The organism is Prevotella amnii DSM 23384 = JCM 14753 (assembly GCF_000378745.1).
In the GTDB taxonomy this organism is placed as follows: Bacteria; Bacteroidota; Bacteroidia; order Bacteroidales; family Bacteroidaceae; genus Prevotella; species Prevotella amnii.
Window position 1 is genome coordinate 1 of sequence record NZ_KB905267.1, and the last position, 57,671, is coordinate 57,671.

The 57,671-nt window shown below is 37.5% G+C and carries 50 protein-coding genes, 1 tRNA gene, 1 other RNA gene and 1 pseudogene; 32 read left to right on the top strand and 21 right to left on the bottom strand.

All coding sequences use genetic code 11. The annotated features are described in order from the left end of the window. Nucleotides 1-439: 439 nt before the first annotated feature. Together F596_RS0101315 and proS are read right to left on the bottom strand one after the other, a co-directional pair. A complete protein-coding gene (locus tag F596_RS0101315) occupies nucleotides 440-1,363 on the bottom strand; it encodes a hypothetical protein (RefSeq protein ID WP_019035564.1) in 924 nt (307 codons plus the stop codon). An 87-nt stretch (nucleotides 1,364-1,450) separates the two neighbouring features. Next, nucleotides 1,451-2,932: a proline--tRNA ligase gene (gene proS, locus F596_RS0101320; protein WP_019035565.1), complete on the bottom strand. Its 1,482-nt coding sequence runs from the start codon at nucleotides 2,930-2,932 to the stop codon at nucleotides 1,451-1,453. A 210-nt stretch (nucleotides 2,933-3,142) separates the two neighbouring features. On the opposite strand from proS, the pseudogene F596_RS12105 reads away from it, so the two are divergent. The 11 genes and pseudogenes from F596_RS12105 to F596_RS0101365 all read left to right on the top strand — a co-directional run. Beyond that, nucleotides 3,143-3,330, top strand: a pseudogene (locus tag F596_RS12105) (helix-turn-helix domain-containing protein); the annotation flags it as partial. A 103-nt stretch (nucleotides 3,331-3,433) separates the two neighbouring features. After that, nucleotides 3,434-3,646 carry a helix-turn-helix transcriptional regulator gene (locus F596_RS0101325; RefSeq protein WP_019035566.1) on the top strand — a complete coding sequence of 71 codons (213 nt, stop codon included), beginning with the start codon at nucleotides 3,434-3,436 and terminating at the stop codon, nucleotides 3,644-3,646. Nucleotides 3,647-3,650: 4 nt separating this feature from the next. After that, a complete protein-coding gene (locus tag F596_RS0101330; RefSeq protein WP_019035567.1) occupies nucleotides 3,651-4,022 on the top strand; it encodes a DUF1016 N-terminal domain-containing protein in 372 nt (123 codons plus the stop codon). A gap of 77 nt (nucleotides 4,023-4,099) precedes the next feature. After that, nucleotides 4,100-4,969, top strand: a complete 870-nt coding sequence (gene dinD, locus F596_RS0101335) for a DNA damage-inducible protein D (protein ID WP_024992628.1) — start codon at nucleotides 4,100-4,102, stop codon at nucleotides 4,967-4,969. A gap of 73 nt (nucleotides 4,970-5,042) precedes the next feature. After that, complete coding sequence (locus tag F596_RS0101340) at nucleotides 5,043-6,608, top strand: McrB family protein (protein WP_019035569.1); 1,566 nt, start codon at nucleotides 5,043-5,045, stop codon at nucleotides 6,606-6,608. A gap of 20 nt (nucleotides 6,609-6,628) precedes the next feature. Further along, complete coding sequence (locus F596_RS0101345; protein WP_019035570.1) at nucleotides 6,629-9,001, top strand: DUF2357 domain-containing protein; 2,373 nt, start codon at nucleotides 6,629-6,631, stop codon at nucleotides 8,999-9,001. A gap of 353 nt (nucleotides 9,002-9,354) precedes the next feature. After that, on the top strand, nucleotides 9,355-10,251 hold the full coding sequence (gene mnmL / locus F596_RS0101350) for a tRNA modification radical SAM protein MnmL/YtqA (protein ID WP_019035571.1): 897 nt from the start codon (nucleotides 9,355-9,357) through the stop codon (nucleotides 10,249-10,251). A gap of 88 nt (nucleotides 10,252-10,339) precedes the next feature. Beyond that, an RNA gene (rnpB, locus tag F596_RS11300) (RNase P RNA component class A) lies at nucleotides 10,340-10,723 on the top strand. 87 nt (nucleotides 10,724-10,810) lie between these two features. Next, nucleotides 10,811-11,239 (top strand): hypothetical protein, encoded by a 429-nt coding sequence (locus tag F596_RS0101355; protein ID WP_008449386.1) that lies wholly within the window; start codon nucleotides 10,811-10,813, stop codon nucleotides 11,237-11,239. Nucleotides 11,240-11,255: 16 nt separating this feature from the next. Next, on the top strand, nucleotides 11,256-11,447 hold the full coding sequence (locus F596_RS0101360; protein WP_008449273.1) for a hypothetical protein: 192 nt from the start codon (nucleotides 11,256-11,258) through the stop codon (nucleotides 11,445-11,447). Nucleotides 11,448-11,531: 84 nt separating this feature from the next. Next, nucleotides 11,532-11,602: transfer RNA gene (locus tag F596_RS0101365), tRNA-Cys, on the top strand. Between the two features lie 177 nt (nucleotides 11,603-11,779). On the opposite strand, the gene trxA is transcribed toward F596_RS0101365, so the two are convergent. Beyond that, entirely contained in the window at nucleotides 11,780-12,094 is a 315-nt protein-coding gene (trxA, locus tag F596_RS0101370; protein ID WP_008449269.1) for a thioredoxin, read from the bottom strand. An 87-nt stretch (nucleotides 12,095-12,181) separates the two neighbouring features. Beyond that, entirely contained in the window at nucleotides 12,182-15,907 is a 3,726-nt protein-coding gene (gene dnaE, locus F596_RS0101375; RefSeq protein ID WP_019035572.1) for a DNA polymerase III subunit alpha, read from the bottom strand. Nucleotides 15,908-16,034: 127 nt separating this feature from the next. Between dnaE and F596_RS0101380 the strand changes: the two genes are divergently transcribed. Genes F596_RS0101380 through F596_RS0101390 form a run of 3 tightly spaced genes read left to right on the top strand, consistent with a single transcriptional unit; the run spans nucleotide 16,035 to nucleotide 17,736 of the window. Then, nucleotides 16,035-16,742 (top strand): phosphatidylserine decarboxylase family protein, encoded by a 708-nt coding sequence (locus F596_RS0101380; protein ID WP_008449322.1) that lies wholly within the window; start codon nucleotides 16,035-16,037, stop codon nucleotides 16,740-16,742. Between the two features lies 1 nt (nucleotide 16,743). Further along, a complete protein-coding gene (pssA, locus tag F596_RS0101385; RefSeq protein WP_019035573.1) occupies nucleotides 16,744-17,454 on the top strand; it encodes a CDP-diacylglycerol--serine O-phosphatidyltransferase in 711 nt (236 codons plus the stop codon). A gap of 12 nt (nucleotides 17,455-17,466) precedes the next feature. Beyond that, nucleotides 17,467-17,736 carry a hypothetical protein gene (locus F596_RS0101390; protein ID WP_008449333.1) on the top strand — a complete coding sequence of 90 codons (270 nt, stop codon included), beginning with the start codon at nucleotides 17,467-17,469 and terminating at the stop codon, nucleotides 17,734-17,736. 223 nt (nucleotides 17,737-17,959) lie between these two features. Here the strand turns inward: F596_RS0101390 and F596_RS0101395 are convergent, their stop codons facing one another. The 12 genes from F596_RS0101395 to F596_RS0101455 form a co-directional block, all read right to left on the bottom strand. Continuing rightward, nucleotides 17,960-18,451 carry a hypothetical protein gene (locus F596_RS0101395; protein ID WP_019035574.1) on the bottom strand — a complete coding sequence of 164 codons (492 nt, stop codon included), beginning with the start codon at nucleotides 18,449-18,451 and terminating at the stop codon, nucleotides 17,960-17,962. A 247-nt stretch (nucleotides 18,452-18,698) separates the two neighbouring features. Continuing rightward, on the bottom strand, nucleotides 18,699-20,042 hold the full coding sequence (locus tag F596_RS0101400) for a nucleobase:cation symporter-2 family protein (RefSeq protein ID WP_008449291.1): 1,344 nt from the start codon (nucleotides 20,040-20,042) through the stop codon (nucleotides 18,699-18,701). A 108-nt stretch (nucleotides 20,043-20,150) separates the two neighbouring features. After that, nucleotides 20,151-20,720 (bottom strand): xanthine phosphoribosyltransferase, encoded by a 570-nt coding sequence (xpt, locus tag F596_RS0101405; RefSeq protein ID WP_019035575.1) that lies wholly within the window; start codon nucleotides 20,718-20,720, stop codon nucleotides 20,151-20,153. A 473-nt stretch (nucleotides 20,721-21,193) separates the two neighbouring features. Beyond that, nucleotides 21,194-21,775, bottom strand: coding sequence for a crossover junction endodeoxyribonuclease RuvC (ruvC, locus tag F596_RS0101415; RefSeq protein ID WP_008449241.1), 582 nt, complete (start codon nucleotides 21,773-21,775; stop codon nucleotides 21,194-21,196). Between the two features lie 5 nt (nucleotides 21,776-21,780). Further along, nucleotides 21,781-22,425 carry an MBL fold metallo-hydrolase gene (locus F596_RS0101420; RefSeq protein WP_024992627.1) on the bottom strand — a complete coding sequence of 215 codons (645 nt, stop codon included), beginning with the start codon at nucleotides 22,423-22,425 and terminating at the stop codon, nucleotides 21,781-21,783. 53 nt (nucleotides 22,426-22,478) lie between these two features. Further along, nucleotides 22,479-23,105: a 16S rRNA (guanine(527)-N(7))-methyltransferase RsmG gene (gene rsmG, locus F596_RS0101425; RefSeq protein WP_008449384.1), complete on the bottom strand. Its 627-nt coding sequence runs from the start codon at nucleotides 23,103-23,105 to the stop codon at nucleotides 22,479-22,481. Between the two features lie 9 nt (nucleotides 23,106-23,114). Beyond that, nucleotides 23,115-23,876 (bottom strand): RsiV family protein, encoded by a 762-nt coding sequence (locus F596_RS0101430; protein WP_026302349.1) that lies wholly within the window; start codon nucleotides 23,874-23,876, stop codon nucleotides 23,115-23,117. A 231-nt stretch (nucleotides 23,877-24,107) separates the two neighbouring features. Next, nucleotides 24,108-24,992: an energy transducer TonB gene (locus tag F596_RS0101435; protein ID WP_008449365.1), complete on the bottom strand. Its 885-nt coding sequence runs from the start codon at nucleotides 24,990-24,992 to the stop codon at nucleotides 24,108-24,110. Nucleotides 24,993-25,028: 36 nt separating this feature from the next. Further along, entirely contained in the window at nucleotides 25,029-25,718 is a 690-nt protein-coding gene (locus F596_RS0101440) for an ExbD/TolR family protein (RefSeq protein WP_008449286.1), read from the bottom strand. A gap of 1 nt (nucleotide 25,719) precedes the next feature. Then, nucleotides 25,720-26,373, bottom strand: a complete 654-nt coding sequence (locus F596_RS0101445) for an ExbD/TolR family protein (RefSeq protein ID WP_019035579.1) — start codon at nucleotides 26,371-26,373, stop codon at nucleotides 25,720-25,722. 30 nt (nucleotides 26,374-26,403) lie between these two features. Next, complete coding sequence (locus tag F596_RS0101450; RefSeq protein WP_019035580.1) at nucleotides 26,404-27,243, bottom strand: MotA/TolQ/ExbB proton channel family protein; 840 nt, start codon at nucleotides 27,241-27,243, stop codon at nucleotides 26,404-26,406. 225 nt (nucleotides 27,244-27,468) lie between these two features. Further along, nucleotides 27,469-28,665, bottom strand: a complete 1,197-nt coding sequence (locus F596_RS0101455) for a pyridoxal phosphate-dependent aminotransferase (RefSeq protein WP_019035581.1) — start codon at nucleotides 28,663-28,665, stop codon at nucleotides 27,469-27,471. A 442-nt stretch (nucleotides 28,666-29,107) separates the two neighbouring features. On the opposite strand from F596_RS0101455, the gene F596_RS0101460 reads away from it, so the two are divergent. From F596_RS0101460 to F596_RS0101470, 3 genes are all read left to right on the top strand, one after another. Then, nucleotides 29,108-30,070, top strand: coding sequence for a PstS family phosphate ABC transporter substrate-binding protein (locus tag F596_RS0101460; protein WP_019035582.1), 963 nt, complete (start codon nucleotides 29,108-29,110; stop codon nucleotides 30,068-30,070). Between the two features lie 73 nt (nucleotides 30,071-30,143). Continuing rightward, entirely contained in the window at nucleotides 30,144-31,556 is a 1,413-nt protein-coding gene (locus tag F596_RS0101465) for a tetratricopeptide repeat protein (protein ID WP_019035583.1), read from the top strand. A 266-nt stretch (nucleotides 31,557-31,822) separates the two neighbouring features. Continuing rightward, entirely contained in the window at nucleotides 31,823-32,098 is a 276-nt protein-coding gene (locus F596_RS0101470) for a hypothetical protein (protein WP_019035584.1), read from the top strand. Nucleotides 32,099-32,230: 132 nt separating this feature from the next. On the opposite strand, the gene F596_RS0101475 is transcribed toward F596_RS0101470, so the two are convergent. Both F596_RS0101475 and F596_RS0101480 read right to left on the bottom strand, forming a co-directional pair. Then, nucleotides 32,231-33,040 carry a GSCFA domain-containing protein gene (locus F596_RS0101475; RefSeq protein ID WP_019035585.1) on the bottom strand — a complete coding sequence of 270 codons (810 nt, stop codon included), beginning with the start codon at nucleotides 33,038-33,040 and terminating at the stop codon, nucleotides 32,231-32,233. 51 nt (nucleotides 33,041-33,091) lie between these two features. Next, entirely contained in the window at nucleotides 33,092-35,614 is a 2,523-nt protein-coding gene (locus tag F596_RS0101480; protein WP_019035586.1) for a YfhO family protein, read from the bottom strand. 121 nt (nucleotides 35,615-35,735) lie between these two features. Between F596_RS0101480 and F596_RS0101485 the strand changes: the two genes are divergently transcribed. The 9 genes from F596_RS0101485 to tamL all read left to right on the top strand — a co-directional run bounded on the left by F596_RS0101485 (nucleotide 35,736) and on the right by tamL (nucleotide 49,840). Next, a complete protein-coding gene (locus tag F596_RS0101485; RefSeq protein ID WP_019035587.1) occupies nucleotides 35,736-36,431 on the top strand; it encodes a 5'-methylthioadenosine/adenosylhomocysteine nucleosidase in 696 nt (231 codons plus the stop codon). Nucleotides 36,432-36,446: 15 nt separating this feature from the next. Next, nucleotides 36,447-36,926, top strand: a complete 480-nt coding sequence (locus F596_RS0101490; protein WP_008449338.1) for an S-ribosylhomocysteine lyase — start codon at nucleotides 36,447-36,449, stop codon at nucleotides 36,924-36,926. A gap of 117 nt (nucleotides 36,927-37,043) precedes the next feature. Beyond that, nucleotides 37,044-37,868 carry an outer membrane protein assembly factor BamD gene (locus F596_RS0101495; protein ID WP_024992626.1) on the top strand — a complete coding sequence of 275 codons (825 nt, stop codon included), beginning with the start codon at nucleotides 37,044-37,046 and terminating at the stop codon, nucleotides 37,866-37,868. 29 nt (nucleotides 37,869-37,897) lie between these two features. Continuing rightward, entirely contained in the window at nucleotides 37,898-38,239 is a 342-nt protein-coding gene (locus F596_RS0101500) for a DNA-directed RNA polymerase subunit omega (RefSeq protein WP_008449253.1), read from the top strand. Nucleotides 38,240-38,242: 3 nt separating this feature from the next. Continuing rightward, nucleotides 38,243-38,695 (top strand): DUF4293 domain-containing protein, encoded by a 453-nt coding sequence (locus F596_RS0101505; protein WP_008449279.1) that lies wholly within the window; start codon nucleotides 38,243-38,245, stop codon nucleotides 38,693-38,695. 218 nt (nucleotides 38,696-38,913) lie between these two features. After that, entirely contained in the window at nucleotides 38,914-40,611 is a 1,698-nt protein-coding gene (ettA, locus tag F596_RS0101510; protein WP_019035589.1) for an energy-dependent translational throttle protein EttA, read from the top strand. Between the two features lie 180 nt (nucleotides 40,612-40,791). Then, nucleotides 40,792-42,201 (top strand): threonine/serine exporter family protein, encoded by a 1,410-nt coding sequence (locus F596_RS0101515; RefSeq protein ID WP_019035590.1) that lies wholly within the window; start codon nucleotides 40,792-40,794, stop codon nucleotides 42,199-42,201. Between the two features lie 151 nt (nucleotides 42,202-42,352). After that, nucleotides 42,353-47,473 carry a translocation/assembly module TamB domain-containing protein gene (locus tag F596_RS0101525; RefSeq protein WP_019035592.1) on the top strand — a complete coding sequence of 1,707 codons (5,121 nt, stop codon included), beginning with the start codon at nucleotides 42,353-42,355 and terminating at the stop codon, nucleotides 47,471-47,473. Between the two features lie 24 nt (nucleotides 47,474-47,497). Beyond that, entirely contained in the window at nucleotides 47,498-49,840 is a 2,343-nt protein-coding gene (tamL, locus tag F596_RS0101530; protein ID WP_019035593.1) for a translocation and assembly module lipoprotein TamL, read from the top strand. A 171-nt stretch (nucleotides 49,841-50,011) separates the two neighbouring features. Here tamL and F596_RS0101535 read toward each other — a convergent pair whose 3' ends face one another. The 3 genes from F596_RS0101535 to F596_RS0101550 all read right to left on the bottom strand — a co-directional run bounded on the left by F596_RS0101535 (nucleotide 50,012) and on the right by F596_RS0101550 (nucleotide 53,125). Further along, on the bottom strand, nucleotides 50,012-51,580 hold the full coding sequence (locus F596_RS0101535) for a fimbrillin family protein (RefSeq protein ID WP_019035594.1): 1,569 nt from the start codon (nucleotides 51,578-51,580) through the stop codon (nucleotides 50,012-50,014). Between the two features lie 53 nt (nucleotides 51,581-51,633). After that, nucleotides 51,634-51,828 carry a hypothetical protein gene (locus F596_RS0101540; protein WP_019035595.1) on the bottom strand — a complete coding sequence of 65 codons (195 nt, stop codon included), beginning with the start codon at nucleotides 51,826-51,828 and terminating at the stop codon, nucleotides 51,634-51,636. A gap of 514 nt (nucleotides 51,829-52,342) precedes the next feature. Next, nucleotides 52,343-53,125: a radical SAM protein gene (locus tag F596_RS0101550; protein ID WP_019035597.1), complete on the bottom strand. Its 783-nt coding sequence runs from the start codon at nucleotides 53,123-53,125 to the stop codon at nucleotides 52,343-52,345. 195 nt (nucleotides 53,126-53,320) lie between these two features. On the opposite strand from F596_RS0101550, the gene F596_RS0101555 reads away from it, so the two are divergent. From F596_RS0101555 to folK, 6 genes are read left to right on the top strand one after another with little or no spacing between them, the layout of a single operon-like run. Beyond that, the gene (locus tag F596_RS0101555; RefSeq protein ID WP_019035598.1) at nucleotides 53,321-54,199 is read left to right on the top strand and encodes a cell division protein FtsX; all 879 of its coding nucleotides are present in this window, start codon (nucleotides 53,321-53,323) and stop codon (nucleotides 54,197-54,199) included. A 26-nt stretch (nucleotides 54,200-54,225) separates the two neighbouring features. Continuing rightward, a complete protein-coding gene (locus tag F596_RS0101560; RefSeq protein WP_008449341.1) occupies nucleotides 54,226-54,462 on the top strand; it encodes a DUF3098 domain-containing protein in 237 nt (78 codons plus the stop codon). Beyond that, nucleotides 54,462-55,316 (top strand): undecaprenyl-diphosphate phosphatase, encoded by an 855-nt coding sequence (locus F596_RS0101565; protein WP_019035599.1) that lies wholly within the window; start codon nucleotides 54,462-54,464, stop codon nucleotides 55,314-55,316. The genes F596_RS0101560 and F596_RS0101565 overlap by 1 nt, the downstream gene beginning before the upstream one ends. 34 nt (nucleotides 55,317-55,350) lie before the next feature. Beyond that, on the top strand, nucleotides 55,351-56,052 hold the full coding sequence (gene truB, locus F596_RS0101570) for a tRNA pseudouridine(55) synthase TruB (RefSeq protein ID WP_019035600.1): 702 nt from the start codon (nucleotides 55,351-55,353) through the stop codon (nucleotides 56,050-56,052). Nucleotides 56,053-56,062: 10 nt separating this feature from the next. Then, on the top strand, nucleotides 56,063-57,247 hold the full coding sequence (locus F596_RS0101575; protein ID WP_019035601.1) for an S-adenosylmethionine:tRNA ribosyltransferase-isomerase: 1,185 nt from the start codon (nucleotides 56,063-56,065) through the stop codon (nucleotides 57,245-57,247). Beyond that, a complete protein-coding gene (gene folK / locus F596_RS0101580) occupies nucleotides 57,240-57,662 on the top strand; it encodes a 2-amino-4-hydroxy-6-hydroxymethyldihydropteridine diphosphokinase (RefSeq protein WP_008449363.1) in 423 nt (140 codons plus the stop codon). Before F596_RS0101575 ends, folK begins: the two co-directional genes overlap by 8 nt. Nucleotides 57,663-57,671: the final 9 nt, after the last annotated feature.

Sequence of the window (57,671 nt, forward strand, 5' to 3'; positions counted from 1 at the left end):
CGCAAGCGGTTCATTTCTGGGTTTTTCTTGGCATTAGCAGAATCTCTAAGTATGAAAAAGCAGGAGCCGCGTTGATAGCAACTCCTGCCCATACTTGTCAATCTGCGCAGTTCTATTCCTTATGAAGTTGCTCCCCAGCAGAGCTTCACTACGCTTCAAACTGCAAACCAAAGGTACAATATGTAAGCTGCTTCAACGAAGAAACATCGGAAAAAATCATCCTGCAATTTGAGCTATAGGATACATACTTCTCAAAATCATCCTGCAAAATGAGCTATACGCCTATATATCGCTTTGATGGTTAAGATAATGATTAGAGTATAAATAAAAGAGAGTGTGTTTTCTGACACACTCTCTTTTATTTATTTTTTGCTTTTAATAGGCAACCCCATAATTGGGATATACCATAAGAGGAAAACTGATATATTTATATCTAAACTTATTTATCTAATAACTTAGTATTGGAATTAAGCTCTACCTCTGATCCCATTATCATCATCTTAGCCTTTGCGCTATAATTAGTTACCATTTTCTTGCTTGATAAAAGTATATGTTCTGTTATATTAGCATCTACCTTATCCAGTCCCATTTGTTTTAACTGTTCCCAGTTGTTTTTTATGCCTTGTATAGCATCGTCATCAAGCCCTTGTTCTTTAAGCTGGCTGAAAATGTAATCTTTAGTTTCAGCGCTATCCATATTTGCCTTGCTATTACCAACAATGCTCGTAGTGCCTAAAAGAGAAGAAATACCCCATGTTGTTTTTATCTTTAACCCACCAAACTCTCTTATCTCACTATTTCCATTTTTAAAGGTTTTCCCATAAACAGAATAGATACCAGTCTGCGTAAAGGTCTTGAGCAAATTTTCTTCAGAGAATTTTGTAGAAAGTGCCATTATTAATTTTGCTTTTGAAACATTCTTTTCAAGAGCAGGATTTTCTTTATATAGCTTTTCTATGTCAGCTATAGCTCCTTTTGAAATCTTTGCAATAACATCGTTATAGTTTACTATTTTTATCAGCTTCCCATTCTTATCTGTCTGAAATAATATAGGAGTATCTATAAGATACTTTCCTGTGCCAAGTGTGTTACCAGCCAAAACAGCTTCTCCTTCTATGTTTAGCTTTGATGTTACGTCTTCAAGCAAGGCTCCTTTATCATTAACATCTTTCACTGTGATGGTAGATAAATATGTTGTCTTTACTTGTTTTGTACCACTTCCCATAGGAAGACTAATCTTCGTAGTAGTCTCATTCTCATAATGAGCAACATCTCCTTTTTTTAGCTCTGGCTTAACAAAGGTTTGTGCACTTGCACTAAAAACTGCTGTAATGATAGCAATAGATAAAACTAATCTTTTCATAAGCTTTACATTATATATATATGTTTAGAAAAAAGTCCGCAATAATGGTTTATATAACCATTATATAATACGGACTTGCTATTATAATTAATAAGATCTTGCTATCAATACGCGATATTTAGCAGGTTTACCACTTACCATATCTACCCCTAAAGTTTGCTCGAACATATATGGTACACATCTAATTGTAGCTTGTGTGTCTTCTTTTATTTTAGCTTCAGTTTCTTCTGTTCCGTCCCAATGGCATAAGAAGAATCCACCATTTTTTATTTTTTCTTTAAACTCTTCATAATCCTCACATTCATAAATATGAGCATCACGAAAAGCAAGTGCTTTCTTAAAGATATTATCTTGTATTTCGTCTAAAAGATGTTTTATATAATCGGTAATACCGTCGAAACTTACACTCTCTTTCTCTAAGGTATCGCGACGCATTACCTCTATGGTGTTGTTTTCGAGATCTCTTCCGCCCATAGCTAAGCGTACAGGAACTCCTTTTAGCTCGTAGTCAGCAAACTTAAAGCCGGGACGCTTGTTGTCGCTATCATCAAATTTTACTGTTACCCCTGCTTCACGTAGCTCATCAATGACAGGTTGTAGCTTGTTCTTAAGCTGCTCAAGCTGCTCTTCACCCTTAAAAATAGGTATGATAACTACCTGAATAGGAGCAATCTTTGGTGGAAGTACCAACCCATTATCATCAGAATGGGTCATTATCAAAGCACCTATAAGACGAGTGCTAACACCCCAAGATGTTGCCCATACATGTTCTGGCTTATTTTCTTTATTTAAGAAAGTTACATCAAAGCTCTTTGCAAAATTTTGCCCTAAGAAATGTGAGGTACCACTTTGCAAGGCTTTGCCGTCTTGCATCATTGCTTCTATAGTATATGTATCTAAAGCTCCTGCAAAGCGTTCTGTTTCGCTTTTCACTCCTTGAATAACAGGCACTGCTAACCATTTCTCAGCAAAGTCGGCATATACCTTTAGCATTAGTTTAGCCTCTTTTTCTGCTTCTTGTTTTGTGGCATGAGCAGTATGACCTTCTTGCCATAAAAACTCCGAAGTACGCAAAAACGGACGTGTGCGCATTTCCCAACGCATCACATTACACCACTGGTTACACATTAAGGGAAGGTCGCGCCACGAATGTATCCAGTTCTTATAAGTATTCCAAATAATAGTTTCACTTGTTGGACGAATTATCAATTCTTCTTCCAACTTTGCATTAGGGTCAACCTCTACACCTTCACCGTTTTCTTTAGTTTTCAATCTATAGTGTGTAACAACGGCAGCCTCTTTAGCAAAACCTTCTACATGTTCAGCCTCACGCGATAAGAAGCTCTTTGGTATTAGCAGTGGGAAATAAGCATTTTGCACACCAGTAGCCTTAAACATCTTATCTAATTGTCCTTGAATATTCTCCCAAATAGCATATCCATAAGGCTTTATCACCATACAACCACGTACAGCCGACTGCTCTGCCAAGTCAGCTTTTACTACTAAGTCGTTGTACCATTGAGAATAATTATCAGCTCTTTTGGTAAGCTCTTTTAGTTCTTTTGCCATATTTTCTATTAATGTTATGTCTTTAATATGATGGAAATATCTTTTTATAAAGTCTGTTAAGAATGTATATATAGATATTTACCTATTCTAATATCTTTGTGCAAATTTACAAAAAAATGTCGGCAAAAAGATAGTAATATATTAATTTGTTTAAAAGGATAAGGTATATAAGTAAATGTAAAACAATGTATAGCCTCAGCGTGAGCCTTTTTATGTATCGAGAAAGGTGGAAAACTCGGACGCAAGGTAGGCTCTGTAAAAACGACAGAACAGATGAAAGCCGAATATAGGGAAGTAATAAGTTTGCCCGCAAGGGGTATTCCATTCGGGATGTGGCGAAGTTGAGTGGTAAAGGAGTAAGTACCATACAACGAGTGAAATGTAGACTTAACTCGTGATGAGTATTTTTCACTAAGTTGCAAAATAAGCGCAAATATTACTGCGTTTATGCGGAAATGTGAAGTATTATAATTACCTTTACATTCAAATTCGCATCTGAATATGGCAAATAAAGAATTAAACAGGCTAAAAGTTGTTCTTGCTGAAAAAAAGAAAACGAACAAATGGCTTGGTGAACAACTGGGAAAGGACAAAACAACTATATCAAAATGGTGTACCAATACTTGCCAACCAGATTTGGGTAATCTTATGAAGATAGCCAAACTGCTTGAGGTAGAAGTGACTGACCTTCTCAGGGAAGACAATATAGACTGATAAAATGACAACAGACAATAAAGACAACAAACTCTCAATAGGGAGTAGCGATTATGCCGAGATACTGCGACATGCTGTCGCAGTAATTGAGCACGCACGGACGGAGATAGCCCGACATATCAATGGCTATGTTTCTACTGCCTATTGGGAGATTGGTCAAATGCTTCATGAGCGCAAGATTGAAAGTGGGTATGGTGATAGTGTAGTAAAAAGACTGTCTGCAGACCTGAAAGAACGCTATCCAAAGATGGGTGTTTCACCGCGCCAACTTTGGAACATAAAGAAATTTTACGAGCGTTACGCTGGGCATGATGAAAAAGTGCTACGCTCCGTAGCACTTTTGCCGTGGTCGCACAATCTGCTATTTATCAGTTGATAGTACCGAAAGAGAAGTTACAGAAAGTCCTTGCTGACGAGATAAAGGTGGTTAGTGAGGAAAAGAAATATTATAACATGGACATTCAAAGAATAAATCAGCATACATCCGCTTTCAATGAGATAACGCATTACATTGAGAGCGATAATGGCAAAGAAAAGGTTGAAGTATGGTTTGCACGCGAGCTTCAGTCTGTTCTTGGCTATGCACGTTGGGAGAATTTTACTATAGCTATAGGCCGAGCAGTCGAATCATGTAAATCACAGAATATCAATGTGAATGATCATTTTCGTGAGGTCACGAAAATGATAAGCTTGGCAAAAGGTGCTAAGCGTGAAGTCAAGGACTATATGCTTACTCGCTTTGCCTGCTATCTCATAACCCAGAATGGTGATCCAAAGAAAGAAGAAATAGCATTTGCACAAGGTTATTTTGCATTACAGACAAGGCGGGCTGAACTTATAGCTGAGCATTTGCAGCAAGTGTCACGTCTGGAAACACGCGATCGACTACGTGCTTCAGAAAAACAATTGTCTCGCAACATTTATGAGCGTGGTGTTGATGACCGTGGATTTGGTCGTATACGTTCAAAAGGTGACACGGCTTTGTTTGGCGGACATACCACCGAAGACATGAAACTTCGCCTCGGCGTCAAGTCAACACGTCCGTTGGCTGACTTTCTTCCTACGCTGACCATTGCTGCAAAAAACCTCGCAACAGAAATGACAAATTACAATGTGGAGCAGAAGGACCTTTATGGTGAACAGAGCATTACTGCCGAACACATTCAGAACAATGTCAGCGTAAGGCAGATGCTGGGGCAACGAGGCATAAAACCCGAAAACCTTCCTCCCGCTGAGGACATCAAGAAAGTGGAGCGCAGAGTGGCAAGCAACGAGAAGAAAATAGAAAAAACTTCAAACAAATTGCCAAAGAAGGTAGAATAATATAGAACACTTACTGACGAGATTAAGGCGGTTAGTGAGGAAAAAGGAAATAATAAGACAAAGATATAGCAAGATGGAGCAGAATTTCAGCTTTAACGAATTGGTATCATATTTAAAAGATATGAACAAAGAGTATCGTTCTCTTTCATATTATCTATTTGCAATCAAATATGGAGAATCTCTAAAAGACAAAAATCTTACGGAGATTGTACGTTCTGCAGGCCTTACTAAAAGTATGTCTAAAGAACTTAGTAAGGGAATGCGACTTTATAAAGTTCTTAAAAGTGACAAATTGGGACTATTATCAAAGGGTAAAAGCGACATTCAAAATCCTAATACACAAATCAATTATTTTTTAACTGATTTGGCAATAAACAATTCAATTTTATATCTCACAGCCCTCCGTACCAAACCATTTATGCTTCTTGCTGGTATCAGCGGTACTGGCAAAAGCCGCATTGTGCGTAAGTTGGCACAAGCGACAATTACCGAGGAGTTGCAAAGGGCTAATGGATATACGGGCGATGACTTTGCCAATGACCGTTGGACGCTGCATTCGCCTGCCAATTTTGAACTGATACAAGTGAAGCCGAACTGGCACAACTCGATGGACGTAATCGGTTATCTGTCTAACATTCCAAGTCCGCACTATGTGTTCACTCCATTCATTGAGTTTATCGTAAAGGCATGGCAGCATCCCGAAGTGCCGTTCTTTTTGTGTCTCGATGAAATGAACCTTGCTCCAGTGGAGGAATACTTTGCCGAGTTTCTGAGTGCCATTGAGAGTCGTAGTTTTGAGGGTGAAGAGTACTTGACTGACCCAATCATCAAGCCTTTTAACTCGTTTGGAGAAGAAGTGGCGAAAAAGATGGTAAACACGTTGTTCCCGAACTTCACGGCTGCCGACAAAAATTCTTCCTTAGGAAAGGTTGTTGACCATCTTGAAACGAAAGGTCTGACCTTGCCAAAGAATCTCATTGTAATAGGTACTGTGAACATGGACGAGACAACTTTCTCTTTCTCACGCAAGGTGCTCGACAGAGCCATGTCAGTAGAAATGAACGAGGTGAACTACGACAGTTTTCTTACCGACACAACAGACGATGACCTTAAAGCCATTGTTAAGGCATTAGAGGAAAACGATGATGCAGACTTGAACACTCTGCTCGTTGACCGTCACATCGAAGCAAGGGAAATCATAGACAATCTGGGCGATGATGCAAAGTTTGCCATAGACTATCTGAAGCGCATCAATGCCTTGCTTGAAGGCACACCTTTCAAGCTTGGCTATCGTGCCGCCAATGAAGCGCTGATATATCTACAAGCATCGTATGAGTTCGGACAGACTGACCGCATAGCTGCACTTGACAACTTTACACTGATGAAAATTCTCTCACGCATAGAGGGCGATGAAACGAAACTGAAAATCACCGATTCGGAAGCAGACAAGGAACGCATAGCCAAAGCAGAGGTGAATGTGGATGAAGCCAAGCAATATGGCGAAATGAACATACTTACCGCCTTGCGCTACATCATCACAAATCAGTTGGGAGAACAAGACAAACTACATTCCGTCAAAAAGATAGACAGTATGCTCAGCCAACTGAAGCGTGACCATTTTGTTTCTTTCTGGAACTAAACATTCATGCTCACAAAAGTATGGCAAGTGTATTCAACTTTGAAGTGACAAACGAGGACTTGCTTGTAAGGTTCTCTTGTCCTAATCATGAGCGGAGAATAGCCGAGACCATCCGCAATCTCTGTATCGACACCATTAATACTGACAGTGCCGCAAAGTTGTTGTGCCGCTACACATCGGAAACACAGCATGTTAAGTTTTCTTTTAACGGATACGCACAGGAAGGAAATGACATCCGCCATGAAGCCGTATTCTTCGAGAATACAGAATATCCACTTATTGTGCGTGGTAAGGGCAAGAACTTAGAAAAATTGTCACTTGCTATCAACGACCATCTGCGCACCGATGGTAAGGACAAAAGCACCATTATCAGCACAGGTGATGAACTGTATGGGTCGCTGAACTTTCACAACCAAGTGGGTATGACAGACTTCTGCATCACCTACAAAGTGAAAGGGGAAGAACAATCCAAGGAATTGAAGTTCATGACCGAGGTTTTGAGCTATAAACTTGACTACCGCTCAGACTTGAAGACAATTATCTCTGACATAGAGTATGAGTATGCTATGCTGAGTACATCGTTTCTGAAGGATACTTATCTCAGTATGCGTCAAGGCACAGGTGAAAGTAATCCGCTGATATGGTGGCAAATATTCAAGTCGTGCTATGCCGACATTATGGAGGCTGCACGCCAAATCGTTGACCGTCCCAAACAGCGTTTGCGCTCCGTAGCTAAGTATGAGAGAGCGGAACGTATGGCATATATTCCAAGAGAACTGGAAAACGAATACCAGATGCATAAGGACAATCCTGCCCATTTGTACCGCACGGAGGAACTGACGCTGAGCCATGACACAATAGAAAATCGTTTCTTGAAATATGCTATTCGGGAAATGACACACCGCTTTGCCGTGGTGAAGGAACACATTATGACCGCTATGCACCTTGACGACCCGAAGCGCATAGACACTTCGCTTGAAGATATGGAGAACGAGCTGATGCAACTCTCGAACAATGCTTTTTTCCGTGGTGTAGGACAGTTCAAGGGATTTACGCAAGATAACCTCGTTATGAAGCAAGCCCAAGGTTACAAAACCATTATGGAGAAATGGGTGGAACTGCAACAGGGCTACGAATTAGAGGATGGCTTGCGCAAACTGGAAGTGAAGGACATTTGCGACCTATATGAGATATGGTGCTTTATCAAAGTGAAGAACATTGTGCAGGATGTTATGAAGGAATTATGCAAGGATGCCAAGCCAAAGGTGAACGGCAGAGACATTAGCAACGACTTTATTCCGCAACTCGTATATGGCGGTTCGGTGAGTTTCATCAACCAAGACGGCATTGAATTGGCAAGTGTATGCTACAATGCCGAGGTGCATAAAGACAAATCCCTTTCAGCCATAAGCGGAACAAACACCATGACGACTGTGCAGCGTCCTGACATTGTGCTGAGACTGAGCAAGCAAGCTGAAGGTAATATGAAGTTCACCTACCTGTTTGATGCCAAATACCGAATAGCCGACACGGATGAGAACGGCTGCAGATATGATAGCCGTTATGATGTGCCACCAGCTGATGCCATTGACCAGATGCATCGTTACCGTGATGCTATATACTACACGGAAGAAGGACGTGACCACGAACACTTAAAGAAAGAAATCATAGCTGGTTATGTGCTGTTTCCTGGACACATACCGTTGGAGGCACTTGACGCAGAGAATGGTGACTATTACTATCAGCAGTCTAACCGCTTGATTGGGATTGGTGCATTCCCCTTGCGCCCCGACCAAGAGCAGCATGCTGGGGACGGAAGCATCATCATAAATGCCAACAATTCGGAGCAAGCCTTGCGCCTACAGATTCGCCATTGGCTTGAGGAAGACAACGGACGGGAACGGTTGTTGGAAGAAAGCATACCTCAAAAGGGGTTGGAATACTCGGATGAGCCAGTTAATAAAGGTACATTCTACATTGCATCAGTAGATAGCCATGTGAATGCCGCCAAGGAACTGGTGCTGAATGGTCAAAGCCAAATCTTCTTCTCTGGCTATAAATCCATTCTGTCTGGTGTTGATTTCCAAAAGATAAAATACTTTGCGCCTGTGGATAACCACTTGGTAAAAGGATATTATCAGGTACTCTCAGTGGAAGCGATGGATATGAGTGAAGCGCTGGTAAAAGAAAAGGCGGAGGCAAAAGGGCAAGCCAAGAACTATAAAGGTTATGACAAGCCAATCCGCATTTGCTTGAAATTAGGCAAATACACTTTGCTGTCCACTCCTTTTGTCTACGGACTTGACAGTAACGCGTCCAAAGGTATTGCTATGACAAGGAAAGAGTTTAAGGAGTATTGCAAAAGAACAAAAGTTTTGGATAATCAATTCTAATATTGGATAATATAGCAATATAGAACCTTTTATGGCAAGAAACAAAAGAAACATACGAAAAGGATACATTCTTTTGACCTAACAAAGACTATTTATAAAAAGCTCATTTATATATTATTAAGAAGACATGTGTTGTAATTGAAAACGAAAACGTTGAGAAGTGAAAATAATCTATTTTTAATACAAAAATAGATTAAAAATGAAGTAAAAATAATCTATTTTTGTTTTTAGGACGTTATTTTTATCTTTTAAATATATTTTTTTTACAAAAAGAAAAACTATCCTTTGTCTTTTATAGAAGATGTTTTTTTATATTCTTTTTGTATCTTTGCTTTTATAAATATAGTATTAATATGGCGCAGTATTACAGAGATTTTGGAAGTTGGTTACATGAAGAATTTAATTTTAAGGTTCAGAAGATTTCTATTGATGCAGGGTTTACTTGTCCTAATAGAGATGGCAGTATAGGCAAGGGTGGGTGCATTTATTGTGATAATAGAACCTTTAATCCTTCATATTGTTCAGTAGAAAACAAATCGGTTACGCGTCAGATAGAAGAAGGAAAGAGATTTTTTTCAGGAAAATATCCTAATATGAAGTATCTTGCTTATTTCCAGGCTTATACTAACACCTATGGTGATATTCAGCACTTAAAGCGCCTATACAGCGAGGCTTTGCAAGTGGAAGATGTTGTGGGGATAGTCATTGGCACACGTCCAGACTGTGTTAGTGAAGATTTACTCAACTATTTTACAGAGCTTAACAAGGTCACTTTTTTGCTCGTAGAGTATGGCATAGAAACAGTGAATGATGCTACGTTACGATTAATAAATCGTGGTCATACTTTTGCCTGTTCACGTCAGATGATAGAGCGCACGGCTGCTCGTGGTATTCGTGTAGGTGCACATATCATTCTTGGCTTACCTGGGGAAGATAGGCAGGAGAGCTTGCGACAAGCTCCTATTATATCTTCTTTACCTTTGACGACATTAAAAATACATCAAATGCAGATAATACGTGGTACAAAACTTGCCAAAATGTATGTAGAAAATCCTTTCCATCTCTATACAGTAGATGAATATATCAAATTAATAGCCGACTATATTTCCTTGCTTCGCAAAGACCTTGTCTTGGAACGTTTTGTAAGTCAAAGTCCAGATAACTTATTATTAGCCCCCAAATGGGGATTAAAAAATTACGAATTTACCAATAAGCTAAACAGTTATTTAGAGCGAATAAGAAAAGTATGAATATTTACATTTTGTTTTATTTATGCTTTAATGTTATTTACCCATTTTGTCATTTAAAGCTTTTTATGTACCTTTGCTACTCATAAAGGCAGTGTTCTGGCTCTGTCGCTGGCACATTATAATGTGCGAGAGGAAAGTCCGGGCAGCATAGGGCGTCCTGCTTCCGAAAATAGAAGCTATTGGTAACAGTAGATGTAGGCAGAAGAAAAAACCGCCATTCTAAAGAATTGGTAAGGGTGAGAAGGTGGTGTAAGAGACTACCAGCAGTTGGGTGATCAGCTGGCTGTGCCGTTCAGGAGCTGCAAGTTCATGTAAACCGTTGTTAGAGGATAGTCCCGTCCAAGTCTGTAGACACAACGGAGGGTAGAATGCTAGAGCTATGGAGCAATCCTTAGAGTAGATAAATGACAGGCATATTGCATATTAAAAGATATGTAATACACAGAACCCGGCTTATAGGAGCACTGCTTTTCTCCTTATGCTATGCCCCTTTTGTAAGCGAAAAGCTTGCAGGGGGCAGGTAAAGGAGTTTTTTTCTTAATATTAATGTTATGACACAATGAAGGATTGGCACAATAAGGCTACTTTATTAAACGATTTTCAGCATAAAGTAGAAAATAAGATAAAACGATTAGATGGCACTCCGGGTTTTCCTGTACGTGGTGCTAAGGTTTCAGAAGAAGAGTTGTCAGACTATCTTTTCTTCTATCAAGCAGCTTTAGATTATAGTGGCTCTGAGCGCACTCAATATACTATAGCTGGTGGTCTTATGGTGTTACCTATCCTTATAATATCAGCCTTTCCTGATAAAAACTTGCCGTTTAAAGGCATCTTAAATGTTATTTTTGCAGTAGTTATAGGTTTAATACTCTTTGCTTTTTATCGTATTATAGTTTCAATAATTATTAAAAACAAAATAAGAAAAGTAAAATCTACTTACCCAGAGGCAAGACGTTACGTAGACGAAGTACTATCCTTTGAGGCTTAAGCTATAAAGATACTTTATGTGGCAGTATTTTATAATAAGTATAGTGTTATTTATAGCAATATGTTATGCTTGTAAGCAGATAATAGAAGCTATTCGTGCAGCAAAAGATCCATGTGGAGGCTGCAAGGGTTGTGCTATCAGAAAAAAGATAAGGGAACATCAAAAAACAGTAAAACATTCAAAGCAAGGTTGTCATAACAAAAGCTAATAGGTATTGCTTTTTAATAAAAAACTGTATAATTATTTGGCTGAATAGAAGATTATTGGTATCTTTGCACTCGCAAAACACAATGGTGCCTGGGCCGGGCGGTTAGGTAACGGTCTGCAAAACCGTGTAGGGCGGTTCGATTCCGCCAGGCACCTCACTAAAAACTTCTTATTTAAGAAGTTTTTTTTGTTTTATCCCTTATCAGCTTTCCTTATTTTTTCTTATGAAAAAGAGTAAAGCTCTTATGTGAATGGAACTCATAAAAAAAGACATATCTATGCTTTCATAGATATGTCTTTTTGTTTGTTATTAAAAGAACTGAAAAAGAAATGTTATAATAAAGCCTTAAACTTTTCGTCAAGAACAGCTTTTGAGGCTGCTCCTACAAACTTATCAACGAGTTCTCCTCCCTTAAAAAACAATATAGTAGGTATATTACGTACGCCATACTCTATAGCGACATCATCATTTTCCTCTACATCACACTTGCCTACAACTATCTTTCCATCGTAGTCTTCAGCCAATTCAGAAATAATAGGAGCTACCATTTTGCAAGGACCACACCATGTTGCCCATAAGTCTACTACTAAAGGCAAGTTGCCTTTCTTATAACTTTCAAAGTTTTCTGATGTAATTTTTACTTCCATCTTTTTTTTTATTTAATTGTTAATAATACTTTTCTCATCTTATGATAATATTTTATTAAATACTACATCATAAAAGCAAGAACTTGTCTAATTAATTTTATATTCTATATCATCATAGCTATCGAGTACAGATATTAGCTTACGATCAAGATTAACTACAGTGTCTTTACTATGAAGGAGCAAACTTTCGTTATTAGGATTGCGCAATTTAAAATAAAGCTGTGTGTTCCCTTTATGTTTTGCAAATACTGAAGATAGCTCATTTATCATATTTTCATCTAATGTAGACGCGTCTACGCTTATGGTTAAACGTTCTAAACGATTATTCTTAACATCGTATAGCTGCTGTACGTTCTGCACATTAAGTGAGTAAAGCTTTGTGTTATATCTATAGCGTTGCTGGCATTTTGCAGTGATATATACAGTGTAGCTTTCTTTAAGGAATCCGCTCCAGCGTATCCAGTCGTCCCCAAAGAGAGCTATTTCGGCAGTACCTTCAAAATCTTCTATCGAGATAAAAGCATAAGGCTTATTAGTTTTTTGAGAAAAAGACTCTTTCACTTTAGTAACTATTCCTCCGAAAGTAATCTCTTCAGTCTTTGCCAATTCTGTCATATCGGCATTACGATGTATTTGAGAACAGTGAGTATTACATAAGTGATTAAGCACCACAGCAAATTCGTCTAACGGATGAGCAGAAAGATATATACCCACTAACTCACGCTCTTTATTAAGTTTTTCTATAGTAGCCCACTTTTCTGTTACAGGAATGGCTGGTCGGGTAACGGGAACACTATCAAAGCCTCCAAACAAGGAGTTGGCAGCTTCAGCCTTCGCCGTTTGGAAAAGCTGTCCATAACGTAGCAAGGTATCAAGAAAGACCTCTCCTTTAGCATTCACACCAAAATACTCTTCACGGCATTTGATAGGTCCTAAGTTGTCAAATCCTCCACTATAAGCTAAACTTTCTATAACCTTCCTATTTATGCTACATAAATCTACTCTCTCTATAAAGTTGAAGATATCTTTATAAGGACCATTTTTTTCTCTTTCTTTTACAATGTTTTCAGCAGCCCCTGTTCCTATACCTTTGATAGCCGATAACCCAAAGCGTATTTCTCCATGTTTGTTTACTCCAAATCCTATCTGGCTTTCATTTACATCAGGTCCAAGAGTTTCTATCTTTAAAGCCTTACACTCTTCCATCAGCTTTGTTATTTCAGTAATCTGACTAAAACGCCTTGTCATTAATGCTGCCATATATTCAGCAGGATAGTGTGCCTTAAGATAGGCTGTTTGATATGCTACCCATGAGTAACAAGTAGCATGCGACTTGTTAAAAGCATAGCTTGCAAACTTCTCCCAGTCGCTCCATATCTTTTCAAGAATCTTCGGATCATGTCCATTCTCCTGCCCTTGTTTAATAAACTTAGGCTTCATGGCGTCAACAATGTTTTTCTTTTTCTTACCCATAGCCTTACGTAAGGCATCACTTTCGCCACGGGTGAAGTTAGCAAGCTGACGTGAAAGTAACATTACCTGCTCTTGATAAACAGTAATACCGTATGTGTCTTTAAGATATTTTTCCATACAAGGTATATCATACTGTACAAGGGAAGGGTCGTTTTTACGCTTAATAAAGTCTGGTATATAATCCATCGGACCCGGTCGATATAACGCATTCATAGCAATAAGATCCTCAAAGACAGTAGGGTGGAGCTCTCTAAGATATTTCTGCATGCCAGCCGATTCAAACTGAAAAGTACCTACGGTCTGTCCTTTTTGATAAAGCTGATACGTCAGAGCATCATCTATAGGTATTTTTTCTATGTCTATGACTTTCCCTGTAGTTTGCTTAATTACTTTACAAGCCTCTTTGAGTTCGGATAAAGTCTTTAGACCTAAAAAGTCCATCTTTATCAATCCTGTAGTTTCTATAACATGCCCGTCATATTGTGTTACTGGTACTTTCTTGTCGGGGAAGTCAGGATCTGTAGCCGTAGATACTGGTACCCAGTCGTCTATAGGATTGCGGCAAATAATAAAGCCACAAGCATGGATACCTGTACCGCGTATAGTGCCTTCCAGCATTTTAGCATATTTTATAGTATTGCGTTCACGTTCGTTCTCGCTCACCATAGCCTCTTGTAACATTGGAGTGCATGAAATGGCATTCTTCAAGTTCATCTTCATTCCGTTGGGAAGACGATCAGGAATGGCTTTACATAAAGCATTTGAACGCTCAAGAGGTAATTTTTCTACACGTGCTACATCTTTAATAGAATTTTTTGTAGCCATTGTAGAATAAGTAATGATATGGGCACACTTCTCATGGCCATACTTATCCATTACCCATTGCAAGACTTTACCACGTCCATCATCGTCGAAGTCGGTATCAATATCAGGAAGATTGACACGGTCAGGATTTAGGAAACGCTCAAAAAGGAGGTCATATTTCAAAGGATCTATCTTGGTAATACCTAAACAATAAGCTACAACAGAGCCGGCAGCAGACCCACGTCCTGGCCCTACCATTACGCCAAGCTCATTTTCAGCAGCATTTATAAAATCTTGCACTATAAGGAAATATCCGGGGAAGCCCATGGTCTTCATGACATGAAGCTCAAAACGAATGCGGCTATTTACCTCTTCTGGTAAAGGATCACCATACAATCGGCATGCACCATCATACGCCAATTTTGCTAAATAGTCGGCTTCAAACTTGATACGATATATTTTTTCATAGCCTCCTAAACGATCTATTACCTTGTTAGCCTCTTGCTCAGGTAACTGATTTTCACCATTTTCATCAGATGTAAACTCATGGTAAAGATCTTCTTTACTAAACTTTTCTCTCCATTGAGCCTCTGTCCCAAAGTCTTCAGGAATAGGGAAGAAGGGCATTATAGGACCATGATTAATATCATAAATTTCTATTTTGTTTAATATTTCTATGGTGTTTGATAACGCTTCTGGCACATCACTAAAGATCTGATTCATTTCCTCTCGCGTTTTAAACCATTCTTGTTTAGAATAGCGCATACGCTTAGGGTCGTCTAAATCGTCATTGGTGGAAAGACAAAGCAAATGGTCGTGTGCTTCAGCTGTTTCCTTATCCTCAAAATGGCAATCATTAGTACAAACGAGCTTAATATTGTAGTCTTTAGCAAACTGCATTAATACCCTGTTCACTTGTTGTTGCAGAGGGAAAGCCTCACGATTAGCTATTAAATTAGGGTCAGTTACTTCGTGGCGTTGAAGCTCAAGGTAAAAATCGTCTCCAAATAGTTTCTTATACCATAAGCACGCTTCACGTGCTCCCTCAATGTCTCCTTTTCTTATTTTAGAGGGTATCTCGCCAGCCAGACAAGCAGAACAAATGATAAGGTCTTCATGATATTTTTCTAATTGTTCTTTATCTGTTCTCGGACGATAATAATAGCCATCGACCCAAGATTTAGATACTAATTTTATTAGATTTTTATATCCATTATAGTTTTTTGCTAACACTATAAGATGATAACCAGAGTTGTCATGCATCTCTTTCACCTTATCAGTCAACTTACGACGAGCTACATACATCTCACAACCAAAGATGGGCTTAAAGGGCTCTTCACCTTTAGCTTTACGTTCCTTATTCTTTGTCGCGCAATAATCTGCAAACTCTTTAATACCAAACATTACTCCATGATCGGTAATAGCCATTCCTTTCATTCCATCATTTATAGCCTTATCGACAAGGTTACTAACCTTCGACTGACCATCAAGGATAGAATAGTGTGTGTGAACATGTAAATGTATATAATCTTCCATTAAACTTTCTGTTTTGCGCTTTCAAAGTTACGATGAAAACAGCAGATAGCAAAACTTAATTATTAAATATTTGTTTGAATAATGAAAAAGACTTACCTTTGCAAAGTATAAAATTACGTCTTCATAAATGGGAAAAAGAATAAAGAAACTTAAGAAAATACGAATACATCACGAGGGTACTAATACCTTATTATTTTCAGCTATTGCCCTTATCATAATAGCTTTAATTCTTTGGTTTGTAATTCCGTCCAAAGTTCCATTTGGTATATTTGTAATAGTCTTTGGAATAATATTTGGTATTGTTTTAAACTTTTATCGTTGTCCTATCAGATATTTTGATTCTGAAGATACTCAGGGCATAGTAGTAGCTCCTGCAGATGGTCATATCGTTGTTATAGAAGAAGTGAATGAGGATAAATATTTTCATGAAAAACGAATCATGGTATCTATTTTTATGAGCTTATTTAACGTACATGCTAATTGGTTTCCTGTTGATGGTGTCGTAAAATTTGTAAAACATTTTAATGGTAATTTTTATAAAGCATGGCTGCCAAAAGCGAGTGAAGAAAATGAGCATACAGATGTTATTATAACTACTGCCGATGGGCAGGATATATTATGTCGCCAAATAGCTGGTGCCATGGCTCGTAGGGTAAAAACTTATGCAGTAAAAGGAGAAGAATGTTATATTGATGAGCATCTCGGATTTATCAAGTTAGGTAGTCGTGTAGATTTATTCCTACCTGTTGATGCTGATATATGTGTAAAAATGGGGCAAAGCACAACAGGTGATAAAACGGTTATAGCAAAATTAAAAACAAAGACTAAAGCTTAAAATGAAAAAACATATACCAAACTGTATTACTTGTTGTAACCTAATATCAGGCTGCATAGCTATAGCATTTGCTGTTGTTAGTGACTTTCAATATGCTTTTATTTGGATTATTATAGGAGCAGTGTTCGATTTCTTCGATGGTATGGTGGCAAGGCTTTTGCATGTAAGTTCGCCTATAGGTAAAGAGCTCGACTCTCTTGCTGATGTAGTTACCTTTGGTGTGGCTCCCTCTACAATAGTGTTTTCTCAACTTGGTATTATGACATATCCATCTTTTTGTGAGCCCTTAAGAGATTATCTACCTTTCATAGCTTTTATAATGGCAGCATTCTCTGGCTTGAGATTAGCTAAATTTAATCTTGATGAGAGGCAGACTTTAGGTTTTATAGGATTGCCTACTCCTGCTAATGCCTTGTTTTGGGGATCATTAATATTAGGAGTAGGGGATAAGCTTGATAGTTATCCGGTGGCTTTATTCTTTATATTAGCAGGGATACTGGTAAGCTCATATCTTTTGGTAGCTGAGATTCCTATGTTTGCTTTAAAATTTAAGCAATGGAAATGGAAAGGAAACGAAATAAAATTCATCTTTTTATTAACTTGCTTACCTTTGTTACTTATTTTTGGTATAACAGCTTTTGCTATAATAATAGCTTGGTATGTTGTTTTATCAGTAATAGTAATGAAAAAAGAAAAATCTAATATCGGCTAGATATTATATATTATGATATCTTTTTTAAAATTAGCTCTGTTACTTTTTATCGTTCTATTCATTGCTTTAGTATGGATTATTTATAGTTTCTATAAGCAAGTGCGTAAAAATGCTCAGCGATTTGGCTTTTTTACCCAACATGCTAATCCCAAACGTGAAGGAGAAGAAACTATAATAGATAAAAGATCTATGGAACAACGTACAAAGAAGGTGATAAAAGACAATGAGGGAGAATATGTTAATTTTACAGAAACTAATAATCCGTCAAATACCTCTTTATAAAAAAAAATTATAGAAAAGAAATGAAGGGTTATATGAGTTAGCTATAATTACCTATCTATCTATTATATAAACAAACCGTTTTCATACACCAATAAAACAAGATATTTACTCACAAAGCACACCTACTTACTATTTCTTTAAAGGCTTATATCTTTATGCCAATAATATAAATGGCGCGTATGACGAAAAACGTTTATGTTGTAGACTGTGTGTTATGTAAATCCTAATCTATCTTATTTATTTTTGTAGGCTCTGTTTTCTCAATCTTTGTCGTTGGCTTAGTAGGTACAGATTGTTTAGATGATGATTCTGCTTTTGAAGGAGTTATTGTAGAAGATTGAGGCACCTCAGGTACTGGTCCTATCTCTGGAGCAGGAAGAGGGAGAGGATCTTTGTGGTCAGAGTCCTTCTTTTTATTTTTATTATCTGCTTGTTTCACCCTATTATTTATATCCCCATCTGTAGTAGATGACGCATTTGTAGTTTCACTTTTGCTCTTTTTCTTTGAGTTGCTCCATAAATAATCACCAACTATATCTATGGTATCATGTGAAACTTTATCTTGCATTTCTGTCTGTGTATCTTCTTCTGTAATATTACTTTTCTTGCCTATATCTACGATGAAGTTATAAGCTATTCCTAAAAATAAAATTATAGCTATAATGCATATTATTCTAAATGGTAGACTTTTCGTAAATTTATTTTTCCTTGCCATAAATTTGTTATAAATATTACTACATCTAATGTGAATTAAACCTTTTCATTTAGTAGTACAAAGATAAGCATTTATATGTAAAGTGGATAATTTATCTTAAAAGAAATGCTATAGCAGATTCAACTCCAAACTGACGTTCACTCATCATGATAGGCTATGGCTTAAGATGTTTTTCTTTTAATTTACTATTATCGCAGTCTTTAGACTCGTTATAAAAATGAACTTTCACATGAGCAATAATAAAATACTATTCCTTTATACGAATAAAGGCATTAGCTAAGATGGCTGTTAAACCACCTGTGGTAATACCGCTGGAGAAAATATTATGAATAACATCAGGCATTTTGTCAAGAATGTTAGGTACAAGCTCCACGCTCAATCCCATAGCAAAGCTAATAGCTATGACCAGAACAGACTTACGGTTGATCTCTGTAGAAGATATAATGCGCACACCTGCAGCAGCTACTGTACCAAACATTAACAAAGTAGCACCTCCCAACACGCAGTCAGGAATTAATGAAAAGACAATACCTATTACGGGAAATAATCCAAGAATTACTAATGCAGCTGCTATGAAATAACCAATATAACGACTTGCTACACCTGTAAGCTGTATCATTCCGTTGTTTTGTGCAAAGATAGAGTTTGGAAAGCTGTTAAAGATAGCAGCTAACATAGAATTGAAGCCATCTGCTAATATACCTCCTCGTGCACGTTTCATAAAGACATTGCCTTCTACAGGTTGTCCCGAAATAAGCGAATTGGCTGTAATATCTCCAAAAGCCTCTACTGCAGTAACAAGGTAGATAAGTCCTATAGCTATGATAGTGCCTAAATCGAAGCGTAAACCATACTTAAATGGTACGGGAAGATAAAAAGAAGTAGACTCTGTCAATGTACTAAAATCTATCATGCCCCAAAAATAAGCTACTAAGCAGCCTATAATTAAACCAAGCACAATAGACCCCATTCGCAAGAAGCGATTCTTAGAACGATTAAAAAAGATAATACTTACTAATACTAAAAGAGCTATGCTAAGATTTTGAATAGAGCCAAAGGTACCTTTACTCATAGCACCTTGGCCTCCTCCACATGATGTGATACCAGCTTTTATCAAACACAGACCTATTAAAGTAACGACAATACCTGATACTAAAGGAGTAATTATCTTGCGGGTATAGGGTAGTATCCTACTTACGACCATTTCAACTACTGACGAAACAAGGCACGCACCAAAAATATAACTTAAACCCACTTCTACATTCATCTTTCCACCTACCATACCTAACATTCCTGCTCCTATGATAGGACTAATAAATGAAAAAGAAGTACCCTGAATGCATAGTAACCCTGCTCCTATAGGGCCAATGGTATGACATTGGATAAACGTCGCTATACCTGATACAAATAAAGACATTGACACCATAAAAGCAGTAGTATTTATATCAAACTGTAAAGCAGAACTAATAATAAGAGGTGGTGTTATGATAGCCACAAAGATTGCTAATAAATGCTGCATAGCAGCAAAGAGAGATTCACGAAATGGAGGACGATCATTAAGTCCATAGATAAGTTCTTTCTTTTCTTCCATAACATAAAGTAAATTTATTCTTTTATACTTGTCTTATAATATATCTTAATTATAAAAATATATATGTAAAGAGGTGAACTTTAATAAGCCCACCTCTTTATGTTTTAATTATCTCCTCAATTTTATTTTACAGTTTTCAAGCGATTCTATAATAGCTAAACTCTCACAGCGAACTCCTGCTTTTTCTATTATACTTCTGCCATGCTGGAACGCCTTTTCTATAATAAACCCCATGCCCACTAGCTCAGCACCTGCTTGAGCACATAAGTCTATTATTCCTTTTGCAGCATTACCATAAGCGAGGAAATCATCTACAAATAAAACCTTATCTTCTTTTGTAAGATATTCTTTTGATATAACAATGTTATACTCTCTTTGCTTAGTAAACGAAAAAACTTTAGTAATAAGCATATCATTCATAGTAGAAGGTGTTTTCTTCTTAGCAAAAACAACGGGTAGATCGAGTAAAAATCCCATCATTATAGCAGGTGCAATACCACTTGCTTCTATGGTTATAATCTTGTTAATTTCTGTAGATGCATATCTACGGATAAATTCTACAGCTATTTGTTTCATCAAGTTAGGATCCATTTGATGATTGATAAACTTATCTACCTTAAGAATACCACCTTCAAAACATTTACCCTCTTTTAGAATACGCTCACATAAAACTTTCATTATTACAATTAATTTTCAATACTTAATAAAAAAAGAAATGAAAAGAAAATATTTATTCACTCTCACTCCATAATTAATTGCATGCAAATTTACTAAAAATAACATATATAAAAAGAATAGTTTTGCTTTTTTATTAAGACAAGAATGAGAAATTTTCTGATAGTCTTATGTCAAGGATTTAAAAAGTATTATCCTAAAAATTATATTGCTGTTTGGTAAAAAAGATTATCATTTAAAAAATAAAAAAAAAGGCTTGGTTGTTTTGCTAAAAAAATATTTACTTGTAAGTGAAAATATAACAAATTTTTATAAAGGAAGAAGGCATATAAAGATGAAAGCGTTTTTTATGATATGGTATAAAATAAAAGAAGCAGTGTCCTTCACAGGTGACCGCTTCAATTTCAAATAGGTATTAGTTTTGTAAGGTAAAAAGATTGTTTTCAGGATAACGCTGCAAAGGTAGGGATAATCTTTTAACCTTGCAAAACTTTTTTCTTGTTTTTTTGTATAAAATCTTTCCATGAGCCATAATGTTTAGCATCAGTTTCAGGGCAATTACTTTGTAAAAAATGACAGTAGGCTGCACCTACAGCGTCAGTGGCATCCATAAAATGGGGCATTTGGTCATCTCTTAAATGTAATAATTTTTGTAACATATTAGCAACTTGTTCTTTAGAAGCAGCACCGTTGCCAGTAATAGCCATTTTTATCTTCAGTGGAGCATATTCATGTATTGGTATATCATGATGTATAGCAGCAGCAATGGCAACACCTTGGGCACGACCAAGTTTGAGCATAGATTGCACATTTTTACCAAAGAAAGGTGCTTCTATGGCTAACTCATCAGGTAGGTATTCTTCAATAATCCCTGTTACGCGGTCGAAGATTTTTCCTAAGCGTAAATATATATCTTTTTCTTTACGCATATCTATAATACCCATAACAATCAGGTTTGCTTTGTTACCTACAGCGCGGAGTAAACCATATCCCATAACATTAGTGCCAGGGTCTATGCCTAAAATGATTTTTTCTGTTTTTGAAGTAGGAGAAAGCATCTATTTTATCTATCTAAATAAAGATTATGGGCAACCTCGTAACCTATAGTGGAGCAATCGCCATGGCCTGGGTATATGATAGTTTCGTCAGGTAATTGTGCTAATAAGCGTAACGAACTTACCATTTGAAACATACTGCCTCCAGGAAAATCTGTTCTTCCTATACTCCTTTTGAATAAAGTATCTCCAGTAAAAAGTAAGTGTTCTTTTTCGCAATAGTAACATACTGAGCCATTGGAGTGGCCAGGAGTAGCTATAGTTTTTAAAGAATGTGTCCCAAACTTGATGATGGTATTATTTTTTATACAATAATTGGTTTCGGGCAAATCGTAATTCAATGTTATACCAAAGATTGTTGAAGCAGCATTTTGAGGATTTTCCATCCAAGTGCGATCCCCTTCATGTGCTTCTGGCTTGAGCCCGTATGTTTCAAATATTGTGTTATCACCTAAATGGTGGTCAAGATGTCCATGCGTAGAAAGCAGATGAACAGGTTTTAATTTTTCCTCTTGTATATATTTTATAATCTTATTTCGCTCTTCGCTACGATAAGCACCACAATCAATAATAACACATTCTTTAGTTTCATCGCTTACAACAAAACAATTCTCTGCTAACATATTACATGAAAAACATTCTACTTTGATCATAACATATCTCCCAAAATAAAGTATAATTTATATAGAACTTTTTAAAATAAAATTTAACAAGGTAAATATAGAATATATTTGTCCTTAAACCATTCTTCTTCAAACCATTGAGTAAGCTCTATCTGTTCTATAATTTTTTTAAATGATTTAGTTTCTTCTTTAAGATTTCCTCCTTTTAGTACTATAACACCATTGGGTAAAGCGTTGTGCTGCTCTTTGGAAATATTTTTCCTTACTATTTTTATCAAATTAGGTAATGGCATTACTGCTCGAGATACGATAAAATCAAACTTATCTTTTTCTTCTTCTCCGCGCATGTGCATAGGAAGGATATTTCTTAGTTCTATATCTTTACCTATCTCTGTGGCTACTTTAATCTTCTTACCAGTACCATCTATCATTTTAAAACTTACCTCAGGGAACAAAATAGCTAAAGGTATTCCGGGGAAACCTCCACCAGTGCCAAAGTCGAGAATAGTGGTGCCAGCCTTAAAATGTATTAGCTTTGCTATAGCCATAGAGTGTAACACATGATGTTCATATAAGTTATCTATATCTTTACGAGAAATAATATTTATTTTAGCATTCCAATCTTGATACAGATCGTACAGCAAACTAAACTGTTTTATTTGTTTATCACTGAGATCCTTAAAATATTTTTTTATAATGTCTATTTGCATAATAGTAATTTATTTTTTAATAGCTATTCGTATCCCCTTACTATTAATTTCTCCTGGATTATAGACAAAAATAGTGGAATCGTCAGTAAAAATATAATTGCTTGCAGGATAAATATTTATATTCTCAAAAAAGCCTTTTGCTTGAATATCTTTTAATGTAGGATTATCAATGTTTAGCTTCTTACCAAAAGCATCTATGATAACATTATTCATCTCTTTATTTCCGTATCTATCTTTTAGTGTAAGAAGTTTTCCTGTTTTAGGATTAAAATTGCGAATAATGCAGTATTTTGTTTTAATACCACTGCCATCATCTATCGATATGTTGGATGTTGCCACTATATTGTCACCATCTCCAGAAGATAATGTAACATTTATAAATAGTTTACCTTTTGTTTTTGCATTTTGTTTTTCATGTTGGCGAATAAGTTTAGCCATATAAAAATATTCTTTTATATATTTTTCAGCAAAAATTATCAAGGCATGTTTTGGAGTGATGTGCTCGTTTAAAATGGAAAGATAATCTGGTTGTAACAACCCCATTCTTAGTAAAGAATCGGTAGTAGTAGAATATTTTTCTCCTTTTAAATAAGAAAACTCTACATGAACTTCACAAGTAATATTATCTGAAAGATGTGCTGTTGTGTCTATAACGGCTTTAGTTATTGGAAGCGTCAATACTTTAGCTGATTTGTTTTTTTTATAGCAGCTACATAAAAGAAAGCTCCCTACAACTAAGAACGTACATAATATAAATGATTTCTTTGTCATAATATGAACAAAATTACAAAAAATAGCTGTAACTTTTGCATAAATGCTGAAGTTTACCATATTTTAAAGCCATAAAAGTAGTTGATGAGAAAATGGAAGGTACTTTCCGATAATCTTGTTTGTTTATAATAAAGATAAAGGTTTATTTGGAAAATAAAAAAGGAGATATGGCTATATTTTTCCATATCTCCTCTGAATAAGATTTAACTAATTAAAAAGGAAAATTAGTTATTATTGTAATCTGAATGTAATAGGAAGAGTAAACCATACATTGGCAGCCTGACCATTATTCATGCCAGGATTCCACTTAGGCATACTGTTCACAACTCGTAGAGCCTCACGATCAAGGGCAGGGTCTACACCGCGAAGTACCTGTGCTTGACTAACGCTACCATCACGTCCTACAACAAACTTAACAATAACTTTACCTTGAACACCATTTTCTGCAGCCACTGCAGGATAAGTAATATGAGAACTTAACCAGCTGTTAACATCACCTTTAAAAGTAGGCATTTGTTCTGCTACGGTGAAAACTTTAGTAGCTATATCCTCAGCTGGAGCTTCTTGTTTAGCTTCAACCTTAGGTGCTTCTATCTTAGGAACAATTTGGTCTGGAGTTGCTACAGTACTTCTTGCAGCCACTTCGGTACGATCATTTACACCTTCCTTAGATTCACTACCAATAGCTTTTGTCTCCTTGTTCATCTTCACCATAGGAGGCATTTCTTCCTTAACATCTTTATCATCTTTGATGACAGGAGCAGTAAACTTAACTGTTGCACGAGTTTGAGGAACAACCTTTTCTGGCTCAATCTTCTTGGGCTCAGCTTTAGGTTGTTGCTTCTTACGTTCAGCTTGTTCCTTTTTAGCTTGTTCCAGAGCTGCTGCTTCCATCTTTGCTGCATATGCTGCTTGAGCTGCCAAATCGTCATTGTGCTTTTTGATTTGGTAAGCTAAATAGCCTCCTCCAAGGAATGCAGCAATAAGCAATATAGCTAACGCCTTAATATTACGCAGAGATGTTCCCTTACGTAGCTTGTAAGCTCCATACTCTTTGTTTTTGTTGGCGAATACCATTTCGACCCATTTAGGATCGTATAGATCTATTTTTGCCATTGTCTTTCTATTCTTTAATTGTTACTAGTATATTGATTATAATTGAACACCTTTTTTAACAAGAAGAGCCTTGTCTTGGTCATTCAATTTATCAATAACAAATGTTCCAATGTATGAAATCTGCATTTCATCGAGGATATCCACTAAGTGATGATATGAAGCCTTATCTGTTAGTTTAATTACAACAGTTAATGTACCAACCTTAGTGCCATTTATCTGACCACTCTTAATATTAGCTACCTCTGCCTGATATACACTGTCAGGATAAGCTTTAGGATTAGCTTGCTTCTTCTTTTCAAGTTCTTGCATAGCAATGCTAAGATCTTGATAAGGAATTGAAGCATTTTCCCCAGTATCTCCACCACCAATTTGCTTGTGTTGAAGGACATAGCGGATACCTGTAGTGCCTTTAGTCCAATCAGCAGGCTTTAACCAAGATGGATTATCATACTCTGGCTTACCTTCACCGTAAAACATCTTATCACCATCAGCGATATAAATGGTAATAGAGTGAGATTCTTTAGCTTCATTCTTTTTAGCATCTGGAGTGTTCTTGTCATTACTTGGCATAGTTAGCTCCATGGTAGAAGGCTTGCTTAAAGATGTACATAGCATGAAGAATGTGATAAGCAACATAAGCATATCCACCATCGGAGTAAAATCGACACGTACGGTCATTTTCTTTTGCTTCCCGCCTCCGTTGTTATTAGAAACCATTTCTGCCATATTACTTAACCTCCTCTCTAGCCTGTGCGGCCTTTTTAGCATCCAATTGAGTAATCATGTAGTAATGGCTCTCGTCCATATCTTGAAGTTCGCTCATTACTTTCTTAACAGTACCATAAGGAGTATCTGCATCCGACTTTATAGCTAATCTTACTTTAGGATTAACTTGGCGTGCAGCGTTTACCCATTGTTGAAATTCTGTAAAGTCTTGTCCTTTGATACTATCAAGTGGAATACCCATTTTTGGAAGTTCTGTTGTACGTTTTGCAGCAGGTAGCATTAAGTATTCTGGGAGTTTGTCCAAAGGAGTACCGAATGTTGATTCTGCTACAAAGACTTTTTTCTGTGCAGGGGTCAATGTTGTCATGTTATCTACTATTTGAGCCAGTTGATTAGTGTTATCATAGCTCATGAATACCTGACCATTCCCCGTAGGTGTACCTGCAGCCGTCTTTTCAGGGCTGACGATAATTGTTAAGACACCATTCTCTGGCACTTTTGTTTCTGACACAGACCCTGGGGTGTTTACCTTTACAGGCTCACTCTTTACAAATGTAGATGTAAGCATGAAGAAGGTAAGAAGAAGGGTCATAACGTCAGACATAGGTGTCATGTCTATAAACGTGTCCGACTTCTTAATTTTTACTTTACCCATAGCGATAAATATTTAAAGGGTTAGCAAAAATTAAGCTTCGTCTGTGTGGTTTGCTTCGTATGTCTGAGCAATAGAGTAACCAACCTCATCAAGAGCGTATGTCAACTTGTCTACCTTGTTTGAGAAATAGTTGTAAGAAACTACAGCACACCACGAAGTAGCAATACCAAAAGCAGTGTTGATCAAAGCCTCAGAAATACCAGCAGAAAGAGCAGCAGAGTCTGCACCGCCACCAGAAGCCAAAGCAGAGAACGACTTAATCATACCGGTTACAGTACCTAACAAACCAGTAAGAGTACCAAGTGTAACAAGTGTTGCAACAATAGGTAGATTCATGGTTAATGTAGGCATTTCTAACTGAGTAGCCTCTTCGTGAGCTTGCTGGATTTTAGCCACTTTGTTAGCCTTCTTTAAACTTGAATTAGCACCTGTTTCCATGTTTTTGTAAGCATTTAAAGATGCTTTTACAACATTAGCAACAGAACCTCTTTGTTGGTCACAAAGCTGGTTAGCTTTTGCTAAATCATTGTTGTTTAATGCTGCTTTAATGTTCTGAACGAACTTTGGTAGGGCACCCTTGCCGAAAGCTGTTTTAAGAGCAAGCCAACGTTCTATAGACATTGCAAGAACGGTGAGCAATAATGTGTGGATAACTGGTACCACAACACCACCTTTATAGATAGTACCCCAAACGTCAGCAGGAGTTTCTCTTGTTACACCATCTTGGAAGTGCATAGGATTAGCAAACCATGTGCAAAATAATACAAATGCTACGACTGCGCAAACGACGATTATCCAAAATGCGCCTCTAACTCCTGTGAAGCCCTCAGACTTCTTAGCTGGGGCTGCTTTTTTTTGTGTTGTTGCCATAATTAAATGAACTTTTAATTTTTTAGTTATTAATGAATTTATTTGTTATTATTTATTTGATTTCAAAAGCTTTATTATCACTCTATGACTTTATTGACATTTTCATGATGTTTAACAGCGCAAAGATAACAATTAATACCAAACTATCACGATAATTAGTAACTTTTAACAATCATATTTTATATATGTTTCAATCTAATAAAATTCTTATATTGTAATTTTTTTTTATTTTAATTTTAGTAATGCGCTTTTAATTCGTTTTAAGGCTGTTATAATATTTTCTTCACTTGTAGCATAACTAATTCTAAAACAATCTGGTGCGCCAAAGTCATCGCCTCCTACTACTGCGACATGAGCTTCCTCTAAAAGAAACATTGCTAAATCTGTAGCGGTATTAATTTGTTTGTCGTTATATTTTTTACCAAAAAGTTTAGAACATTTTGGGAAGAGGTAAAAAGCTCCTTCTGGTACATTTACTTCGATGTCTGCTATTTCTTTTGCTAAATTTACTATAAGGTCTCTTCTCTTTTTAAATTTACTACATGATGTTTTTACACAGCTTTGATTGCTTTCATAAGCGGCTAATGCTGCCATTTGACTTACACTGCTTGCTCCGGAAGTATATTGGCTTTGTAGCTTGCAAACACCTTTTGCTATCCATTCAGGAGCAGCCACCCAACCTAAGCGCCACCCTGTCATAGCATAAGCTTTACTAACACCATTGCAGATGATAGTGCGGTCTTTCATGTTTTTAAAAGAAGCTATACTTGTATGTGTGTTTGTATAAGTAATGTGTTCGTATATTTCATCTGAAAGTACGTAGAGATTTTCATATTTAAGAATTACCTTTGATAATGCTTCTAATTCATCAGCAGTGTATACACTACCTGTTGGATTGCTTGGCGAACATAGTATAATCAACTTTGTTTTTTCGCTAATAGCCTTTTCTATTTGCGCAGGAGTTATTTTAAAGTTTTGCTCAAAGCTAGCCGATACATATATAGGTTTACCTCCTGCTAATAATACCATTTGAGGGTAACTTACCCAATAGGGTGCAGGTATAATTACCTCATCTCCATGATCAATTAAAGATAGTATGGTATTACAAACAGCCTGCTTACCTCCTGTACTTACTACCACTTCATTTGTATTGTAGTTAAGATTATTTTCTATTTTTAGTTTATTAACTATGGCTTTACGTAATTCTTGGAAGCCAGCTACTGGTGAATATTTAGAATAGTTCTCATCGATAGCCTTTTTAGCAGCCTCTTTTATGTGGTTAGGGGTCATAAAGTCTGGTTCTCCCACACTCATATTAATAACGTCAATACCTGTAGCTTTCATTTCACTACTCTTTTGCGACATAGCCAAAGTGGCAGAAGGTGATAATCTTTTTAAACGTTTCGACAGTTGTTGTGTCATATAGCAGATATTACATTGTGAATAATAAACGCTGCAAAAATAATACTTTTTATTATAATATGGAACTTTTTAAACTAATATTTAAATAATTCTCCCCCTGATTTGTAATAACACGTATAATATAAACATTTTTGTAGACATTTAAAAAGCATTCGTTATAAGTATAAGTATAATGCGGACAAAATAGTAAAAAAAGTTTTTTCTAACCTTAAAAAGTATATATTTGCGATATTATTGTTGTGTAAATATGTCTTTTTTTATATCTTTGCAGTCATAAAAAGTAAAAGGAAGGTATATTACGATGAATTTATATAAGGAGGAATATATAGATATGATAATTAAGAAATTCTATAAAAGTATAAATTAATTATAATAAATTTTGGAATACGGATAATACCTAATAACTTTACGACAGATTTATTACACTAAAAATATTAATGATATGTACAGGGCATCGCATAACGTTTTTTTAAGCATAGCTATTCTTACTACTTTTGTCTTAGTTGCATGTGGTAAGAGGAAAGCAGCAGATGGCAGAACTGATACTCCCATTTCTGGAACTATTAAGTTTGCTTCAGACGAAAGTTTTGCTCCTATTATAGAAGAGGAGCTTCAGACATATCAATATCGCTTCCCTAAAACTCATTTATTGCCTATTTATACAGATGACAATACAGGTATGAGGCTTTTAATAGATCAAAAAGTAAATCTTTTTTTTACATCGCATAAGTTAGAAAAAGGTGAAGAGGCTTTAATACAAACCAAAGGGCCTATTCCTTCTGTATTTCCAATAGGTTATGATGGTATAGCTTTTATAGTCAATAAAGCTAATAGAGATTCTTTGCTTACTGTTAGCCAAATTAAGCAAATTTTAGGAGGTAAATTTACTCAGTGGCGGCAGGTTAGCAAGCAAAATTTACAAAAAAATATTGAGATAGTGTTCGATTCAAAAGCATCTGCTACGTTACATTTTGTAGCGGACTCTATTTTAGGTGGTCAAAAGAACATGAGTAAAAATATTGTAGCAGCAAAGAACACCTCTTCAGTTATAGAATATGTAAATAAAACTCCGAATGCTATAGGCGTTGTAGGCTCAAATTGGTTATATGATAGGCGTGATACTACAAATACTACTTTTAAGAAAGGTGTTAGGGTTGTAGCAGTGTCTCAAACTACCCAAGCTATGCCTTCAAATAGTTGGCAGCCTTATCAAGCCTATTTATTAAATGGTCGCTATCCTTTTGTGCGTACTATATATGCAATAGTTGCTGACCCTCATAAGGCTTTGCCATGGGCGTTTGCTAATTTTATTACAGGTCCTATAGGTCAGATGATAGTATTAAAGGCAGGTCTATTACCTTATCGAGGCAATATAAATATTCGTAGGGTGGAGGTTAAAAATTAGAAATAATTATTTTGGGAAAAACAAATGTAATTATAGTATAAGGAAGCTATAAATAAAAGAAAGGTTTGAAGTTATGAAGAAAATTAAATATGTATTAGTAGGAGCATTGATGTTGGGAATGTCAACTCCTTTGATGGCTCAGGAGGCTGATTATAAAGCAGCTTTAAAGCCTATTGTATCAGCTTTGGAAGCTGTTCCAAACGATCCTAAAGTAGTAAAAAACCTTGTAAAAGTCTACCAAAAGACATTCAAGAAAGATGAGAAGGCTCTTGTAGCTCTTGGTAATGTTTATCTTGCGCAGCGTAATTATGATGCTGCAACAGCTATTGCTAATAACATTACTACGAACAAGAGGTTTAATGGTAGTTTAGCTTATGTCTTGCTAGGTGATATTGCAGCCTTAAAGGATTCTATAGGTAATGCCGGAGATGCTGCATCACAGTATCAGGCAGCTATTAGCCTTGATCCTCATAATGTTGCAGCTTATGAGCGTTATGCGAAAGTATATCGTCATGTAAACGCTAACACAGCGATAGAAAAATTAGAAGAGCTTCGTAAGGTGGAGCCTAATTATCCGGTAGAGGCTACTGCTGCCGACTTGTTTATTGGCGATGGCAAATATGAAGAAGCATTAAAATGGTATGATAAGGCTAATCGTGCTAATCTTACAGAGAGCAATTTCTATAACTACGGTTTTGCTGCTTTTGTAGATCAAAACTATGATAAAGCCCTTGATGTAGTAAGGACAGGTTTGCAGAAATATCCAAATAGTGAATATCTTAGTCGTGTAGGTATGATGGCTTCTACAAGTAAAGCTCTATATGCAGAAGCTTTAAGCTATGCTAATACGCTTTTTGCAGGTAAGAGTAAAAAGGTGGCTAACGACTATCTTGTATATGCTAAAGCATTAGCAGGTAATAAGCAGTTTGACCAAGCTTTCCAAGCTATAGAAAAAGCTAAAGAGTTAGCTCCTAATAGTATTGCTACTATTAAGGCTCTTGCAGATATATATGTATTACAAGGTGATGAAGATAAAGCTTTAGAAGCACAACAGGAATATTTACAAAAAAATCCAAATGCGAACTCTTCAGATTTCTCATCTCTTGCAGGTACTTATGTACAAAAGGCCGAGAAGTTGACAGGTGAAGAGAAAAAGGCTACACTTACTAAGGCTATGGCAGTATATGAAGATATGCTTACCAAATTCCCTTCTATATCTGATTGGATTTGGTTAAATCAAGCTAATATTGCTAATATTTTAAATGACCCTGATAAAGTAGCAGAGATTTATCAGAAAGTAGCTGCTTTTGAAGAGGCTAAACCAAGTCTTAATGCCGACCAAAAGAGTTATCTTGAGAATGTTTATTATGGTTTAGGTTATTATAATTCTAAGAAAGGTAACGCTGAGGTTGCTAAGGATTACTATAACAAAGTGTTAAAAGTAAATCCTAATAATGAAAATGCTAAGAAAGCATTAGGTATGTAAATTCATACAAGAGAAGCTATTAAAAATACCAAACAGAGATGTTTCTATGAAATTTAAGAAACATCTCTGTTTGAAAAAGTAAGACAATATACCAAAGGGTGGTTAGTCATACCATGAAAGAAAACACAATATACTTAAAACTTTATCATTACAAAAATATTATACTATCCAAAAAAGAACAAAACTTATGAAGTTATATCCAAACAAGATACCTTTTGTACAATTTACTATTTGCTTATTGTCATATCTCTAAAAGATTTCTATTTATGGATAATTTACAAAAAAGTAAATATTTTATCTTTGCCTTTTTTTTATTATTTATAACTTCTTCATGTAAGAAGTTATATAGATATAATAGATTTATTGGTAAAGATACTGCACGAATAAATTGGATTTATCATGAGAATAGAGCAGATGATAATGGAGATGATGGAGATGATGAACTTCTTTTTAAAGTAAAACCTACTAACAACGCAACAAAAAAATATAAAAACCCTAACGAATACGCTCCACAGAGCGATTTAGAAGGACGCGAATGGTAAAACTTTTAAGATAGAAAGGTTATAATATTAAGGGGAATTATAGAGTTATATGTTTTTCTGAAATTGTAATTAAAAGGAGTATAGAGTTATGTTTTTATATACAAAAGGATTAAGAATAAGTTATATATATCTTTAGAAATCTAATTCTAAAGAAGGATATTTCTGTTGTAATTCTTTTGCTTTTGTCTTTAACTTTTCTATAAAATTCAGATAATCCTTTGATGTTGGGTCAAAAGGACGATGTGCTAATCCTTCTTTAATGGGATGCCATGCAGTTAAGAAATCGTTTAGTGATGAGGAGAAACACGATAGTTGTAGACGTTCCCATATATATTCCACAGCTTGCTGACTGGGGTGTAACATGTCAGCTGTATAAAAGCGATAATCGCGTAACTCATCATTTATTATCTCGTAAGCAGGGAAATAGAATACCTGTTTAGGATAGGTATGTACAAATTTATCTGCCGCCAAAAGGAGTATAGCTTTTGAAAGCTGACTTTTGTGATAACCATATTTAGCATAGCGTATAGGACTAACAGTAATAATCACCTTTATGTTTATATTAGTTTCTAATAGTTTTTTGTAAATAGCAACGAGGGTAGTAAAACATTCCTCTATAGATAATTCTTCTTCGGTGAAAAGGCTTTGAGGGCGTTTGGCACAATTGTCTACAATCTTGCCAGTAGCTTTTTCGCGATATACATGGTTAGTACCAAGAGTTATCACTACTTTGTCGAAACTTTTATTTATTCTTTCCACTGTGTGAAGTATCGATACAGGATTATACATAACTCCAAAAGGATTGATTATTGTATGAAACTTTTCCTGTTCGAAGCGTTTACCTATGTTAGTAGCAAAGCAAGAACCTACAAAGAGAATATTTTCTAAAGGCTCAAACTTAAAAGGGGGAGAGGGTAAGGTAACTATTGTGCGAAATTCCATATAACTTTTAATATTAAAAATATTCCAAATACATATCTTTATCTAAAAAAATTACATTTGCTTCTTTTTATTCTTCCATTCTACATAACCAATAAATATTAACGCTAATAAGAGGATAGCAATAGCAATATAAGCAATAGTTTCGGTAATAGCAATGCTCTTAGGGTGAAAATCGAATACTATCTTATGTTTTCCAGAAGGTACTTTAATGGCACGTAGAATATAGTTAGCACGCCCAATTTCCACTTCGCTACCATCAATAGTGGCTTTCCAACCTGGATAATATATCTCTGATAAAACTACAATGCCACCATGTTTTGAATAAACAGAGTACTCTAAATGATTAGGTGCATATTTATCTAAACGGACTTTACCTTGGTCTGCTGTAATATTATCTTTTGTTGCAGCTGTTTTTAGTATGTTTTTAAACTTAACATCTGCAACTGCTTGGTGTCGAAGATCTATCTTCCCAAGAAGGTCATATTCTTTATTAGCATTATCAGCGAATATTATGTCATTGACAAACCAGCCATTACCCATAGCGTATGGATTATTTATAGGCATGGTCTGCCCTCCTTGTAATGGAAATATAAAAAACTTTGCGTTAAGCATGTTTAGCACGGGGAATAGTCTTTTACCATCTACTTTTTGCATATTGCCTCTATACCTTATCACCTCTTTCATAGTATGTTGCATTTCTGGCATTATGTATCCATCTATAATATCTTGGTAGCGGCGTAGCTTAGCTGCATTATAGCCACCTATACTCTTATGAAAGAAAGAGGTTTCATTTTCGTTAAATGTGTTTGAAGCAAAATTAAGAACACGGTCGTCCTTACCAGAATTGCGTAAAATAGCGTCATCGGTGGCTGTTTTTTGTTGCGGTGCATCACGCTCACTTTTAGGGACAAACATATCATCATTAAGATAACGTTTGTCTACCTGCCACATGTCTATAAAACATAATACAGTGATAGCATATATCATAACACTGGCTTTTAGTTTGCCCCATCTAAAAGCATATATTAAAGCTAAGCCTATTATTATTATTATTACCGAACGCCAAGCGTCTGCGCTTACTAAAGCTGATCGCATTGTAGCTATATTCGATAAAATAGATTGTAAAGAGTTATTATCCATACCTTGTATAGAACTTAGCATATTCCTTTCTTGTAAGCTAACAAAAGGCCCCATTAGGTCTGGGAAAATACCAATTATAACAGAAACTCCAAGTGTAAGAGCTATACTAATATAGATAAAACGAGCTTTACTAACTAAGACATCTGGTTTATCGATAATTTCTTTTAGGGTGAAAATAGCAAGTAGAGGGATTGTAAATTCTGCTATAACAAGAATGCTTGACACTGTACGAAATTTAGCATACATAGGGAAATAGTCTATAAACAAATCGGTAAGCCACATATAGTTTTTACCCCATGATAAAAGTATAGAGAGTATTGTTGCTGCTAATAATGCCCATTTAAGAGGTGTGCGTACTATAAATAGACCCATTATAAAAAGTAGCATAACAAACGCACCTACATATACTGGGCCACTTGTGCCGGGTTGTGTCCCAAAATATTGTGGAAAAGAATCGTATAATACTGGGATAGAACTTTGTATAGTAGGGTCGGCTTTAGACATGGCAGTTTTGTTTTGCGATAAAGGTACGGAGGCTCCACCTTTAGCGTTAGGGATAAGAAGAGTCATTGTCTCATCTATGCCATAGCTCCAATGTGTGATATATTCGCGATCTAACCCGGAACTGGCTTGATTATTAGAGGCTTTATTTACAAGCTCGTTTTTACCACGTGTGCTCTCTTTTTGGTATTGCCATGTATGAAAAAGACTTGAAATGTTAATAGCTATCCCAACTCCGGCAGCTATAAGACAAACTATAGACGACTTTACGAATGTCATAATCTGTTTATCTTTTATAGCTTTATAAAGATAAGCCATTACCATAAAGAAGACAATAAACAGGTAATAGTAAGTCATCTGAATATGGTTAGCCTTAATCTCAAATGCTGTAAATATAGCTGTTATAACAAATCCTAAAAGATATTTCCCACGATAGGTTAAAACAATACCTGCTATCATAGGCGGAAGGTAAGCTAAAGCCATTACTTTCCAAAGATGTCCAGCTGCTATTATTATTAAGAAGTAAGAAGAGAATGCCCAAATAATACTACCTAAAGCGGCTAAAGATTTACGTAAATTGAAAGCTCTTAAAAGGATATAAAAGCCTAACATATAAGCAAAAAGAAACCATACGTTATCAGGTAGCCATAAGTGGTAAGCATTCATTACCACAGCAAGCCCATCTGTAGAATGGTAGGACGGTGATATTTGATAGGTTGGCATACCACTGAAGATAGAGTTTGTCCAACGTGTCGTTTCACCTGTAGCTTCTTTATACTTTCCTAACTCTTGCACTGCGCCCATACCAGCTGAAGCGTCGTGTCTGTATAATATTTTCCCTTGTGTTACAGGAATAATGAAATAAGCAAATGAAATAACCGCAAAAGCTACTACGATAATAAGATCGGGTAAAAATTTCTTCCAAGTATTCATATGTTTTTATTTATAGATTCTATCCTTTAAGTAGTGTTCTAACTATTCTAAAACATTGCAAAGATACAAAAATATAGTATGTTACCATGTGTAACTATCATCTTTTTCGTATCTTTGCATTATGAAAATAGGAATTATTGTTGCTATGGATAAAGAGCTGACACAGCTCAAAGCCATTCTCAGTAGCATTCAAACGGAGCGTTTTAATAATAAAGACTTTATAATAGGAGCTCTTAATGATAAAAAAATCATTTTACAGCAATGTGGAATAGGAAAGGTTAATTCTGCTGTAGGTACAGTAGAAATGATAAATAATTATCACCCAGATTTGATTATCTCAAGTGGCTGTGCTGGTGGGGTTGATGTCTCTTTAGAGGTTGCACAAGTGGTAGTTGCAAAAGAGTGTGTTTACCATGATGCTTATTGTGGTGATGAGCAGCTCTTTGGACAGATAATGGGAATGCCTGCCCGTTTTAAAACGAGTCAGGAGTATATTGACAAGGCTTTAGCATTAAATGATATTAAGGGTAAAATCCCTACTATAAAAGCAGGACTTACAGTGAGTGGCGAATGGTTTGTAAACACGAAAGATAAAATGCAAAGCATAATTAATCATTTTCCTGACGCAAAAGCTGTAGACATGGAAAGCTGTTCTATTGCTCAGGTGTGTTATATATATGGTATACCCTTTGTTTCGTTTCGTGTTATAAGCGATATTCCTTTGAAAGATACGAACGCTTCTCAGTATTTCAACTTTTGGGAAAAGATAGCAGAAGGTAGCTTTGAGGTAACAAAACATTTCTTGAACATTCTTTAAAGTAAAAATAAGAAAATGGATAAAATATCTTCTTTTACTATAAATCATCTTGCTCTAAAGCGTGGCATTTACGTTAGCAGGAAGGATTATATAGGTAGTGAGGTTATCACTACTTTTGATATTCGTATGAAAGAGCCTAATCGTGAGCCTACATTGCATGTAGAGTCTATACACACGATAGAACATCTTGCAGCTACTTTTTTGCGTAATGATGAAAAGTGGAAGGATAGGGTAATATATTGGGGGCCTATGGGTTGTTTGACTGGCAACTATCTTATCCTTAAAGGCGACCTTGATTCGGTTGACATTGTCGACCTAATGCGTCGTACGTTTACCTTTATAGCCAATTTTGAGGGAGAAATACCCGGTGCTACACCACGCGACTGTGGCAACTATTTAATGAACAATCTGCCCATAGCAAGGTGGGAGGCTAAGAAGTTTTTAACAGAAGTGTTAGATAATATAAGCCAGGAAAATCTTATCTATCCACAATAAAAATGGTATAATGTGCAAGAAAAACAATATAATAAAGGTGTAATATATATAAAAAGCAAATCTAACTTCTTGCATATTAGCAGAATAATACTTATCTTTGCATCACAAATTGTAAATATGAAGAAAAGCATTATTTTATCATTTTGTGTGGCACTTATTTTTTGCAGCTGTGCCCACGAATATAATGTAGTATATAAGAGTGCAGACCCAGAATATAAGTACGAGTTTGCTAAAGAGTTATTTGTTAAAGGTAAGTTTGCAAGTGTTATTCCTCTTTTGCAAGATTTGGTAGTTACGCTAAAAGGTACAGAGAATGGTCAGGAGAGCTTATATATGTTAGCAAAGGCAGAATATGGCATGAAGGACTATGATGCAGCTTCAGAAATATTTAAAAAATATTATCAGAGCTATCCTAAGGGGATATATGCAGAGATGGCACAGTTTAACATTGGGCAATGTTTGTATGAAAATGCTCCAGAGCCGAGGTTAGATCAGACACCTACCATTGCAGCTATACAGGCTTTTCAGGACTATTTAGATCTTTTCCCAGATGGTAAGATGAAAGAAAAGGCGCAAGAGCGAATGTTTGAGCTTCAAGACAAATTAGTAAAAAAAGAATATTTGAATGCAAAGCTTTATTATAATCTTGGCTCTTACTTTGGTAATTGTACAAGTGGAGGCAATAATTATGAGGCTTGTGTTATAACGGCTCAAAACGCTATAAATGATTATCCTTATAGTAATCTGCGCGAGGAGTTTGCCATATTAATAATGAAGAGCAAGTTTGAGCTGGCGCATATGAGTGTAGATGCTAAAAAGCTACAACGTTTTCAAGATGCAGAAGATGAGTGTTATGGATTTATCAATCAGTTTCCCGACTCTAAGGAGCGTCATACTGCGGAGGAATATATAAAAAAATGTAAGCAGGTTACAAAAGATTAAAGCGATTATAAAATATTATATTTACAAGAATGGATTACAGGAAGTCAAAAGCACCGTCAAACACGGTAACAAGAGATGTACAAGAGCTTTGGAAAGATACCGACAATATCTACGAAAGTGTCGCTATTATTGCAAAGCGTGCTAATCAGATATCAGTAGAGATAAAGCAAGATTTAAACAAGAAATTAGCTGAATTTGCTTCATATAATGATTCTTTAGAAGAAGTTTTTGAGAATCGTGAGCAGATAGAGATTAGCCGTTATTATGAGAAGCTTCCAAAGCCTACTTTGCTTGCAACGGAAGAGTTTCTTAATAATAGCATTTATTGGCGCGATCCTTCTAAAGATGTAAAAGGAGAATACGAAGATTAAATCATGATTCAGCGAAAGCAAACTATTTTCTTATTATTAGCTATCATTGCTATACTTGCATGTATGGCTATGCCTATTGCGCACATAGAGGCTAAGGCGATGGCAGCTAACCAAGAGGTGTATAACCTATGGATACAACATTCTAACGGTGATAAAGAGTATAGCGTATGGGCTTTATTTGGGCTTTTAGTAATAAGCTGCCCTATAAATCTTTTTGCAATATTCGATTTTCGTAACCGCAAGCGTCAGAGCCGTTTGTGTGTTTTCTCTATGTTGTTGATGTTGGGTTGGTATATTGTTTATGGGGTATTTAGCCAGATGTTAACAGCTTTAGGCAGCTTTAATGTAAAGTTTGCAGCTTGTCTGCCTTTAATATCTCTTATATTGCTATTTATGGCTCGTAAAGCTATATTAGCCGATGAGGCATTAGTAAGAGCTGCAGACAGAATAAGATAATAAAAAGTATATTCACCTTATAATATATTATATATGAGAGAGTGAGCAAAAATTATTATTTTGCTTGCCCTCTTATTATTTTTTTATATGCTAAAGGTGTTTATAAGTACTTTGTTTAGAGCGTGAAGAAAGGAAGAGATGATGTTGCTTTTACCTTGTTCTGCTTTTAATAAAAAAACTTTTGTGTAAATATAAAACTGATAAAATAAAAACAAAACATGGCTACAGTAGACGACAAGAAGATTATCTTCTCAATGGTGGGAGTATCTAAGATTATACCACAAAACCAAAAACAAATATTAAAGAATATATATCTTTCTTTTTTTTATGGTGCTAAAATAGGTATTATAGGCTTAAATGGGGCAGGAAAATCTACCCTTATGAAGATTATTGCAGGCATAGAACAGCCCACACTTGGAGATGTAGTGTGGAGTCAGGGTTATAGCGTAGGTTATTTAGAGCAAGATCCACCTCTTGATGAGGGAAAGACTGTTAAGGAAAATGTCATGGAAGGTGTACAGCATATATATGATGCTTTAAAGGAATATGATGAAATAAATGAGAAGTTTGCCTTAGAGGAATATTATAGCGATCCTGAAAAGATGGACAAACTGATGCAGCGGCAGGCAGAGGTGCAAGACGTTATAGATGCTACAGATGCTTGGAATATAGATTCTAAACTTGAGCGTGCTATGGACGCTTTACGTTGTCCTTTAGGGGATAAGCCGGTTAGTAACCTTTCAGGGGGTGAACGTCGTCGTGTAGCATTATGCCGCTTGCTTCTTCAAAAGCCAGATGTATTGTTACTCGATGAGCCTACTAACCATTTAGATGCTGAAAGTATAGACTGGTTAGAACAACATCTTCAGCAGTATGAGGGAACTGTTATTGCTGTTACTCACGATCGTTATTTCCTTGATGATGTGAGCCAGTGGATATTAGAGCTCGACCGTGGCGAGGGCATTCCTTGGAAGGGTAACTATTCGTCATGGCTTAAGCAGAAAACTCAACGTATGGCTCAAGAAGAAAAGAGTGCTTCTAAGCGTCGTAAGACATTAGAGCGTGAGCTGGAATGGGTGCGTATGGCTCCAAAAGCCCGACAAGCAAAAGGTAAGGCTCGTCTTAAATCGTACGATCAGATGCTTAATGAGGAACAGAAAGAGCGAGAAGAGAAATTAGAAATATATATACCTAATGGTCCTCGTTTGGGTAATAAGGTTATTGAGGCTCAACATGTGCAAAAAGCCTTCGATGATAAGGTGCTCTTTAAGGATCTTAATTTTAGTTTGCCTCCTAACGGTATAGTAGGGGTTATAGGTCCTAATGGGGCAGGAAAGACAACCCTTTTCCGTCTTATCATGGGTTTAGAGCAGGCAGATAGTGGAACCTTTGAAGTGGGCGAAACGGTTAAAATATCTTATGTAGATCAGCAACATAAGGATATTGATCCTAATAAGAGTGTTTATGATGTAGTAGCACAAGGTAACGAAACCTTCCGTATGGGAGGCAGGGATATTAATTCGCGTGCTTATCTCTCACGTTTTAATTTTTCAGGCACTGACCAAAGTAAGCTTTGTGGTGTACTCTCTGGAGGAGAGCGTAATCGTTTGCAGCTTGCCCTTGCTTTAAAACAAGAAGGAAACGTTTTGCTTTTAGATGAGCCTACTAACGATATCGATGTAAACACATTACGCGCATTAGAAGAAGGATTAGAAAACTTTGCAGGTTGTGCGGTTGTTATTAGTCACGACCGTTGGTTTTTAGATCGTATCTGTACGCATATTTTGTCTTTTGAGGGTAACGGCGAAGTGGTGTTCTTTGAAGGTGATTACTCTGAATATGAGATAAATAAAGCTCGACGTTTAGGTAATGAGGAGATAAAAAAAGGGCGTTATCGCAAGCTTATGGAAGATTAAAAAGGCAAGTATATAAAAAAAGATATAATATTGTTTCGCTTTAGTATAATTAGTATAAAAACTTTATTTGCATATATGAAATACTATGGGATATGGGCATGATAAGTAAATAACAATGGCTCATATCCCAATTATTTTTTATACCTTTGCAGGCAAATTCCACAATTATTTTTAGTTTTAATGGATAATACTACATCTGCTATTCAGGTTAGCACATTGCGCAAGAAGATAGATCTTTTATTGCGAACAGGACAACTATTAATGGAGAGCGCAGCCGACACAAGTCGGGTTAAGCGTAATATGGAACGTGCTGCGGCTTTCTTAGGATTACCAAAAGAGAACACTCATATTTACGTCAATTATGATATGCTTCAGGTAAATATAAGTGATGAGGGGCATAGCTTTTCTAAAATGCAGCGATGTAATAAGCATGTTATAAATATGCTTATTATCCAAGACATTTCAAAGCTTACATGGAAAGCTATTCAGTACGATTATAGTATAGATCAGTATGCCGATGAGCTGGAAAAGATAGCCCATGGCAGGCATTATTATTCCGAATGGGTGATAGCTATCTGTGCAGGTTTTGCCTGTGGTGGCTTTAGCATTCAGTTTGGTGCCGACTGGACGGGCTTCTTTTATGCTTCTATAGCTGCTATTTTAGGTAATCGCTTTCGTATGTATCTTAATAGCATAGGGTCTAATGTGTATGCTAACTTTGCTGTAGGAGCTTTTGTCTCAACCATTGTTGCATGGTTGTCGTCTTACCTCTCTATGCCTATAGTGCAAGATGCTCTACCCTCTGGTGTGGCACATATACTGTTATCTTCAACGCCTTTTAGGCCGCTCTTAGCTTGTAGCTTATGGATAGTGCCGGGTGTGCCACTTATTAATGCTGTTAATGATATGCTCGACAACTATTTAGAAAACGGCTTGATACGTGCTGCAAACACTGCGCTTATGATAACAGCTTTAGCCTTTGGTATTGTGCTTGCTATTAAGTGTGGTAGTATAGACAATTTTGTAAAAGATCTCTCTTTGGTGCCTCATCATAACTTTTACGAATATGCTGCCGCTGCTGCTATCTCGGCAATGGGGTTTGCTACTATATATAATATTCCTTATCGCTTAATGCCATGGATAGCCATAGGTGGTATTATCTGCGTATGCTCACGAAATTTTATCAACTTAGGTCCAAGCACTAATAATATAGGTTTAGGTATGGGGCTTGTTTTTGGGTCGTTGTGTGGCTCGGCTCTAATATCTATTATAAATATTAAGGCTGTTCATTGGTTTCATACCCCTCATCAGTGTATTACCATTCCTGCCGTGATACCTATTATCCCAGGTGTGTTAATGTATCGTGCTCTTTATGGCTTTTTTGAGATGCAGGGTGTGGTAGGCGAAGTTACAGTAGCTATGCATAATGCCATTAACGGCACTTTAGTGCTTATATGTATAGCTCTTGGAGTGGCTATACCTAACATCTTTGCACGTAAATGGATAGCTCCTAAGCGTAAGGAAAAGTTACAACGCCTCATTAAAGAGAGAAAAGAACGAGGCAAGTTTGTAGATTTACAAGAAATTTAGTTATACTCTCTCCTCATAGCCATTGCCTTATATATAAAAAGGTAATGGCTTTTTTTAAAGGAAAAGTTATCAATAAATGTGCTTTTTTTTTGAAACAGATAAAAAAAATATTTATATTTGTTTTATATTTAGAAAATCCTTGTAAACGCTTATGAAAAAAGGACTAAAGGTTATGATAGCCATTGTGCTGACGCCTGTTATTACTTTCTTACTATTACTATTATTATTATATATACCGCCAGTGCAGAATTGGGCTGTAAAAAAAGTGGCTGCTCACATTTCTGAAACTACTAACATGACCGTTAGCTTAAAACGCGTAAGGCTTAGCTTCCCGTTAGATTTGCAGCTGGATAGCCTTCTCTTGACTCAGCCTAACCTGTCTATAAAAAATAAGATAGATACCATTGCTGATATGCAACAACTTATAGCAAAGGTACAGCTTATGCCGCTCATAGATGGTAAGGTAGAGGTAGATGAGCTTACCTTTAAAAAGCTAAAAGCTAATACTGCTAATTTCATAGGCGACCTTCGTATTCGTGGAGATATAGAAAGGTTACACCTAATAAGTCATAATATAGATATTAAGGACGAGGCGTTAAAGCTCAATAGGGCAGACATACGAGGCGGCTGGTTAGATATAGCCTTGGGCGATACTATACCTAAGGATACTACTAAAAAAAAGACGCTTTGGAAAATTAAGATAGATAAAATAAATATAGACAAAACCCGTTTTGCGCTGCACCTTCCCGGCGACTCTTTGCAGCTAAAGGCACAGTTCGATAAAGTTGAGGCTTTACAAACACAGCTCCTTTTACATGACGACATATATAAAATAGGTCAGTTCGACTGGAATGGTGGAGCTTTTTCGTATGTTTTGCCTTATAAGAAGGCAAAACAAAAAGGGTTTGATGCTAACCACTTACATATAAAAGACATAAACATAGGGCTAAGCTCTTTTATATTTTCTAAGGAATGTCTAAAGTTTGCAGTGCGTGCTGCCAATATGAGGGAAGGCAGTGGGCTTACTATAAACGAGCTTTCTGGTGCTTTTGCTTATAATAATAAGGCTATAAATCTGTCAGACTTCCATATTAAGCTGCCTACTTCTATGCTAAACGGACGCTTGGCAATGGATCTAAATGCTTTCGATGCTATTAATCCGGGCAGGCTTACTACAGCTTTAGAAGGGTATGTTACTAAGGCTGATCTTAAGCCTTTCCTCTATGCTATGCCTCGAAGCGTATATAAAAGTCTGCCTGCTGCTCCTTTAAAAATGAGTGGCACTGTGGTGGGCAACTTACAACACATCTCTTTTAGCAAGTTGCGAATAGCCATGTTAGGACACTTTGATTTTTCAGGCTCGGGCAATATAGCCAACATAGTTGGTAAACAGCCCTTTTATAGCAATTTTAGTGTTAAGGGTAATGCAGCTAATCTCTACTTTATAAGAGATATAATGCCTAAAAGTATAGCAAAAACTCTTCTTCTACCGCGTAATATTGGTGTTAACGGGCATCTTACTCTTGGCAAAAATTACTATGCCGGTAATATGTTTCTCTCGCAGGGAGGCGGAACGGTAAAGGCTCTTTTTGCTTATAACATACATGCTAACATCTATAAAGCAAACATAAAAGCACGCCAATTTCCCTTACACCATTTTCTGCCTACAATGGGGCTTAGCCGTTTCTCCGGTGCTCTGATGGCTTATGGCAGGGGAACGGACGTGATGAGTCAAAGCTCATATAGCACAGTTGCTATGAACATAGCACAGCTAAGATATGATAAATATACCTTAGATGGTTTTCGTGGTAAGATAAGTAAGCACGGCAATAAGCTCTTTGCAGCTATTAACAGTACTAACAAGATGATAGGGGGGCGGTTTACTTACAAAGGTAATGTGTCTTCAAAGCTCATAGATGGGCATATAAAAGGCCATCTGACACGCATAGACCTACACTCGTTAGGAGCTATGAAAGAGCGTTATGTCTTATCGGGGTGGACAGATGCTCATGTAAGTTCTAACATGAAGGATAAGCATTTCTTTAAAGGCACGCTTCACACTCTTAAGATTACTGACGAAAGCAAACGAGGCAAACAATTACTCTTAACGGACAATCTTCTTGCTATGATTAATGTAGCGGGAAAGCGTATGCAAGCAAAGCTGCAAGGCTACATCGTAGATGCTAACCTAAAAGCCCTTAACATAACCAAGAAGGCTTACCATATAGGCACAAGGGCTAATATTCTTTATACCCAAAGTGGTGCTAATAGCCATAACGTAACGGGCAAGGTGAGCGATTTTGCTCTTATAGAACATCGTGATAAAAACGTTATACCGCTGCTAAAGGGCTCTTTTGACATGAGCCTATCTATGAAAGGCAAGCATATAGGGGGCAGCTTGGAAGGTAATCTTTCTCATGCAGACCTCTATGAGGTGGGTGTTGTAGATAAGCCTTTACGTGCAAGCGGAGAGCTAAACATATCCTTTGCTACGAATGGGGGTGATGAGCTTAAAGCTAAGGGCTTATTGGGCAAAGTTGTTATAGACGAAAAAAACAAGCAATATACCACAGACGATGTGCTAATAGATGTAGCAAGCAAGCAAAACAGCTTTACGGCAAAGGTAGATGGCGGCGATTTCCATTTATATACTACTATGGATAAGGGCTTGTTACAACTGGGTAAGAATGCTAATGCCCTCTCTCAGGCTATTACTAAGCAGATAAAGGATAAGCATATAGACCAGCAGGCACTGCTTAAGCTCTTGCCGCGTGGCATCTTACAGCTCAAGTCTGGAAGCTCAAACCTCTTTAGAGAGCTTCTGTCAAGCAAAGGTTATAGCTTCGCACATACTGATGTTAGCTTAATGTCTTCTCCCAGTAGGGGGTTAGATGGCGTTATAAAAATAGACTCTTTAGTATGCGATAGCATGCAAATGGATAAGGTTAACATAGAGCTAAAGAGCACCGATGGCAAGATAGGGTATAACGCATGGGTTGCCAATAGCTCTAAAAACAGCTATCCTTACACAGCTTTCTTTGATGGAGCGTTATATGAAGGTGGTATAAAAACCCACTCTGCCATTCTTGACGAGAAAGGACGTGTAGGTATAGATATAGGCTTGCAGCTTGCTATGGCAGAGAATGGTTTGCGTTTTAACATCATATCAAAACAAGCTATAGTGGGATATAAAACCTTTAATGTAAACCCTTTAAACTATATCTATATAGGACGAGATAAGCGCGTATCTGCTAACCTCGATTTTGTGGCTAAAGACGGCACTGGTCTTAAGGTACGCACCGACGACGATGATGAAGCCTCGCTGCAAAACCTCACACTCTCTGTGCATAAGTTTGAGTTAGGCTATCTCTTTAGGTTAATACCTTTCATGCCAAACCTTTCAGGAGAGTTAGACGGCGATTACCACATTATACAAACACCTACACAGGTAAGCGTGTCGAGCGATATGGGCATAAAAAACTTTGTTTATGAAAACAGTCCTATAGGCAACGTAGGCTTACAAATGGTATATATGCCAAAGGGCGATAAAAGCCATTATATAGATGCTATAATAAGTAAGGACGATGTAGAAGTGGGTACGCTTAATGGTACTTACGACAGCGCAGGCGAGGGCTGCCTTAATGCTGTTTTAAGTATGAACAAGTTCCCTTTAAGCTATGTTAATGGTTTTATACCTGAAAAGATAGTAGGCTTATATGGTGAAGGCGACGGCTCTCTTACCGTGCAAGGCAAGCTAAGCAGTCTTGACATAACAGGTAAGGTATATGCTCATGGGGCTTATCTAAGGAGCGATCCCTATGGCGTAAAGATGCGCTTTGGTGAGAAACCTTTGGTAATAGAGGATAGCAAAATAGCTCTTACCGACTTTAAGCTGTATGACAACAATAACAATCCCTTAACGCTTAACGGCACATTAGACATCTCAAACACTAACAATATGATGCTTAATGTGGCTCTTCGTGCTCAAAACTTCCAGCTTATCAATGCTAAGGAGAACCCACGCTCTGAAGCCTATGGTAAAGCTATAGTAGATTTTATGGGAAGTGTGAGGGGAGAGGTAAGCAATCTTCACCTGTCTGGCATACTTAACGTGCTTGGTAGCACCGATATGAACTATATTGTTAAAGATCAAAGCCTAATGAGCGATACAAAGCTGCAAGACTTGGTGAAGTTCGCTAACTTTAAAGATACTACCACAAAGGTGATACCACGCGGCGATCTCAAAGGATTCTCTATGGACTTACACATGAACATAGACGAGCAAGCACGTATAAAAACTATCCTTAACCCCGAACATACTAACTACATAGACATGATAGGAGGGGGAAACCTAAACCTTAGCTACGACCCCGTTAATGGCGTGCAGCTACGTGGACGATATACGCTAAACAGTGGTAAGATGAAATATACTATGGACGTAATACCTCTGCGCACCTTTTACATAAGGCAAGGAAGCTATGTAAACTTTACCGGAGATCCTATGCTGCCTACGCTAAACATAGAGGCTACCGAAAACGTACGTGCTAATGTGTCTACGGGGACAAGAAGCGGCAGGTTAGTAGACTTTCTTTGTGGGGTGAAACTTACCAAGCAATTTCCCAAACCAAGCATAGAGTTTATCATAGAAGCACCAGAGGACCAGGAGATGACTAACTCGCTGAAGACAAAATCGGTGGAGGAACGCTCTAAGCTGGCTGTAACGATGTTAGCATCAGGACTATATTTCGATGGAGATAATATCTCAAATGCTAACAATGCCATGAGTGGAGCTTTGGCAAGTTTCCTACAAACGCAAGTAAACTCTATCACCGGGCGAGCTTTAAACTCTATGGGGTTAGACCTTTCGGCTAACTTAGAAACGGCTGCCGATGTAAACGGGGCTTTACATACCGATTATACTTTTAAGTTTTCTAAACGGCTATGGAACAACAGGCTTAAAATAATATTAGGCGGACGTGTGTCTACAGGCTCTGCCTTAGCACGCGAAAACGGAGCTTACTTTGACAATTTCTCCATAGAATATCGCCTTAACAGGAACGAAACAAAATATCTTAAGCTCTATTACGAACGTGAAGCATACGACTGGCTGGAAGGTAATCTGAGCGAATATGGTATAGGTTTTCTTTGGAGACGTAAGATCAGCAGGTTTTGGGACATATTAAGACTAAGGAAAGATACCGGCTCCTTGCCAAAGCCTGTTATAGCAGATACCATACCTGATATTATAAAATATCCTCCTTTAAAATTTTAAAACTACTCTTTTCACATATTGCTAATGAAACGTATGAATATAAAAAAGCTAAAAAAGCAGTATCCTCTCTTGCTCATTACCGTGTTAATGCTCTCGGCTTGTAGCACCACGTCAGGGCTTCGCGACGACCAGCAGCTATACACAGGAATGCTGAAAACACAATATGATAACTACACCAAGAACAGCCATTTCTATAATGTACAAGAAGAGCTTGACCTTGTCCTTGCCTCTAAGCCTAACGGCTCTCTGCTTGGAAGCCCATCTATACGCTCGCCTTTCCCTATAGGGCTATGGATATGGAACGCCTTTGCTAACGACACCACACGCTTTAGCCGCTGGATAACAAAGACTTTTGGTTCTACACCGGTAACATTAAGCACCGTAACACCAGAGCTTAGGGTGAAAGTGGGAGAGAATCTGCTTAACAAAAGAGGATATTTTGATGGTAAGATAACCTATGATGCTATACAGCAAAGCAATAAGAAGAAGGTAAAGCTAAGATATAACGTTAGCATGGGACGCTTGTGGACTATAGATAGCATAAGCTATACTAACTTCCCTGCTCAGATGAGCAAGCTCATAGCGGCAAGTCGTCAGCAGTCTGAAATAAAAAAAGGCTCTCCTTTCGATGTTGCTGCTTTAGAAAAAGAGCGACAACGCATCACACTGCTCTTTAAAGACAATGGTTACTACTATTACCAAAACAACAACGCAAGCTACCTTGCCGACACTGCCGAGGTGAGCGGCAGAGCTAACATTCGTCTTCAGTTAGCCGACTCTGTGAGCAGCAAAGCCTTACGACAGTGGCATATAGGCGATGTTACCATAAATCTGCGCCGCGACTATCAAGAGCCCTTAGCTAAGCATAAGCACTACGGCAGCCTTACTATAAACTATAACGGTAAGCACCCACCGTTACACCCACGCTTGCTATGTAGCGAGGTGGAGGACATGAAAGACGAAGCATACAACTATGAGAAGATGCAGCGTTACAGGCAAAAGCTAAGCTCTACGGGTATCTTTCAGACGGCTGCCTTTACTTTTTCGCCAAAAGACGCTACAGATACCTGCAAGGTGCTTAACCTAAACGTAGACGCTGTATTTGATAAGCCATATAGCTTTTTTGTGGAAGCATACGGAAAAGGTAAGACAAATCAGCGTTACGGGCCAGAGCTTGTAGTGGGTCTTACCAAGCGCAACGCCTTTAGAGCAGGCGAACTGCTCAACATTAATGTGCATGGCTCTTATGCGTGGTCGTCGGCAAGGAGTAACAGCAATGCCACTTTTAGCTTAGACAACTATGAGTATGGCTTAGAAACAAGCATACAATATCCACGCATCTTAACCCCTACGTTTATAACCTTTGCTAAGAAAAGAGGTAAGAGGGCTTTCTTCTCTACACCATCTACTACGGTAAAGGCGTCTTTTGCCGTCATTAACCGTGCCGGATACTTTCGCCGTCATGTGGCTTCTGCCGATTTTACCTATCAGTGGCAACCTACCGAGCAAAGTATGTTTACCTTCTCGCCCCTTATCTTAACATACGAATATATGAATGCTACCACAAAGGCATATACCAGCATGACAGAAGACTTGCCATATCTTAAAATATCTATGGCGGACCAGTTTATACCTAAGATGCAATTCCAATACACCTATATGAGCAGTAGCAGCTATGCCAACCCTATAAAATGGTGGACTACGGTGAGCGAGGCGTCTAACATACTCTCTTTAGGATATATGGCAGCAGGGAAGAGGTGGCAGCAGAGCAATAAGAAGATGTTTAAAAACCCGTATGCACAATTTCTTAAAGTGGAAACTAACTTTACTAAGACATGGCAGCTGTCTAAGCTCTCTTCTCTTGCTGCCCATCTTAATGCAGGCATAATATGGGTATATGGCAACAGTGAGGCAGCTCCTTATACGGAGCAGTTTTATATAGGCGGAGCTAATAGCATACGTGCCTTTAATGTGCGTGAGATAGGGCCGGGCAGATATCGCTCTAAGTCGGTAGCCTCGTCTTATGTAGAGCAGACGGGGGACGTAAAGCTGCAGGCTAACATAGAGTATCGTCCTCACCTCTTTAGAGAGCTTTATGGGGCTGTCTTCCTTGACGCGGGTAACGTATGGACCTTACATAACGAGGCAGAACGCCCTTTGGGGCAGCTCCTCTTTCCTAATATGCTTACACAGATAGGTGTAGGCACAGGTGTGGGGCTTCGTTACGACATAGGCTATTTTATGATTCGGCTCGACTGGGGTGTAGGTCTTCATGTGCCTTACCCTACGGGTAAAGCAGGCTTTTATAATATCTCTTCTTTCCGTGATGCGCAAGCCTTACACCTTGCTATAGGCTTGCCCTTCTAAAGCCTCGCTCCCCCCCCCCTCTTAAGCCTGCCATGCTAAAGCTCTCTATGGGAAAGAAGAAGCAAAGACAAAGCGCAACGCCTTACGTTTTTTATCATTACGTGGCGTTGCGCTTTCTTTTCTTACCGCTTAGCTGCTTGCCTTATGCCAGCTATTAGAGTTGTTGGGCTATTATTGGGGGAAACCTTTTACTGCTTGTTTAAGTGTCATTACAGCACCATCAAGCTCTATGTGTATTTGAATCTTATCAAATGGTTGTTTAGTAATTTTGTCTGGTTTCCCTTTTTTACCAGGTATTATAAGGTCTGGTATCTTTGGATAATACTTTGGATTGAAAGTTAAGGTGAAATGCCCATACTTATCGTTGCTATCAGGCTGCTTTATATCTCCGACAACTACGCTTCCTTCAGGTACTTCTACGTCTCTGTTACGTTCTCGTTTGCCGTTTTTACCATTAGAATAATAGTCATACGTAATCTTTACTATTCTAAACGTATGAGGTGCCACTATTAAAGGAATAGGTTCTTTTTGAGATTTTGTCTTCGCTACGTATCGAGCGGAGAATATAGTTAAGCCATATTTTGTAGTTCCTTCATTAGTTTTTTCTTCTTTATCTGCATCTGTTTTTAAATTATATGCTGAAGAACTTGTTGTTTCTGCTCCTTTCTTTGTAATAAAATATAATAGTGGGTTCAAATCTTCCTGAGGAGGCTTAGCACCTATATTATATTTTTCTACCTGACCAGCTGTATATGGTTTGTCATCTTTTAATTTGAGAGGAATGGTTATCAGCTTTAGTGGAAGTCTAGAATCTTCTTGAATATTTCCATCAGCACCATATTTCTCATCTTTCTTTAAAACTACCTCTGCTATGGCGTCTTTGCCTATCGGTTGTGGTATCATGAAGATGGTAAGGTTGTCGTACTTATTATTGCTTGCTTTTAGCCCAGTAAACTGGGTTCTGTTTATCTGTGTGGTGGTGATGTTGCTTGTCTTAATAAACACATAGCTCTTCTCGCCAGAGGTTTCCCATGTGAAACGCTCTGCGTCGGTGGTCTTCGATAAGTCTACATTGCACGTACCTTTAGTATATAGGCCTGTTAGGCGAATGCCCTCAATGGTGTAACCAGTAGGTACGCGGTCGCCAATGGCAAAGTTGATAGCTGTAAGGGCATGATGCATGTTTACAGTCTGTTCACCATCTATCACGTCGTTTTTGCTGTTCTCACTTGTTATGGTAAACTCAGGAGCCTCACCTATTAGCAAGTCTTGTTGTGTAGACATGTCCTCTTGTAAGGCGTAGGTAAGGGTGTATGTGTTGTCGCCTGTCCTTGTAAAGGCGTTGTCTGCGAGCTTAGGATATACGGCAGCTATCTTTACCTTAGGCATGCTTTCCTTATATGTAGCCACTTTGCCGCCTACATGCACTATACCGTCTTTCTTCTCTGCGCTACCGTTGTTAATAAAGTTAGGATTTGTGTTTATACCTTCGCCGTCTTTACGTGCATAGCCATATACACCAAAGGTAGCATTGTCTGCCATTTGTGATATTTCGTCGTACATAGTGCCTCGTGTGTGGGGACCAAAGCTTAGCTTTACTATCTTAGCGCTTTCTGCTTTGTAGTCTTTAACATGAGTGCTATTATTGTCGATATCTTGTGAGCAAGATGTTGTAATAGCTGCCAAACCCATCGTAAGGGCAGCTGTAATAGCCTTATAGCTTAAAAAAAAGTGTTTCATTTGCTTTAATAATGTTTTGTTACCGTGTGTGTGTTATAAAAGATATTATGTCTTTAAGGTTTTCCGCTTAGCCAGTCAGGGAATTCATTTATTGGTTTTGAATCTCCGTTCACGTCAGTTTCCTCAGGTTTTTCCCACGGATTTACTTTGAAGTTTTCTTTGTTTGTAAACCCAGAGCTACAAATTATCTGCATAGAGCTTTCCATTTTCAAAATTGTAGCGACTGGCTTTTCGTACATTTTTTTCATTACTTTTTCCTTTCTTGTTTGACATCATACGCCAAAACATATTAATTATTTTGATCTTTTTTCCTCTTCAAAGGTAATACTTTTATTTCTTTAAAAAGAATATTCCCCCCCCCCCCCCAAGAATTATAGTTTTTTAAGATGTTTGTTATATTTTCACCTAATTATTTGTTTTTTAGGCTATTATTTATAGGTGTAAAGGTAGGCGGAAAACTTTTTGGTGGCTTCTTTTTTATGGGAAGTAGGGAAGAAAAGGCACGGCTTTAGCAGCTATAAAATGTAATTTTTTTTCTATATAGAGCATAGCCTTTTTTGGTAAAAAGGAGATGAGGGGTAGGCAAAAATAAATTATTTTTCTAACAAAAATAGATTAAAAATGTACTAAAAATAGCTTATTTTTCTCTCCTGCTCTTTATCTTTTCCTTTCTTTTCAGTCCTTTTTATGTAGGTAAAGGCAGGTGTTTTGCTTTGGGGTGGTAGTGATAAAGTTTTTTTATCCCTATGCTTTGTGGGGCTTTTAATAAGATGCTTGGCAGGCTATTCCTAACGATTTTACTCTCTCGCATATAGCGTCTAACTCTTCGTGCGAGGCTTTTCTTAGGTGCGATGCAGGTGTTTCGCGCTCTATGGTGTATATCATCACCTCGTTAGGGGCTATGGCTTTGACGGCTTCGAGCCATGGTGCAACGAATGTTTCAGAGGTGTTAGTAATGTTTTCCCCTTGGTCGTTATATCCTTTAAGGAACATGGTTTGTATTATCAGTTTCCCTTTAAAGGCTTTCATGTTTTCTATTATTTTTTTTACGTTATAAGATGGTGCTGTGGGTCGGTCTACCTTTTTTATCCATTCGGTGTTAATGGTGTCGAGCTTTAAGATGTTGTTATCTACCATTCTTAAAGCCTCGTGTACCTTTGGGCGGTGAATGAAGGTGGAATTGCTAAGGACAGATATTTTTGCCGTTGGGCAATATAAGTTTCTTAGGCTGATGGTGTCTTGTATAATCTCATAAAAGTGTGGGTGCGATGTAGGCTCTCCGTTCCCAGCAAAGGTTAGCACGTCAGGGGTGTAGCTGCTGGCTTTCATTTCTTTTAGCTTCTCTTCGAGCTTTTCAGCCACTAATGCTCTTGGCGGGTGTGGTGATGAGGTGTGCCGCTGGGCATTATATCCACACTCGCAGTATATGCAGTCGAAGGTGCATATTTTGCCATCGGCAGGCAAGAGGTTTATGCCGAGCGAAATGCCTAATCGGCGGCTATGTACAGGCCCAAAGATGGGAGAGGGGTAAATAATAGTGCTCATATTGCTTTGAAAAAAATATTCTGTAGGCAAAGGTAATATAAATATGTTTTAAGACAAAAGGGTATGTTTATAATCTTTCCCTCAGAGTGAGCTTTTCTTATGAATAGCGTAAATAAAATATAAAATCTTTTGTCCTTATTTTATTTTCCAGTAACTTTGTAGAAAATTTGTTGTATTGTATTTTTTTTTAATAATATGGTAAAAAAGCGAAAGCAAGTACGCAGGCAGCATAGCTTACAGGTTGTAACCCTTTGTATTAGTACTGCAATGGTGTTAATATTAATAGGAATGGTGGTACTTACGGTGTTTACCAGTAGCAATCTAAGCTCTTTTGTAAAGGAAAATCTTAGCGTAACAATGATTCTTCAGCCCGATATAGACGAGCAGGCAGCTGCTACTCTTTACGAGCAGGTTAAGGGCGAAAGGTTTACCAGTGTGGCTAATTATATAAGTAAGGAGCAGGCTTTGGCAGATGGTACGAGGGAGCTTGGTGCAAATCCTGCCGAGTTTGCAGGGCAAAACCCTTTTACCAGTGAGATAGATGTTAATCTTAAAGCCGATTATGCTAATAACGACTCTATAAGCTGGATATCAAAGCGTCTAAAGTCTTATCGTGGTGTTAGCGATGTTACTTATCGTCAAGACTTGGTAGAGAGTGTTAATAACACCTTGGGCAAGGTAGGTATAGTGTTATCGGTTATAGCAATACTTCTGACCATAGTGTCTTTTTCGCTTATAAACAACACTATTCGTCTAAGCGTTTATGCGCGTCGTTTTTCCATTCATACCATGAAGCTTGTGGGAGCCTCGTGGGGTTATATCCGTGCTCCTTTCTTAAAGCGTGCCATTATGCAGGGCTTTGTGTCTGCTTTGATAGCCATAGTGGTTTTAGGTGGCTGCGTTCTCTCTTTGTATAGCTATGAGCCAGAGATAAGCAAGGTGCTTTCATGGGATACGTTAGTTGTTACGGCGCTTATAATGTTGTGCTTTGGCATTTTTATAGCTACGCTGTGTTCAGCGTTGTCAGTTAATCGTTTCTTGCGTATGAAGGCAGGCGATTTATATAAAATATAGAAATAAGAATAAGCATTTTTTACAATATGGAAAAACAGAATTTTGCTTTCGATAAGGCTAATTTTATTTTGCTTGCCATAGGTGTGGCAATAGTGGTGATAGGCTTTATCTTAATGAGTGGAAGTGGTTCAGGTGAGCATTTTTTTAACGTTAGCATTTTCAGCTTCCGTCGCATCACGTTAGCTCCAATAGTAACCTTTATAGGTTTTGTTTCTATAATAGGTGCTATTTTGTATAAACCTAAAAAGCACAAAGAGCATTAATGACTATTTTTCAAACCATTATTATAGCTATCGTAGAGGGTATTACAGAGTTTTTGCCTGTATCATCTACAGGGCACATGATAATAACCCAAAGTCTTTTAGGTGTTAAGCAAGGCGATCCTTTTGTTCATGCTTTTACATTCATAATACAGTTTGGTGCTATCTTGTCTGTAGTATGTTTGTATTGGAAACGTTTTTTTAGTTTTAAGCATGTATCGTGTGTTGATAAAGAAAGAGGGTCTTCATTATTGAGTTTCTTTAGGTTTTATTGGCTGCTTTTCATAGGCTGTCTTCCTGCAGGTGTGGTAGGCTTATTAGCAAAGAAGAGTGGTTTGCTCGATTGGCTATTAGATTCTGTCTCTGTGGTGGCAGTAACGTTAGTTTTAGGCGGTGTGTTTATGCTTTTTTGCGATAGGCTTTTTAATAAAGGTAGGCAAGAGAGCAGGGTAAATGTAAGGCGTGCTTTTTGTATAGGTCTGTTCCAATGTTTGTCGGTTTTGCCGGGTATGAGCCGTTCTATGTCTACTATAGTGGGAGGTATGGCAAGCGGCTTGACGCGTAAGCATGCAGCAGAGTTTTCTTTTTTTGTAGCTGTTCCTTTAATGGCAGCTGCTACATTGCTCGATTTGTACGACTTGTTAAAGCATGGCACTCAGTGGGCTACCTTTCATAACCTTACCGTTTTAGCACTTGGTTGTGTAATAGCTTTTTTAGTAGCGTTACTGGCTATGAAGTGGTTTGTTAGTTTTCTTACAAAGTATGGTTTTCGTCTGTTTGGCTGGTATCGTATCATAGTGGGTGGTATTATCCTGATATTGTTAGCAATGGGTGTTAATCTTAATATGATAGAGTAAGAGTAATATTATTTGTTATCACCTTATAAGAAATATGAATTTTACAGAAGGGGTTATTATTCCGATAGATAAGCCGTATGGTATAACCAGTTTTAAGGCGTTGGCTCATATACGTTACCTTTGCAGTAAGGTAAATGATGGCAAGGTAAAAATAGGTCATGCAGGCACTTTAGATCCTTTAGCAACGGGGGTGTTGATACTTGCAACGGGTAGAAAGACAAAGCTCATAGAGTCTTTGCAGGCGCATACTAAGGAGTATGTAGCTACGTTGCAGTTAGGAGCTACTACAGATAGTTACGATATGGAGCATGAAGAAAGCGAGAGTTTCCCAACAGCTCATATTACAGAGGAGCTTATAAGAGATGCTTTGCAGAGCTTTGTGGGCGAGATACAGCAGGTGCCGCCTACGTATAGTGCGGTGAAAGTGTCAGGACAGCGTGCTTACACTCTTCGTCGTGATGGTCAGCAGGTGGAGCTAAAGCCAAAAACGGTTCAGATAGATGAGATAGAATTACAATCATTCGATTCTTATAAGATGCAGATTACCATAAGGGTAGTTTGTGGTAAGGGCACTTATATTCGTGCTTTGGCACGCGACTTTGGTCGCTTTATACATAGCGGTGCTTATCTAAGGTCATTGCGTAGAGTGCGGGTAGGTGCAATTAATATAGACGACTGTATCGATTATGACAATTTTGATAAGTGGTTAAGTAGTCAAACAATAGAAAAAGAATAAACAAAAGAATATGAAGCTTTCACAATTTAAATTCAGCTTACCAGAAGATCAGGTGGCTCTCTATCCACATTCTTCAGAGCGTATATTAAAACGTGCAGATGGTAGCGAGCAGAAGTTTACTGTAGTGCGTCGTGATGAGGGGAGATTAATGGTAGTTCATCGCAAGTCGGGCAAAATAGACATGTTTAAAGGCGAGGTTACTGGCGAGCCTAAAGAAGAGGATTATATACGTTTTCGCGATGTGCTCAACTATTTTGATGATGGCGATGCTTTTATCTTTAATGACACAAAGGTGTTTCCTGCCCGCTTATATGGCACAAAGGAAAAGACAGACGCCAAGATAGAGGTGTTCTTACTTCGTGAGTTAAACGCTGATATGCGCTTGTGGGACGTCCTTGTAGAGCCTGCTCGCAAGATACGTATAGGCAATAAGTTGTTTTTTGATGAATCGGGGACAATGGTTGCTGAGGTAATAGATAACACTACATCACGTGGCCGTACGCTACGCTTCCTTTATGATTGCGATCATGATGAGTTTAAGCGTGAGCTTTTCTCGCTTGGTGAGGCACCATTACCACGTTATATTATAGACAATCGTCCAAAGAAAGAGGGGGAAGACTTTGCCCATGCCACTGAGGACGATTTAGAATATTTCCAGTCGGTGTTTGCTAAAAACGAGGGTGCAGTGTCTGCTCCGGGTACTAATATACACTTTTCAGAGCATATGATGAAGATGATGGAGATAAAAGGTATAAAGAGTGCTTTTATAACGCTTCATTGTGCTTTGGGCAGTTTTCATGATATAGAGGTGGAGGATCTTACCAAACACAAGATGGATTCTGAAGAGATGCATATCAATGCAGAAGCCTGTGCTGTGGTAAATAGCACTAAGAAAGCTATTCATAAGGTATGTGCCGTTGGTGCAAGTGTGGTTAAGGCTTGCGAAACAGCAGTAGGCACGGACGGATTGTTAAAGGAATATGATGGCTGGACTAATAAGTTTATCTTCCCTCCTTACAAGTTTGGCTTGGCAGATTCTATGTTAGTAAACTTTTATCACCCTTATTCTGTTCTTTTAATGGAGACTGCAGCTTTTGGAGGTTATGATCTTATCATGCAGGCATACGATTTGGCTGTTAAGAACGGATATATGTTTGGCTGTTTTGGCGATTCTATGTTGATACTTGATGATTAAAACACATATAACATACCTTGCTTTAGGTACTAACCTTGGTGATAAGCAGGGGCTGATGTTTGCAGCTATAGACAAGATAAGTAAGAAGATTGGCGATGTTATCTGCCAATCTTCTTTTTATGAAACAAAGGCTTGGGGGTTTAAAAGCAAAAATACTTTTCTTAATGCTTGTGTAAAGGTAAAAACAAGTCTTTCCGTTTGGGAGGTATTGGCTGTAACACAGTCTATAGAAAGAGAGCTGGGGCGTATAAAAAAGTCGGTTAATGGGCAGTATTCTGACCGCACTATGGATATAGATATACTCCTTTATGATGATATAAATATTAACACTACAGCCCTCACCGTGCCTCATCCTAAGATGTATGAGCGCGACTTTGTCATGAAGCCTTTAAAGGAGATACAGCATAAAAGCTGAGCCGTCTGC

Coding starts and splice junctions, on each gene's coding strand:
- dinD (WP_024992628.1), top strand. CDS start 4,100: ATGGACATTCAAAGAATAAATCAGCATACATCCGCTTTCAATGAGATA.
- tamL (WP_019035593.1), top strand. CDS start 47,498: ATGAAACGTATGAATATAAAAAAGCTAAAAAAGCAGTATCCTCTCTTG.
- F596_RS0101575 (WP_019035601.1), top strand. CDS start 56,063: ATGAAGCTTTCACAATTTAAATTCAGCTTACCAGAAGATCAGGTGGCT.
- F596_RS0101480 (WP_019035586.1), bottom strand. CDS start 35,614: ATGAATACTTGGAAGAAATTTTTACCCGATCTTATTATCGTAGTAGCT.
- F596_RS0101380 (WP_008449322.1), top strand. CDS start 16,035: ATGGGAAAAAGAATAAAGAAACTTAAGAAAATACGAATACATCACGAG.
- F596_RS0101325 (WP_019035566.1), top strand. CDS start 3,434: ATGGCAAATAAAGAATTAAACAGGCTAAAAGTTGTTCTTGCTGAAAAA.
- F596_RS0101495 (WP_024992626.1), top strand. CDS start 37,044: ATGAAGAAAAGCATTATTTTATCATTTTGTGTGGCACTTATTTTTTGC.
- F596_RS0101420 (WP_024992627.1), bottom strand. CDS start 22,425: ATGATCAAAGTAGAATGTTTTTCATGTAATATGTTAGCAGAGAATTGT.
- proS (WP_019035565.1), bottom strand. CDS start 2,932: ATGGCAAAAGAACTAAAAGAGCTTACCAAAAGAGCTGATAATTATTCT.
- ruvC (WP_008449241.1), bottom strand. CDS start 21,775: ATGCTTTCTCCTACTTCAAAAACAGAAAAAATCATTTTAGGCATAGAC.
- F596_RS0101430 (WP_026302349.1), bottom strand. CDS start 23,876: ATGACAAAGAAATCATTTATATTATGTACGTTCTTAGTTGTAGGGAGC.
- F596_RS0101470 (WP_019035584.1), top strand. CDS start 31,823: ATGGATAATTTACAAAAAAGTAAATATTTTATCTTTGCCTTTTTTTTA.
- F596_RS0101360 (WP_008449273.1), top strand. CDS start 11,256: ATGTGGCAGTATTTTATAATAAGTATAGTGTTATTTATAGCAATATGT.
- F596_RS0101550 (WP_019035597.1), bottom strand. CDS start 53,125: ATGAGCACTATTATTTACCCCTCTCCCATCTTTGGGCCTGTACATAGC.
- F596_RS0101465 (WP_019035583.1), top strand. CDS start 30,144: ATGAAGAAAATTAAATATGTATTAGTAGGAGCATTGATGTTGGGAATG.
- F596_RS0101500 (WP_008449253.1), top strand. CDS start 37,898: ATGGATTACAGGAAGTCAAAAGCACCGTCAAACACGGTAACAAGAGAT.
- dnaE (WP_019035572.1), bottom strand. CDS start 15,907: ATGGAAGATTATATACATTTACATGTTCACACACACTATTCTATCCTT.
- rsmG (WP_008449384.1), bottom strand. CDS start 23,105: ATGCAAATAGACATTATAAAAAAATATTTTAAGGATCTCAGTGATAAA.
- F596_RS0101435 (WP_008449365.1), bottom strand. CDS start 24,992: ATGGCAAAAATAGATCTATACGATCCTAAATGGGTCGAAATGGTATTC.
- F596_RS0101540 (WP_019035595.1), bottom strand. CDS start 51,828: ATGAAAAAAATGTACGAAAAGCCAGTCGCTACAATTTTGAAAATGGAA.
- F596_RS0101555 (WP_019035598.1), top strand. CDS start 53,321: ATGGTAAAAAAGCGAAAGCAAGTACGCAGGCAGCATAGCTTACAGGTT.
- mnmL (WP_019035571.1), top strand. CDS start 9,355: ATGGCGCAGTATTACAGAGATTTTGGAAGTTGGTTACATGAAGAATTT.
- F596_RS0101445 (WP_019035579.1), bottom strand. CDS start 26,373: ATGGGTAAAGTAAAAATTAAGAAGTCGGACACGTTTATAGACATGACA.
- F596_RS0101565 (WP_019035599.1), top strand. CDS start 54,462: ATGACTATTTTTCAAACCATTATTATAGCTATCGTAGAGGGTATTACA.
- F596_RS0101490 (WP_008449338.1), top strand. CDS start 36,447: ATGGATAAAATATCTTCTTTTACTATAAATCATCTTGCTCTAAAGCGT.
- F596_RS0101330 (WP_019035567.1), top strand. CDS start 3,651: ATGACAACAGACAATAAAGACAACAAACTCTCAATAGGGAGTAGCGAT.
- xpt (WP_019035575.1), bottom strand. CDS start 20,720: ATGAAAGTTTTATGTGAGCGTATTCTAAAAGAGGGTAAATGTTTTGAA.
- F596_RS0101355 (WP_008449386.1), top strand. CDS start 10,811: ATGAAGGATTGGCACAATAAGGCTACTTTATTAAACGATTTTCAGCAT.
- F596_RS0101440 (WP_008449286.1), bottom strand. CDS start 25,718: ATGGCAGAAATGGTTTCTAATAACAACGGAGGCGGGAAGCAAAAGAAA.
- F596_RS0101460 (WP_019035582.1), top strand. CDS start 29,108: ATGTACAGGGCATCGCATAACGTTTTTTTAAGCATAGCTATTCTTACT.
- F596_RS0101455 (WP_019035581.1), bottom strand. CDS start 28,665: ATGACACAACAACTGTCGAAACGTTTAAAAAGATTATCACCTTCTGCC.
- F596_RS0101485 (WP_019035587.1), top strand. CDS start 35,736: ATGAAAATAGGAATTATTGTTGCTATGGATAAAGAGCTGACACAGCTC.
- F596_RS0101400 (WP_008449291.1), bottom strand. CDS start 20,042: ATGGAAGAAAAGAAAGAACTTATCTATGGACTTAATGATCGTCCTCCA.
- F596_RS0101560 (WP_008449341.1), top strand. CDS start 54,226: ATGGAAAAACAGAATTTTGCTTTCGATAAGGCTAATTTTATTTTGCTT.
- pssA (WP_019035573.1), top strand. CDS start 16,744: ATGAAAAAACATATACCAAACTGTATTACTTGTTGTAACCTAATATCA.
- trxA (WP_008449269.1), bottom strand. CDS start 12,094: ATGGAAGTAAAAATTACATCAGAAAACTTTGAAAGTTATAAGAAAGGC.
- truB (WP_019035600.1), top strand. CDS start 55,351: ATGAATTTTACAGAAGGGGTTATTATTCCGATAGATAAGCCGTATGGT.
- F596_RS0101450 (WP_019035580.1), bottom strand. CDS start 27,243: ATGGCAACAACACAAAAAAAAGCAGCCCCAGCTAAGAAGTCTGAGGGC.
- F596_RS0101535 (WP_019035594.1), bottom strand. CDS start 51,580: ATGAAACACTTTTTTTTAAGCTATAAGGCTATTACAGCTGCCCTTACG.
- F596_RS0101475 (WP_019035585.1), bottom strand. CDS start 33,040: ATGGAATTTCGCACAATAGTTACCTTACCCTCTCCCCCTTTTAAGTTT.
- F596_RS0101525 (WP_019035592.1), top strand. CDS start 42,353: ATGAAAAAAGGACTAAAGGTTATGATAGCCATTGTGCTGACGCCTGTT.
- F596_RS0101515 (WP_019035590.1), top strand. CDS start 40,792: ATGGATAATACTACATCTGCTATTCAGGTTAGCACATTGCGCAAGAAG.
- F596_RS0101505 (WP_008449279.1), top strand. CDS start 38,243: ATGATTCAGCGAAAGCAAACTATTTTCTTATTATTAGCTATCATTGCT.
- folK (WP_008449363.1), top strand. CDS start 57,240: ATGATTAAAACACATATAACATACCTTGCTTTAGGTACTAACCTTGGT.
- F596_RS0101340 (WP_019035569.1), top strand. CDS start 5,043: ATGGAGCAGAATTTCAGCTTTAACGAATTGGTATCATATTTAAAAGAT.
- ettA (WP_019035589.1), top strand. CDS start 38,914: ATGGCTACAGTAGACGACAAGAAGATTATCTTCTCAATGGTGGGAGTA.
- F596_RS0101315 (WP_019035564.1), bottom strand. CDS start 1,363: ATGAAAAGATTAGTTTTATCTATTGCTATCATTACAGCAGTTTTTAGT.
- F596_RS0101395 (WP_019035574.1), bottom strand. CDS start 18,451: ATGGCAAGGAAAAATAAATTTACGAAAAGTCTACCATTTAGAATAATA.
- F596_RS0101390 (WP_008449333.1), top strand. CDS start 17,467: ATGATATCTTTTTTAAAATTAGCTCTGTTACTTTTTATCGTTCTATTC.
- F596_RS0101345 (WP_019035570.1), top strand. CDS start 6,629: ATGGCAAGTGTATTCAACTTTGAAGTGACAAACGAGGACTTGCTTGTA.